The sequence below is a fragment of the Paenibacillus sp. BSR1-1 genome, assembly GCF_030403775.1.
Classification (GTDB): domain Bacteria; phylum Bacillota; class Bacilli; order Bacillales; family Cytobacillaceae; genus Neobacillus.
This window is the reverse complement of the sequence record NZ_JAQMWQ010000008.1, coordinates 120,522-178,192: the sequence shown is the minus strand read 5'-3', so window position 1 is coordinate 178,192 and position 57,671 is coordinate 120,522. Positions and strand designations below refer to the sequence as shown.

The window sequence follows — 57,671 nt, the reverse complement described above, 5'->3', positions numbered from 1 at the left end:
ACATTTCATCAACTCTTTTAAAGATCTTTCCATCAGAGGATAAAATGCAGAGCATGTTACCATCAGCAGATAAGGAAGCTGTTGGCACCATTAAAAAACTAAACCACTTATAATCATGAGACCATTTAAACTGACTTGTACTAATATAGAGCTCATTTTCCTCAACAGGCACTGTATAAAAGTGCTTTGTCAACGGCTTATGCCGCCCTAATAAAACCTTAGATAATAGGATATTAGAATTGGGCTTTTCGCTTTCCTTTGAAGAGGTAAGTAACCCTTTTCCATCCGGCAGCCAAGAAAAATTTTCAATATTCACGGCTACTTGATTACCCAGAAAAGACGAACCTGTATTTAAAACAAATAAATCTTTCCCCTTAAGAAAACCAATTTTATTTTCCCGAGGAGACCATTGAAAGTCTCTGGTAATATTCGATTTTACTTTAAAGTGTTTGTTTATTTTAATATTGTGAAGCCACAGCTCGCCGTTATCGGGAGAATCCCCGCGCTTTAGGTAAGCAATCCAGTGACCATCAAACGACCACTTTGGATACCTTACATAAGCTCCGGCAGTTATTCTCTTTTCTCTATCACCAATTTTAATCCAAAGGTCATCCCCCCGAATGAAAGCAGCCTTTAAAGAGTTTTCAGCATATACAGGTGAATTAAACGAAATGATCGAAAAAACCAGAAGCAAAATTAGAAGAACTTTTTTAAGCATAAAAATTACCCCCATTTTATTCATTTAGTATGCCCTCAATGGTAAAGACTAAAGATGAACGGAATGGAAGAAGGTGTCATGATGGACAGGCTCGATTTTCTGCATCAGTATAAATTAACTAGCATTGTACTAGCGATTGTTATTGCATGGCTAATTGTTTTTATCATAAATAAAGTGATTCATAATTTTTTTCAAAAAACGAATTTTCTTGAGGAACGGAAAGAGCAAACGCTTGAAAGCATGATTCGTTCCTTCACCAAATACACGGCAACTCTAACAGTCATATTTTTTGCGATATCGCAATATGTGAATAATTTTGGCAGAGTATTGGCTGGGGCCGGGATTGTCGGGGTTATCGTCGGGTTTGGGGCACAAAGCTTGATAAAGGATATTTTGTCAGGAATTTTTTTAATTTATGAAAAGCAGCTTCACAAAGGTGATTTTATTACCGTCAATAATACCTTCAATGGGACAGTCGAAGAGATTGGCCTGCGCTTTTTAAAGGTCAGGGAGTGGAGCGGCAAGCTGCTGACGATCAGCAATGGGGAAGTAAAGCAGATCCAAAACTATAATATTGACCAAATGCGTGTTATTGAAAGAGTAGTGGTGAGTTATCGCGAAGATCCATCCAAGGTACTGGAGATCCTGAAAATTGCTTGTGAAAAAATAAATGAATCAAACGGGCCCTGTTTAAAAAAGGATTCCTCCGATTGTGTTGTCGAGCCGTTTCAATTTTATGGGATGACGTCAATTAACGCTAACTTTAGAGGGATAGAATATACGATTACCGGCCTTGTGGACGATACTTTATATTGGGATGCTGCCAAAGAAGCTAGACGGATCATTGCTCAAACTCTGTATGATTATAAGATCCAGCTTGCAGAAGATACGATGGCAGTAAAATCCCTAGTTGCTAAAGAATCTTTACAAAGGGACTGACCGTTTATAAATTATGTGCTAAAGTATAGTGTGTAAAAAGCAAGGGGGGACATCTTAGTGTTGGAAAATAGTTTACTTATGGTTGCCATTATCCTCGTGATTAATATTGTTTATGTTTCTTTTTTTACAATAAGGATGATTCTGACCTTAAAGGGCCAGCGTTACTTAGCTGCGTTTCTAAGTATGATTGAGGTGGTTATATATGTACTGGGACTCGGCCTTGTCTTAAATAATCTGAATGAAATCCAAAACCTGATTGCCTATGCGGTTGGATATGGCATTGGTGTCATTGTTGGGATGAAAATTGAAGAGAAACTGGCATTGGGGTATATTACTGTTAATGTCATTACAAAGGAATATGATAAAGATTTGCCTAGAATTTTGAGAGAAAAAGGGTATGGTGTGACAAACTGGGAAGCCAATGGTCTCGAGGGAGATCGCATGGCGATGCAAATCCTTACCCCTAGAAAATTTGAATTAAAGCTATATGATACGATTAAAAGCTTGGATCCGAAAGCATTCATAATCTCGTATGAACCAAAATCGATTCACGGCGGGTTCTGGGTGAAATCTGTGAAAAGAGGGAAATTGTTTTCATGAGTAAAAAGAAGATGCAATTTGAAGTGCAGGAAAATGAAAGTATTGAGGAATGCCTGAAGAGAATTAAGCAGCAAGGATACTTTCCTGTCCGGAGAACAGAAAAACCCATTTTTCAAGAAGTAAAAAAAGGAAATGAGACGATTTATGAGCCAATAGGCCGTCAAATAGTCTTTGAAGCGAAAATAATAGAGTAAAACACGAACGTTATAGAGTAATTCAAAAATAACGTTCGATTTATTGGTTGACAGCCTGAAGGTTGCTTGGTAAGATAAAGGCAGATAATCTAACAAAACAACTTATCTTTACCCTCGTATATCCATGGGAATATGGCCCATAAGTTTCTACCCAATAACCGTAAATTATTGGACTATGAGGGAAAGTCAATATGTTCGGCACACAAAATGGGGCTAGTACTTCCGTTTTGTTGACCTTAAATGCTCATGCCCGGACAAATGGCTTTCTCTTCTAGAGATGCCATTTGTGCCGGGTTTTTATTTTGAATCAATGGGGGAATCGGAATGGAAAAGCGCGTCGGTGTCATCATGGGAAGCAAGTCAGATTGGGAAACGATGAAGAACGCTTGCGAAATATTAGATCAATTAGAGATTCCGTATGAAAAAAAGGTTGTTTCAGCCCATCGAACACCTGATTTGATGTTTACATATGCCGAAGAGGCTAGAGAAAGAGGATTAAAGGTAATCATAGCCGGTGCAGGAGGGGCAGCTCATCTGCCTGGTATGGTGGCAGCAAAAACCACGCTGCCGGTTATCGGAGTGCCGGTTCAATCAAAAGCCTTAAATGGCTTAGATTCCTTGCTATCAATCGTGCAAATGCCGGGCGGTGTTCCTGTGGCAACCGTGGCCATTGGAAAAGCCGGTGCTGTAAATGCCGGGTTACTGGCTGCACAAATATTAGCAACAGAAGACGTAGAACTTGTTAATAGATTAGAAGCTAGACGTGGGGCTATGAAACTAGAAGCACTAGAAAGTAGTGATCAAATTGTCTAATAAAACCATTTTACCTGGAGCTACCATAGGAATTATCGGCGGAGGACAGCTTGGCAGAATGATGGCATTGTCCGCCAGAGCACAAGGCTTCAGGATTGCCGTTTTAGAGCCTTCCGAAGACTCTCCTTGCGGCCAAGTGGCGGATTTTGAAATCATCGGGGCTTACAATGACCGTGAGGCAATCAGCAAACTAGCCGAGGTCAGCGATGTGATTACTTACGAATTTGAAAATATTGATGCAGAAACATTAGAGTGGATTTGTGAGAAGGCTTATGTCCCGCAAGGTCCAAAGCTCTTAACGATAACGCAGGATCGAATCAAAGAAAAAGCAGCCATACGGGAAGCTGGAGTTGAGGTTGCCCCTTATGAGGTCATCAACAGCCTTGAAGATCTTTTTTCAAACATAAAACAGATGGGTTACCCAGCTGTATTGAAAACGGCTCGAGGCGGCTATGATGGCAAAGGACAACTTGTTTTGAAAAGTGATAAGGATTTACAAAAAGCAGATGCACTCATTAACCATGGAGCGTGTGTACTAGAAAAATGGATTCCTTTTGAAAAAGAAATCTCCGTAATTGTGACGAGGAAACTGGATGGTGAGACTGCATTTTTTCCAGTAGCAGAAAATATTCATCATGAAAATATTTTGCATACAACGATTGCTCCGGCAAGAATATCAGGAAATTTACGAGGCCGTGCTATTGAAAAGGCTAAGCTAATCGCTGATTCCATCGGATTGGTCGGTACACTGGCCGTTGAGATGTTTGTGACGGAGGAAGGAACCATTTACATTAATGAGCTGGCTCCAAGACCTCATAATTCCGGACATTACACGATTGAAGCCTGTGAGACGTCACAGTTTGAACAGCATATACGCGCCATCTGTAATTGGCCGTTAGGAAGTACAGAGCTATTAAAACCGGCCGTAATGGTCAATCTATTAGGAGAGCATCTTGAAGAATTATATCAAGAGATTCCGGCAATGACAGACTGGAAGGTTCATTTATACGGCAAAAAGGAACCAAAATTGAAAAGGAAAATGGGGCATGTTACCATTTTACGAGATGACGTTTCAGCGGCACTTTCAGAAATAAAGGAAAGCAGCATCTGGCGCACAGCAAAAGAACTGATCGGAGGATAAAACATGATTGATCGTTATACTAGACCTGAAATGGGAGCTATTTGGACAGAGGAAAATCGCTTTAATGCCTGGCTGGAGGTTGAAATCCTCGCATGTGAAGCATGGTCCGAGCTTGGAGACATACCAAAGGAAGATGTAAAGAAGTTACGTGAAAATGCTTCTTTCAATATTGAACGTATTAATGAAATCGAAAAAGACACAAGACACGACGTTGTAGCCTTTACTCGCGCTGTTTCCGAAACATTAGGCGAGGAACGCAAGTGGGTGCATTACGGCTTAACTTCTACAGACGTCGTCGATACCGCATTATCGTATGTCTTAAAGCAGGCAAATGCAATTTTACAAAAAGATCTTGAAAACTTTATTGAGATTCTAAAAAACAAAGCACAGGAACATAAATACACGGTCATGATGGGGCGGACGCACGGTGTACACGCGGAACCGACGACATTTGGCTTAAAGCTTGCACTTTGGTATGAAGAGATGAAGCGCAACTTAGAACGGTTTAAGCAGGCTGCACAAGGAATTGAGTTTGGCAAAATTTCCGGCGCTGTAGGTACTTATGCCAATATCGACCCGTTCGTGGAACAGTATGTGTGTGAAAAGTTAGGGCTGCAAAGAGCGCCAATCTCAACTCAAACCCTGCAGCGCGATCGTCATGCTCACTACATGTCAACCATCGCACTAATTGCAACGTCAATTGAAAAATTTGCCGTTGAAGTTCGCGGACTGCAAAAAAGTGAAACGCGTGAGGTTGAGGAGTTTTTTGCAAAAGGACAAAAGGGCTCATCGGCCATGCCGCATAAACGCAATCCGATTGGTTCAGAAAATATGACGGGAATTGCCCGCGTGATTCGCGGCTACATGCTGACCGCTTATGAAAATGTACCGCTTTGGCATGAACGCGATATTTCCCATTCATCAGCAGAAAGAATTATTTTGCCAGATGCCACCATCGGCTTGAATTATATGCTGAACCGTTTCGGAAATATTGTGAAAAACTTGACGGTCTATCCAGAAAACATGAAACGCAACATGGATCGTACGCTGGGATTGATTTACTCACAGCGCGTGCTGCTGGCCTTGATTGACAAGGGATTATCCCGTGAGGAAGCATATGACACGGTGCAGCCAAAAGCGATGGAAGCGTGGGAGAAGCAAGTTCCTTTCCGCGGCTTGGTTGAAGCAGAAGACAAAATTACTTCCTTGCTATCACCAGCCGAAATTGCGGATTGCTTTGATTATAGCTACCATCTCCAACATGTTGATACAATTTTTGATCGATTAGGATTGAACTAAAAAAATAGAGGGGCATGGATCGTGCCTCTCTTTATATTGAAGTTTCCCAATATTGCGAACACAAGGAGTGATCCATAATGAGTGAACTACTATACGAGGGCAAAGCAAAACGAATTTACGCAACCAACGATGAACAAGTTGTTTTAGTCGAATACAAGAACTCCGCTACAGCTTTTAACGGGCAAAAGAAGGCAGACATCAATGGCAAAGGCCGTTTAAATAACGAGATTACGAGTTTGCTATTTTTAAAGCTTAAAGAACATGGAATCGACTCACATTTTATCCAAAAGACTTCTGAAACCGAGCAGCTGGTGAAAAGAGTCACCATCATCCCGCTCGAAGTGGTCGTTCGCAATGTGGCTGCAGGAAGCTTATCCAAAAGATTAGGAATCGAAGAGGGTCAGCAGCTAAATGCAACACTTGTAGAGTTCTATCTCAAAAATGACGAGCTTGGCGACCCGCTCGTAACAGTTGATCACATTCTTGAACTAAAAGCAGCAACAACAGATGAACTCAAAGTATTAAAAGAAAAAGCACTTCAAATTAATACAGTTTTATCAAGCTTTTTTAAAGAACTAGGGATTCGCCTTATTGATTTCAAACTTGAGTTTGGGAAAGACAGTGAGGGCCAAATCCTGCTAGCTGATGAAATTTCTCCTGACACTTGCAGATTGTGGGATCAAGAGACAAATGAAAAGCTCGATAAGGATGTATTCCGCCGCGATTTAGGAAGTTTAACAGAAGCCTATGAAAATATCTTAACAAGACTTGGAGGACGTCAGCATGTATAAAGTAAAGGTGTTTGTCACATTAAGAGAAAGTGTCTTAGATCCGCAAGGGAAAGCAGTTACACATTCCTTAAATTCCTTAAACTATAACGAAGTAAAAGACGTCCGCATCGGAAAATATATGGAATTGACTTTAGAAAAATCAGAACGTGATATTCATGCGGTAATCAATGAAATTTGCACAAGTTTACTAGCCAATCCGGTTATCGAGGATTACCGATATGAAGTAGAGGAGTGTGTCGCACAGTGAAGTTTGCGGTCATCGTCTTTCCGGGATCCAATTGTGATGTCGACATGTACCATGCCATCAAAGATGAGCTTGGTGAAGAGGTCGAATATGTGTGGCATGATACTGAGAGCTTAGAAGGATTTGACGGAATTCTTCTTCCTGGCGGCTTTTCCTATGGAGACTACCTCCGCACGGGCGCAATAGCCCGCTTCAGCAAGGTCATGAAGGAAGTAGTCAAAGCGGCTGAAGCAGGCAAGCCTGTTCTCGGCGTGTGCAACGGTTTTCAAATTCTGCTGGAAGCAGGCTTGCTTCCAGGGGCTATGCGCCGCAACGAAAGCCTTTCGTTTATTTGTAAACCAGTGGAATTAAAGGTAGAAACCAATCAATCGATTTTTACTTCCGCATATGAAGAAGGGCAGACGATCACGATCCCTGTTGCCCATGGCGAAGGAAATTATTACTGTGATGAAGAAACACTGGCAAACTTAAAGACGAATAACCAAATCGTCTTTACTTATAAGCAAAATCCAAACGGTAGTTTAGAAGATATAGCGGGAATCACCAACGAAAAAGGAAACGTTCTTGGCATGATGCCGCACCCTGAAAGGGCTGTAGATGAACTTTTGGGCGGAGCAGACGGATTAAAGTTATTTCAATCAATTGTAAAGTCATGGAGGGAAGCAAATGTTGTTAAAGCTTGAGCCAAATCCAGAACAAGTAAAAGCAGAGAAATTATATCAGCAAATGGGTTTGTCCGATGAGGAATTTACAATGATTGAAAACATCCTTGGCCGGACGCCAAATTATACGGAAACAGGCTTGTTTTCGGTCATGTGGTCCGAGCACTGCAGCTACAAAAACTCCAAGCCTGTCCTTAGAAAGTTTCCGGTAACAGGGGAGAAAGTCCTTCAAGGCCCTGGAGAGGGTGCGGGAATTGTTGACATTGGCGACAGCCAGGCGGTCGTATTCAAAATTGAAAGCCACAACCATCCATCCGCTATTGAGCCGTATCAGGGCGCAGCTACTGGTGTTGGCGGCATCATCCGCGATGTATTTTCAATGGGTGCCCGACCTATTGCTCTATTAAACTCACTTCGTTTCGGTGAACTTGATACAGCACGGGTCCGCTACCTATTTAAAGAGGTTGTCGCTGGAATTGCCGGTTATGGAAACTGTATCGGAATTCCAACTGTTGGCGGCGAAATCCAATTTGACCCGTGCTATGAAGGGAACCCGCTTGTCAATGCGATGTGTGTGGGTCTCATCGATCATAAGGATATTAAAAAAGGCCAGGCGCACGGAGAAGGTAATACAGTCATGTATGTTGGCGCCAAAACGGGCCGTGATGGTATTCACGGTGCAACCTTTGCTTCTGAAGAATTAACAGAAAACTCAAATGAAGATCGTCCGGCGGTTCAGGTCGGCGATCCGTTTATGGAAAAGCTGCTTTTAGAAGCCTGCCTTGAGTTAATTCATTTTGATGCCCTTGTCGGCATTCAGGATATGGGAGCAGCCGGTCTTACCAGCTCTTCAGCGGAAATGGCGAGCAAGGCCGGAATGGGAATCGAAATGAATCTTGACCTGGTTCCGCAGCGTGAAACGGGAATGACAGCCTATGAAATGATGCTGTCTGAATCACAGGAACGGATGCTGATTGTTGTTAAAAAAGGAAGAGAACAAGAGATTAAGGACCTTTTCGATAAATATGATTTAGAAGCAGTTGCCATCGGTAAGGTTACAGGGGATAAAAAGCTGCGCTTAATCCATCAAGGTGAAATCGTTGCCGATGTACCGGTAGATGCCTTGGCGGAAGATGCTCCGGTTTATCAAAAGCCATCACAGGAGCCGGCTTATTTCCAAGAGTTTCAAGCGATGGAGAATGAAATTCCGCAAGTTGCGGATTTGAAAGAAACTTTATTAAAGATCCTTAGCCAGCCTACCGTTGCCAGCAAAGAATGGGTATATGAGCAATATGATCACATGGTTCGTACCAATACAGTTGTAGCGCCAGGGTCAGATGCTTCTGTAGTCAGAATTCGCGGCACCCGCAAGGCCTTAGCAATGACAACCGATTGCAATTCCCGTTATGTGTACTTAGACCCGGAAACCGGCGGGAAAATTGCCGTAGCCGAAGCAGCAAGGAATATTGTCTGCTCTGGTGCAGAACCATTAGCGATTACTGACAACCTTAACTTTGGCAGTCCGGAAAAACCGGAAGTATTTTGGCAGATCGAAAAGGCAGCCGATGGAATCAGTGAAGCCTGCCGCGTCCTTGGAACACCTGTCATTGGCGGAAACGTATCCCTCTATAATGAAACAAGCGGGACTGCGATTTACCCAACACCAGTAATTGGGATGGTAGGACTTGTTACGGATTTAGACCATATTACGACGCAGCACTTTAAAAATACTGGCGACCTTATTTACCTTCTAGGGGAAACAAAAGAAGAATTCGGTGGCAGCGAATTACAAAAGCTAGTTCACGGCAAAGTTTTTGGCAAAGCACCAGCATTAAATACAACCTTAGAAAAAGAAAGACAAAATCAAGTTCTGGCTGCGATTCGTGCTGGGGTGGTTCAGTCTGCCCATGACCTATCAGAAGGCGGTCTAGCAGTAGCATTAACTGAATCCTTATTTAACGGAAAGGGACTTGGTGCGGAAGTGAAAATTGCCGGCAATCCAGTTTCTGCCCTATTCAGTGAAACACAATCACGCTTTTTATTATCAGTGAAAAAAGAACATCAAGTGGAGTTTGAAAGTTTAGTTGAAGCTCAATTGATTGGCGAAGTAAATCTTTCAGGAACAGTCAAAGTCAATTCGGATAGCGAAACAGTACTTGAGAGTACAGTAGAAGAATTAAAAGCTGCCTGGAAAGGAGCGATCCCATGCTTGCTGAAATCAAGGGATTAAACGAAGAGTGTGGTGTCTTTGGTGTTTGGGGTCATCCGGATGCCGCCCAACTTACTTATTATGGGCTTCACAGCCTTCAGCACCGCGGCCAGGAAGGGACGGGTATTGTTGTCTCTGATGGCAAAACCTTAAAAGGGGTTAAGGGCGAAGGGCTTGTAACGGAGATTTTTACATCAGATGCGATGAAAGAATTAACTGGCACAGCAGCCATTGGCCATGTTCGTTATGCGACAGCAGGGGGCGGCGGTTACGAAAACGTCCAGCCCCTCCTGTTCCATTCACAAAGCGGCAGCCTGGCGCTTGCACACAATGGCAACCTTGTTAATGCGAATTCTTTAAAACATCAGCTTGAGACTCAAGGAAGTATTTTTCAAACAAGCTCGGATACAGAGGTATTGGCACATTTAATCAGAAGAAGCGGCTTTGCCCATATGAATGACCGCGTGAAAAATGCCCTTTCAATGTTGAAAGGTGCGTATGCCTATTTAATTATGACAGAAACCGAGTTAATGGTGGCACTTGATCCTCATGGACTAAGACCGCTTTCACTAGGGTGCCTCGGCGATGCTTATGTTGTGGCTTCAGAAACCTGTGCCTTCGATGTAGTCGGAGCTGAATACATCCGTGATATCATGCCTGGAGAGTTACTGATCATTAATGAGAAGGGGCTGACTTCCGAACGATTTGCAGTCAGCTCAACTAAAGCCATTTGCATGATGGAATATGTTTATTTTTCAAGACCGGATAGTAATATCCAGGGGATCAATGTTCATACAGCCCGTAAAAACATGGGGAAAAGACTGGCGGTAGAAGCGCCGATTGATGCTGATGTTGTTACAGGCGTTCCTGATTCCAGTATTTCAGCAGCCATCGGATATGCTGAAGCAGCCGGCATTCCTTATGAAATGGGCTTAATTAAAAATAAATATGTTGGCAGGACGTTTATCCAGCCTTCACAAGCCTTGCGTGAACAGGGTGTTAAAATGAAGCTTTCTGCTGTCCGTGGTGTCGTGGAAGGAAAACGTGTTGTCATGGTGGATGACTCGATTGTACGCGGTACGACGAGCCGGAGAATTGTCACACTACTTAAAGAAGCAGGAGCGACTGAGGTACATGTGGTAATCAGCTCGCCTCCAATTAAAAACCCTTGTTTTTATGGCATAGATACGGCAACAAGGGAAGAATTAATTGCTTCCGATAAATCGGTTGAGGATATCAGGGAACTGATTGGGGCCGATTCATTAACCTTTTTAAGCTTAGATGGTATGGTTAAAGCGCTTGGGCAGGACGGTAACGGTGGTTTTTGTCTTGGATGCTTTACTGGAAATTATCCGACAGAAATATATCCTGATACACTTCAGTACTATTATCAAAGGGGCTGACGACTTTTGGCAAATGCATATACACAAGCGGGAGTAAATATCGAAGCAGGCTATGAAGCCGTTGATCGGATGAAAAAGCATGTTCAAAGAACAGCAAGAAACGGTGTACTGGGCAGTCTCGGCGGTTTTGGCGGTATGTTTGATCTTTCTGCGCTAAATTTGAAAGAACCAGTACTGGTGTCAGGCACAGATGGAGTCGGCACGAAACTGAAGATTGCTTTTATGATGGATCAGCACGATACGATTGGTATCGATGCGGTGGCCATGTGTGTGAATGATATTGTCGTGCAAGGTGCAGAACCATTATACTTCCTCGATTATATCGCTTGCGGAAAAGCTGTTCCTGAAAAAATCGAGGCCATAGTAAAAGGAATCGCGGACGGCTGTGAGCAGGCTGGCTGTGCACTGATCGGCGGGGAAACGGCGGAAATGCCGGGGCTTTATCGTGAGGACGAATATGACCTGGCTGGATTTACAGTCGGTGCATGTGAAAAGTCGAAGTTAATCAACGGCGAAGCGATCAAGCCTGGCGATGTACTGATCGGGCTCGCTTCCAGCGGGATCCACAGCAATGGCTATTCACTTGTCAGAAAAGTGTTCAACAATTGGTCCTTAATTGAATTCGTTGACGAACTCGGGTGCACATTAGGGGAAGAATTATTAAAACCAACGAAAATTTATGTAAAGCCGATTTTGTCTGCGCTTGAAAAGTTTAACCTAAAAGGGATGGCCCATATTACGGGTGGCGGATTTATCGAGAACATTCCAAGAATGCTGCCTGCCGGCCTAGGTGCGGAGTTGGATGAAAAACACTGGCAGATCCCGAATATCTTCAAATTGATTTCTGAGGTTGGACAAATCGATTATAAAGAGATGTATAATATTTTTAACATGGGAATTGGCATGGTCGTTGCGGTGGATCAAGACAATGCGGCGGAACTTGTGGAATATTTCCGTCAATGTGGTGAAACAGCTTATGAAATCGGCGTCGTGACCGATCAAGAAGGAATAAACATTAAAGGTTTAGGTGGCCGTCGATGAAGAAAATCGCCGTGTTTGCATCAGGAAGCGGAAGCAATTTTCAAACGATCGTTGAGGCTGTTCAATCCGGTGTGCTTACAGCAAACCTGGCCCTTTTGATTTGTGATAAGCCAGGTGCTTACGTCCTCGAAAGAGCAAAAGCATCCGGGATACCTTGTTTTGTTTTTAATCCAAAAGACTATCCTGGCAAGGAAAACTATGAAAAAGACATATCTGTACTGCTGAAGGAAAATAAAGTGGATTTGATTGTGCTTGCCGGGTATATGCGTCTGATTGGACCGACCTTATTAAAAGAGTATGAGGGGCGAATCGTGAACATTCACCCTTCCCTTCTTCCAGACTTTCCAGGTAAAGATGCGATAGGCCAGGCGTTAGCAGCGAAAGCAAAATGGAGCGGCGTAACCATTCATTTTGTCGATGCTGGCATGGATACAGGCCCGATCATTGTCAGGGAACGAGTGCGAATTGAGGAAAACGAGACAAGAGAAAGTTTAACCACGAAGATTCAGGCGATTGAGCATAAGCTATATCCATCGATTCTACAAATGCTTATTACACAAGGAGAGGTTCTATATGCAGAAAAAGCGCGCGCTAATTAGTGTATCTGACAAAAGTGGAGTTAGCGAATTTGCTAGAGAATTAGATCGTTTAGGCTTTGAAATCATCTCAACCGGCGGGACAAAGAAAATGCTTCAGGAGCAGGGGATTCCCGTATTCGGTGTCAGTGATGTAACCGGGTTTCCAGAAATCTTAGAAGGCCGTGTTAAAACATTAAATCCGTATATTCATGGCGGTTTGCTTGCAAAGCATGATGAGAAGGACCATCAAAAACAGCTTGATGAGCATGGCATTACGCCAATCCAGCTTGTTTGCGTGAATCTCTATCCATTCCAGCAAACGATTGAAAAGCCGGATGTAACGGTGGCTGATGCGATTGAGAATATTGATATCGGCGGACCGACGATGCTCCGCGCTTCTGCTAAAAATCATCAATATGTCACTGTAGTTGTAGATCCTGCTGATTATGAAAAGGTTCTGACTGAATTAAAAGCAGATGGTTCAACGAAGCTTGAAACCAGGAGAAAGCTTGCGGCAAAAGTATTCCGCCATACAGCTGCCTATGATGCTTTAATCGCAGAATATATGACCGATCTTGCTCAGGAAGAAACTCCTGAAAAATTGACGGTTACATATGAATTGAAGCAGACATTAAGGTACGGAGAAAATCCGCATCAACAAGCTGCTTTTTATAAAAAGCCATTAGGCTCCACTTTCTCGATTGCAAATGCGGAACAGATTCATGGCAAAGAGCTTTCTTATAATAATATCAATGATGCCGATGCTGCACTGCAAATTGTTAAAGAATTTACAAATCCTGCAGCCGTTGCAGTTAAGCACATGAATCCGTGCGGTGTTGGAACAGGGAAGACGGGTTTTGAGGCGTTTGAAAAAGCGTTCGCAGCGGACCCGGTATCGATTTTCGGAGGAATCATTGCATTTAATCGTGAAGTTGATGGACAGACAGCTGGGAAACTTCATGAGATTTTCTTAGAAATTATCATTGCTCCTTCATTCACTAAAGAAGCCTTAGAAATTTTAACAGCAAAAAAGAATTTACGATTATTAACGATTCCGTTCGAGCAAGCACCAAAGGCAGAAATGAAGATGACAACGATCGAAGGCGGATTACTTGTCCAAGAGCAGGATCGCTTCACACTAGAGAATGCCGAAATTTCGATCCCAACTAAAAGACAGCCGACACAAGCGGAATGGTCAGCATTGAAGCTTGGCTGGAAGGTAGTAAAACATGTGAAATCAAATGCCATCGTTGTTTCAAGTGAAGACATGACACTTGGAATTGGTGCCGGTCAAATGAACCGTGTGGGCTCAGCAGAGATTGCGCTGAAACAGGCAGGCGCTAAAGCCGAAGGTGCCGCACTTGCCTCCGATGCGTTTTTCCCAATGGATGATACTGTGGAAGCAGCTGCGAAAGCAGGAATTACCGCTATTATTCAGCCTGGCGGATCTATTCGCGACGCTGATTCCATCAAAAAAGCAGACGAATACGGAATTGCAATGGTATTTACAGGAGTAAGACATTTTAAACATTAAGGGGGAGACATGGTGAAGGTTCTAATCATTGGCCGCGGCGGAAGAGAGCATGCCATTTGTCGTAAAGTAAGTGAAAGCCCGCTTGTAGAAAAAGTGTATGCAGCTCCTGGTAATGACGGCATGGTTGATGCGGCGGAGCTTGTTGCAATAGACGAAACGAACAGCGAGCAGCTCCTTCAATTTGCGAAGGAAGAGAACGTGGGCCTAACGATTATCGGCCCTGAAGTTCCGCTGTTGGAAGGTTTAGCGGATAAGTTTGAAGCAGCAGGCTTAAAGGTGTTTGGACCTCGTCAAGCCGCTGCCGAAATTGAAGGAAGCAAATCGTTTGCGAAGGAATTAATGAAGAAATACCAGATTCCTACAGCTGATTACGCAGTTTTTACCTCTATTGAGGATGCGCGTCAGTATGTTGAGGAAAAAGGAGCACCGATTGTCATTAAAGCCGACGGCTTAGCGGCCGGTAAAGGTGTAACGGTGGCAATGAGCAAAGAGGAAGCTTTAGCAAGCTTGGAGGACATGCTGGTTGGGGCGAAATTTGGGGCCGCATCCTCAAGAGTGGTCATTGAAGAATTTTTAAGCGGGGAAGAGTTTTCGTTAATGGCCCTTGTGAACGGAGAAGTGGTCATTCCGCTTGAGATTGCCCAGGACCATAAGCGGGCTTTTGATGGCGACCAGGGTCCGAATACTGGCGGCATGGGCGCTTACTCACCTGTTCCACAGATTAGCACGGATATGGTTCAAACCGCAGTAGAAACAGTTCTTCGCCCTGCAGCCAAAGCGATGGTTAAGGAAGGCAGAAGCTTTTGCGGGATTTTGTATGCAGGATTAATCGCAACTGCTGAGGGTCCAAAGGTGATAGAATTTAACGCGCGCTTCGGAGATCCGGAGACACAGGTGATTTTACCGAGATTGTCGTCGGATTTAGTGGCTGTAATCCTAGAACTTCTAGATGGCGGTGTTCCAGTCCTTGAATGGGACTCCCAGTCCATGGTCGGTGTGGTGGTCGCTTCGAAGGGGTATCCTGAAGAATATCAAAAGGGTGCCGTGCTACATGGATTAGGTGAATTTGATAAAAATGTCTTCACCTTCCATGCGGGAACGCGGAAAAACGATGCAGGGGACTTCACTACAGCTGGAGGCAGGGTTCTTTTAGTAGGAGCAAAGGCTGAAAATTTAGTAGAAGCGCAGAAAAAGGTTTATGCTGAACTTGAAAAATTAAATTGTGACGGTGTATTTTATCGAAAAGATATCGGCTCAAAGGCTATTGAGCAAGTTTTTTGAGTTGTACATCCCTACAATTAAAGGGCTGACCCATTCGCGGTCAGCCCCTTTTGATTTCAGGTTGGATTATATGGAACCTCTATACCTTCCATCCCATCCATAGAATCCGTCGAACGATTGTGTTCCTCAATCATTCCCTGGCATTTCTCACATAGCGCTGTTATCGGACAATAACGGACAATTCCTTCAGCAACCTTCATCGCTCCGCATAATGCCACAAACAAATAGGAATCCCGCCACGGGTGCTTCACCAATTTAGAGGTACTCCAAGCAAGAATGGTTAGGCCCATCGTAATCCGGATTAATGCGTTTAATATGCCAATATTTGGTCTGATATTCATTTTGTTCACTCCTTCACAACATTTTTACAATATTTATCATTTCTTTACTGCTTTAAATTGTAAAGTATGATAGTATAGTATCTAAAGAAATTTTGTAAGGGCTTTCTTTACTGATAAATCAAGATTTTATTATATAGATAGTTTTTTTAAAAGGGAGGGATTTTGTATGCTGGAACAACGCTACCGCTGGAAAAATAAACACTTACGCATGCATGTGTCCGTTTTGGATGGGAAAACGTCGCCCACCATATTATTGAAAAATGCTTTGTTTTTAAATCAGACGTTTCGCAAATGGATGCGTGCTAATATTTGGATTTACGAAGATCGGATTGTATATGTTGGCGAGAATCTGCCGGAAAATGTGAAAAACTGTGAAATCATTGATTGTACGGACAAAATACTTGTACCAGGATACATTGAACCACATGCTCACCCATTTAATTTATATAATCCCCATACATTTGCTGCCTATGCATCACAGTTTGGGACTACGACGTTAATTAATGACAATATGGCCTTGATATTAAATATGAAAAAAAGGGAAGCGTTTTCATTACTGAAGGACCTTCGTTCGATTCCAACAACGATGTTTTGGTGGTGCCGTTTTGATTCGCAAACCGAAGTTTTGCATGAAGAAGAAATTTTTTCACACAGTAATATTAAATCCTGGCTTGAGCATGATGCTGTCCTTCAGGGCGGAGAGCTGACCGGGTGGCCGAAGCTGCTTGATGGCGATGACATGATGCTGCATTGGATTCAAGAAGCAAAACGGATGCGCAAGCAAATCGAAGGGCATTTTCCCGGTGCTTCTGAAAAAACATTAGCAAAAATGATGCTTTTAGGCGCTGATTGTGACCATGAAGCGATGACAGGTGAGGAGGTTTACAGCCGTCTGATGCAGGGATATATGGTATCGCTCAGGTATTCCTCTCTTCGCCCAGATCTGCCGCAAATATTGGATGACATGAAACGATTAGGCATCGAGGCATATGATAGATTGATATTTAATACGGATGGTTCTTCATCGAGTTTTTACGAACAAGGACTCAACGATCAAATGATTCGGATTGCGATTGAAAAGGGAGTTCCCGTAATTGATGCCTATAATATGGCAACTGTAAATATCGCCAGATACTACAATATTGATCATTTACATGGTAATATTGCTACTGGCCGTGTTGCCAATATTAACTTTTTATCAGGTATTGAAAATCCAACACCTGTTTCCGTTCTTGCTAAAGGGAAATGGGTAAAACGAGATGGTGTGAAGGTAGAAGACGCTTATCCTTCCATCAATTGGGCTCCATATGGATTAAAGCCAATGGAACTGGATTGGGAATTAACGATGGATGATTTGCAATACTCGATGCCTTTTGGAGTGAAAATGGAGAATTCCGTTATCACAAAACCTTATTCGATCGCGATTGATGTTTCCAGTGATGAACTGCCAGCCAATCATGATGAATGTTTCTTTACTTTAATTGACCGGCAAGGAAAATGGCGGATTAATACTATCTTAAAAGGCTTTGCAACCAAGCTTTCTGCTTTAGCAAGCTCGTTTTCGAATACAGGAGATATTATTTTAATAGGAAAAAATAAACAAGATATGATTCATGCTTTTAATAGAATGAAAGAGCAGGGCGGCGGGATAGTAGTGATGGAGAACGCCGAGATTGTCTGCGAGCTGCCGCTGCCGTTAAGCGGAATCATGTCTGAAGCCTCGGTAGAAGAATTAATAATTCAGGAAAAAAGATTATTTGAAGAGCTGGCGGCCAGAGGTTATTCTTTTTCCGATCCGATGTATAGTTTATTGTTCTTTTCGTCTACTCATTTACCATACATTCGTGTTACACAGCAAGGAATGTATGATGTCATGAATAAAACAGTTCTATTTCCTTCGATAATGCGCTAAACTGTAATTAGGTAAAGGGTTAAAGTGTGAAAGTATCTAACATCAAGAATGGAATTCGGGGTGTTGCATAGATGAAAAAATGGGCTGTTGCCATGGCAGCTGTCCTTTTACTGTTCTCTGGCTGCAGTAACAAGGAAAAGGTTAAGGAGCCGGAAAAAAAGCACGAAGTGGTTGACAAAGTGGTGGAAAAAGAGGGACAGAAGCAAGAGGACCCTTATTTTTTCCCGCTGACTGGTATCAGGTCTAAAGCAGCTGTCGATGGTCGAGCTGTAGCGGTAATGGTTAATAATCATCCAAAAGCAAGACCGCAGTCAGGGTTGAACAAAGCTGATGTGGTCTATGAAGTGCTGGCAGAGGGGGATATCACCCGCTTCCTTGCCGTTTTTCAAAGTGAAAAGCCGACGAATATCGGTCCTGTCCGGAGTGCAAGGGATTATTATATCGAACTGGCTAAAGGACTAAACGCACTCTATATTGCCCACGGCTGGAGTGAGGAAGCAAAGGAAATGCTTGAGGGAAATTATATCGATAATTTGAACGGAATGGTCTATGATGGGACCCTATTTAAACGATCAAGCACGCGGAAAGCACCTCATAACTCTTATATTACCTATGACAATATTTTAAAGGGCGCCGAACAAAAACATTACTCTATGGAAAAAAGTCCACCTGCTTTTAAATTCTATACAGAGGAAGAAAGCAAAAATATTACAGGAAATGATGCCAAGTCCGTCATGATTACCTACTCCAAAAGTGCGATTTCTGATTCAACCTACGAGTATGACAGTACACTAGGCAAATATAAGCGTTTCTCAGGCGGAGAGCAAACTGTTGATTTAGACACGAAAGAACCTGTTCTTCTCGATAATATTTTTATCATTGAAGCCGTTCATCAAGTAATTGATTCGTATGGACGCCGGGATATTGATCTGAAATCTGGCGGAAAAGGTTATTTGCTTCAAAAGGGGAAAGTAACTGAGGTAGAATGGAAGAATAAGAACGGTTTAATTGTTCCTATGAAGGATGGGGAAGAGATTCGTTTAGTACCGGGAAAAACGTGGGTCAATGTTGTTCCAACCAACCCTGGACTACAAAAAAGTGTTTCATTTAATGTAAATTAATTAAAAGGGGTTAAGTATATGCAAATAAATAAATTAAGGGGAAAAGAACTCGATCAATTATTTAAAGCAGTGCTTTCATTAAAGGATTTAGAAGAATGCTACCGTTTCTTTGATGATTTGTGCACGATCAATGAAATTCAGTCTCTTGCCCAGCGGTTAGATGTAGCTAGAATGCTCCGTGAAGGAAATACGTACCACAAAATTGAAACCGAAACGGGCGCAAGTACCGCTACGATTTCACGGGTAAAACGCTGCTTGAATTTTGGCAATGATACGTATGAAATGGTTTTGGAACGGATTAAAGAAGAAAACAGCAAAGTGGAAGAAGTATAAACAAACCGAAGGGACTCCTTCGGTTTTTCTTTTTGTCCAGCTTCAGCGCATAGGGGCTCGCAGGTCTACAGCCAATCCGTCGAGAAGGTTAAAAAGCAACCTTCCCGCCGGCTCGTCTTATGTTTGTCGCCCCTAGGAAAAAATGAACTGCTTTTTTCCCTGGGCACTAAAGATGCTACTTAGAATAATCATCGCAGGAACAAGCTCTGCTTGTTCCGAAGGCGCTTCCGCTTTTCTATTTGGATTTTATTTCTTACATGGTTTTATTTTTTAAACGATTCCTCTAATGCTATAATGGTGAAATGGACTTATGTAATGGAGGAATCCTTTAATGTATGATTTTCGCGAGTGGCGCCACGTGTTTAAACTCGATCCAAATAAAGAAATTTCAGACGACCAGTTAGAAAAAATATGTGAATCAGGCACCGATGCCGTGATGGTCGGCGGAACAGATGGAGTGACCCTTGAAAATGTCCTTGATTTAATGGCAAGAATCAGAAGGTATACCGTTCCGTGCGTCTTGGAAGTTTCCAGCATTGAAACTGTAACACCGGGTTTTGATCTGTATTTTATCCCAACAATCTTAAATAGCAGCGATACGAAGTGGATTACAGGGCTTCATCATCAGGCTGTAAAGGAATTTGGCGAAATCATGGACTGGGAAGAAATCGTCATGGAGGGCTATTGCATTTTGAATGAAGACTGCAAAGCGGCCCAACTAACCGCGTCTAATTCCAGCGTAACCAACGAAGATGTAAAGGCCTATGCGATGATGGCAGAAAAAATGTTTCAGCTGCCGATTTTTTATCTTGAATACAGCGGCAAATATGGAAATGTGGATCTCGTAGCAGACGTGAAAAAGGTTCTTGAAAAAACAACTCTTTTTTATGGGGGCGGCATTTCTACAAAGGAACAGGCGGAAGAAATGGCCAAGCATGCCGATGTGATTGTCATTGGCAACGCTCTTTATGATAACTTTGAAAAAGCCTTAGAAACGGTTAAAAGTACTCGATAGAAATTTGCACTTGAATGCAAGGAACGATAAAATAAAAATAAGAACAAATGTTTGTTATGGTGGTGGAATCATGCAATATTTAACGGATAAGCTTTTGAATGGCCTGAATCCAGAGCAGCAAAGTGCCGTAAAAGCAACGGATGGACCGCTTTTATTAATGGCAGGGGCAGGCAGTGGAAAAACGAGAGTATTAACGCATCGCATTGCGTACCTAATAGTAGAAAAACGAGTAAACCCATATAACATTTTAGCAATTACCTTTACTAACAAAGCTGCACGCGAAATGAAAGAAAGAATTGGGAAAATGATGGGCGGAGCAGCGGAAGAAATCTGGATTTCGACCTTTCACTCGATGTGCGTACGTATTTTACGCAGGGATATCGACCGGATGGGCTTTAACCGCAATTTTACAATTCTTGACACAACTGATCAGCAATCAGTCATTAAAGGGATTCTTAAAGAAAAAAATCTTGACCCGAAGAAGTTTGACCCGAGGGCGCTATTAGGCGCGATTAGTTCTGCAAAAAATGAGCTGATTGACCCAGAGGAATTTGCGAAAACGGCGGGCGGATTCTTTGAACAAACCGTAAGTGAGGTCTACACAGAATACCAAAAGCGGCTGCGCAAAAATCAGGCACTTGATTTTGATGACCTGATTATGACAACGATTCAGTTATTTCAAAGGATTCCAGAGGTGCTTGAATATTATCAGCGAAAGTTCCAATACATCCATGTCGATGAGTATCAGGATACCAATAGAGCCCAATATATGCTCGTAAAAATGCTCGCGATGCGCTTCAAAAACCTATGTGTCGTCGGGGACTCTGATCAGTCCATTTACCGCTGGCGCGGGGCGGATATTGCCAATATCCTTTCCTTTGAAAAAGATTACCCGAACGCTTCCGTCATCCTGCTTGAGCAAAACTACCGCTCGACCAAAAGAATTCTCTTGGCGGCTAACAAGGTTATTGAAAATAACCTGAACCGAAAAGCGAAAAATCTTTGGACTGAAAACCCGGAAGGTAACAAAATTGTTTATTACCGTGCTGATAGTGAACAATCTGAGGCTCAATTCGTTGCAGGAAAAATAAAGGAACTAACCCGTGATGACAAAATTAAACTAACAGACATTGCCATTCTTTATCGTACAAACGCCCAGTCCCGTGTTATGGAGGAAGTGCTGCTCAAATCGAATATTGGATATTCGATTGTGGGCGGTACAAAATTCTATGACAGAAAAGAAATTAAAGACATGCTGGCATATTTGCGTTTGATTTCCAATCCGGATGATGATATCAGCCTGCAGCGGATTATCAATGTACCGAAAAGGGGAATTGGCTCAACCTCGTTTGATAAGATTGCTAATTTTGCAGCGATGCATGATATCTCCATCTATCAAGCACTCGATTCGATTGAATTGATTGGTGTAAGTCCTAAGATTACGAAAGCCGCAATTGAATTCCGCGACTTAATTCGCAATTATACAAATATGCAGGAGTTCTTATCCGTTACAGAGCTTGTTGAAGAGGTTCTTGATAAGACTGGTTACAAGGAAATGCTCAAAGCGGAAAAATCATTGGAAGCACAAAGCCGCTTAGAAAACCTTGAGGAATTATTATCTGTAACCAAAAACTTTGAAGATACAAACGAAGATAAGAGTCTGATTGCCTTTTTAACAGATTTAGCCTTGGTAGCCGACATTGATTCATTGGATGAAGATGGAGAAAAAGCGGATTCGATTACGCTAATGACACTGCACTCAGCTAAGGGCTTGGAATTTCCGGTTGTCTTCTTGATTGGCATGGAGGAAGGGGTATTTCCTCACAGCCGCTCGCTTATGGAAGAAGCAGAAATGGAAGAGGAACGCCGCCTTGCCTATGTGGGTATTACCCGTGCAGAGCAAAGCTTGTTCTTAACCAATGCCCAAATGAGAACCCTGTTCGGACGAACCAATATGAACCCAGCATCTAGATTTATCAGCGAAATTCCGGAGGACCTTTTAGAGGGTGTCGAACCAGAAAAACGTCAGGCTTCTCCTTTTGGCAGCTCAAGGTCATTCGGATCATCAGGCTCTTCATTTGGTGGCCGGGGAAGCACATTTGGCACCCCATCAGCACCACGGAAACCCGTCATGCGCCCAGTTTCAGCCTCTTCCGGCAGTGATGAACTTGGCTGGAAGGTCGGTGATAAAGCCGAGCATGGTAAATGGGGGATTGGGACGGTCGTAAGTGTAAAAGGCCAAGGCGAAGGGACGGAGCTTGATATCGCCTTCCCAAGTCCAGTGGGCATCAAGCGCTTGCTCGCCAAATTCGCACCAATTAAAAAAGCGTAAGATTCAAATGTTAATGAAAGGGCTGGGTATATGGACCTTCAAATCGCTGAACAAAAAATAAATGAACTTAGAACCCTATTAAATCAATATGGTTATGAATATTATGTTTTGGATGCGCCGACCGTCACAGATGCGAAATATGATCGGCTGATGCAGGAATTACTAGAACTTGAGGAAAAGTTTCCGGAGCTTAAAACACAAGATTCACCTACGGTGCGGGTGGGCGGAGCTGTGCTTGATGTATTTGAAAAAGTCGAGCACCGGACGCCGATGCTAAGCCTTGGGAATGCTTTTAATGAGCAGGACTTAAGAGATTTTGACCGCCGAATCCGCCAGGCAGTCGGCGATGATTTTTCCTATGTTTGTGAACTAAAGATTGACGGACTTGCTGTTTCTTTGAGATATGAAAATGGACTGTTTGTTCAAGGGGCAACCCGCGGGGATGGAACAATTGGCGAAGATATTACCTCGAATCTGAAAACCATCAAATCGATTCCACTCCGTTTGCGGGAAAATGTTTCACTAGAGGTACGCGGTGAAGCCTACATGCCAAAGCGTTCCTTTGAAGCCCTAAATCAGGTTCGTGAAGAGCGTGGCGAGGAGCTGTTTGCTAATCCTCGTAATGCCGCTGCCGGATCACTAAGACAGCTGGATCCGAAGATTGCTGCTTCGAGAAAACTGGACGTCTTTTTATACGGCATTGGCAATACCGGAGAAAGCGGCGTTATTTCGCATAGTGAAGGTCTTGATTACTTAGACCATCTTGGATTTAAAACGAATAAAGAAAGAAGAAAGTGCTTGCTGATTGATGATGTCGTTGATTTCGTCAATAGCTGGGTAGAAAAGCGGCCGGGTCTTCCATATGAAATCGACGGTATCGTCATAAAAGTCGATTCATTGGAGCAGCAAGCTGTACTCGGAACAACGGCTAAAAGCCCGCGTTGGGCAATTGCCTATAAGTTTCCGGCTGAGGAAGTGATTACAACGCTTTTGGATATCGAGTTAAGTGTTGGAAGAACAGGTGTCGTTACCCCAACAGCCATTCTAGAGCCGGTTAAAGTAGCAGGAACAACCGTTCAGCGTGCTTCCTTGCATAATGAAGATTTAATCCGTGAAAAAGATATTAAAATTGGCGATAAAGTTGTCGTGAAAAAAGCAGGCGATATCATTCCAGAGGTGGTCAATGTATTGGCTGACCAAAGGACTGGCAATGAAAGGGATTTCCACATGCCTACCCATTGCCCGGAATGTGAAAGCGACCTCGTCCGGCTTGAAGGGGAAGTGGCTCTTAGATGCATTAACCCGAAATGTCCAGCCCAAATTCGCGAAGGCTTGATCCATTTTGTCTCAAGAGATGCGATGAATATTGACGGGCTCGGCGAAAAGGTGATCAGCCAGCTTTTTGCTGAAAAGTTAATCAGTGATGTGGCTGATATTTATAAGCTTACCCGCGACCAGCTATTAGCACTTGAGCGAATGGGTGAAAAGTCTGTTTCAAATTTATTGAAGGCTATTGAGGCATCGAAAAGCAATTCCCTCGAAAAGCTGCTTTTTGGCTTGGGAATCCGTCATGTAGGAGCGAAGGCAGCCAAGACGTTAGCAATAAGCTTTGGCACTATGGATAAACTTTCATCTGCTGCGAAGGATGAATTAATCGCCATTAACGAAATCGGTGATAAAATGGCTGATTCGATTGTAGCCTTTTTTGAACAAGACGAGGCTTGTGAGCTTATCCAAGAATTAATCGCTGCTGGCGTCAATATGGAATACAAAGGAGCAAAACCTGTATCTGCTGAAGAATCGGATTCTATTTTTGCTGGAAAAACGGTTGTTTTAACCGGAAAGCTTGAGCAATTATCACGAAATGAAGCTAAGGAAAAAATTGAAGCGCTCGGCGGCAATGTGGCGGGCAGTGTCAGTAAGAAAACCCATCTCGTCATCGCGGGTGAGGATGCCGGCTCAAAGTTAGCCAAGGCGCAAGAACTGGGAATTGAAGTATGGGATGAGGAGAAGCTTTTAGTAGAATTAAATAAGTAGTAAGAGGTGTTATCGACGTGAGAAAGCTCTCATTGCTCGCTCTCTCCTTTGTTTTTTTGCTGAGTGCCTGTGCACCGAATTTTCAGAAGCAAAATGAAGCAGTTCAATCAAAGGAGAAAGTGAAAGGAAAGGCGATTATTCCTAAATATAATATTTCAGACAATTATTACAGGACCATCCTGCCATTTGAACCTGGGGAAGCGCGCGGGTTGGTCGTGAATAATATTAATACTCGCTATGACTTGAACGAATTTGAGACGGGACTAATGCGAATCGCCCAAAATAGTTTCAGCACAGATAAGTATTATTTTCGTGAAGGTCAGGAAATTAAAGGAAAGACGATACGGCTTTGGCTAAACCGTAAATTTACGGATCCACAATTAAAGGCTGAAAGCCTTAAAGCCTCAGAAAATATTGGGTTAAACCCTGTAGATACAGCTGTTGCTGGTGCTGAACCAACATCACCGGTTTATTTGGCTCATATTTTAGAACATGATTATTTAACGAAAGACGATAAGGGAAATGTGTCTCTTGGCGGTGTTTCGATTGGACTTGCCCTCAATTCCATTTACTACTATCAAACCGTAAAAGACGGTCCTGTTTATGAGAAAAAAATTGATTATGCTGAAATGGAAAGGGAAGGCAAGAAGATGGCTGAGGAAGTCGTTAAGCGGATGCGGGCGATGAAAAATTTAGCCGATGTACCGATTACGATTGGTTTATTTATGCAGCAGAGTAAATCTTCTGTTATCCCTGGCAGATATATTGCTTACTCAACCGTTGATAAAGGCAGCCAGACATTAAATGATTGGGAAAAAGGAAATGAAAAATATTATTTATTCCCTTCAACAGATGCCCAGGAAGATCACCGTGATGATGTGATTGCCTTCTTAAACTTTAAGCAGGATGTTGAAGAATATTTTCCTAATTTTAATGGTGTCATTGGCAAAGCGTTTTACGTTGGAGATCAACTCCAGGAATTAAATATTACTATTCCGATTCAATTTTATGGAAAAACGGAAGGAATTGGTTTTACCCAGTATCTGACAGGGTTGGTTATGGAGCACTTCCCTAAATATATCTCTGTTTCTGTAAGTATTACGTCGGTCGACGGGCCTGAAGCCTTAATTGTCCGCAAGGCAAACGAAAATGAGCCATTTGTTTATATTTACCAGTAAAGTCCGGCTATTTGTGCCGGTCTTTTTTTATGATTTTTATCATTTGATACTGGCAAATGAATCATGTAGAATGAACATTGGGTGTAAACGTTTTATACATAGGAGGGGTTTAGAACAATGGTACAACCTTACAAACACGAACCATTCACAGATTTTACAACAGAAGAAAACCGTCAGGCCTATCTTAATGCGTTAAAAACAGTAGAGGGTTATTTAGGTCAGGATTATCCTCTTGTGATCGGCGGAGAGAAGATTACAACAGAAGATAAAATTGTTTCCTACAATCCTGCTAATAAAGAAGAAGTGATTGGCCGCGTTTCAAAAGCGAACCAAGAGCTTGCTGAAAAAGCAATGCAGGCAGCTGTAGAAGCATTTAAAACTTGGAAAAAAACAAAGGCAGAAGTTCGCGCGGATGTGCTTTTTAAAGCAGCAACAATCATTCGCCGCCGCAAAAACGAATTCTCTGCACTTTTAACTAAAGAAGCAGGAAAGCCGTGGAGAGAAGCGGATGCAGATACTGCAGAAGCAATCGATTTCCTTGAATATTATGGCCGCCAAATGCTTGCATTGAAAAATGGCGTACCGGTAAATAGCCGACCAAATGAATTTAACCGCTATGACTATATTCCATTAGGAGTTGGAATCATCATTTCTCCTTGGAACTTCCCATTAGCGATTATGGCTGGAACAACTGTTGCGGCAATCGTTTCTGGTAATACCGTTCTTTTAAAACCAGCTTCTACAACGCCAATTGTGGCTGCTAAATTCGTGGAAGTTATGGAAGAGGCAGGTCTTCCTAAAGGCGTGTTAAACTTTGTGCCAGGAAGCGGCGCTGAAGTAGGCGACTACTTAGTTGACCATAAGGACACTCGTTTCATCAGCTTCACAGGTTCACGTGATGTAGGACTTCGCATTTTTAATCGTTCTTCAAAAGTGAATCCTGGTCAAGTGTGGATGAAGCGTCTAATTGCTGAAATGGGCGGTAAAGATACGATTGTTGTTGATTCTGAAGCTGATTTAGAGCTTGCAGCACAATCAATCGTTGCTGGCGCTTTTGGTTTCTCTGGACAAAAGTGTTCTGCATGTTCACGTGCAGTTATCGTTGAAGATGTTTACGATACGGTTTTAAACCGCGTTGTTGAGTTAACGAACCAATTAACTGTTGGCGATCCGACTGAGCAGGGCTCTTTCATGGGTCCAGTTATCGACAATAGTGCGTTCAAAAAGATTATGGAATATGTTGAAATCGGTAAGCAGGAAGGTAAGTTAATGGCTGGCGGCGAAGGGGATGACTCTAAAGGTTACTTCATTAAGCCAACTGTTATTGCAGACCTTGCTCCAGATGCCCGCATTATGCAGGAAGAAATCTTCGGCCCTGTTGTTGGGTTTACTAAAGCGAAGGATTTCACTGAAGCAATTGAAATTGCCAACAACACCGAGTATGGCTTAACAGGTGCCGTTATCACGAAAAACCGTGCCCACTTAGAGCAAGCTCGTGAAGATTTCCATGTTGGTAACCTGTATTTCAACCGTTCATGTACAGGCGCAATCGTTGGCTACCAGCCATTCGGCGGTTTCAACATGTCAGGTACTGACTCAAAAGCAGGCGGCCCTGACTACTTATTGCTTCACATGCAAGCTAAGACTACTTCTGAAATGTACTAAGAAATATGAAACCTCTTCTCATGATTTGAGAAGAGGTTTTTTACTAGTCCTTCATACTCTTAAGGAACCTTCACCACAAACGGAACCGTGAATACTTTCCCGTTTTGTTGAAATTGTCCCCAGATTTTATAGATTCCCTTTTCAGGAAATAGCGTCATAAACGTAACCTTTGGTCCATTCCCTTCGATTGTCATCGGATGAATGTGCAAGTATTTTTCCGCATCCCTGTTTATCGCAACAGCATGTCCCATTGCTCCTAAAAATGGCTCCAGATTTTTAATCGGTTTATTGCTTTGGGCATCACGAATGGTAAAAGTTATATGCGAAGTTTTTCCGGCCGTCAGATTTTCAAATGAAAGGGATACTTTTTTATCTTCCACCAATTTCGTTAGCTTTTTATCAGCTACAAGAGGAACTTCCTTTGCTGGTGCACCTTCAACCTGAAGCCAGTGGCTTTCCACACTTGGGTCACCGCCGCCTTTAGGGGTAAATTCGGAGATGAGTTTGTAATCTCCCCCAACTGGAAAAGCCGTTTTAAAAAAGAATTCCCCATTGCCTTTATATTCTGGATGAATATGTGAAAAATAAGATAAATCCTTGCTAACAAGAAATAAATGCATTTTTTTCTCATGAACAGTATCAAAAGATTGAATTGGTTTATTGGCCTTGTCCATGATCAATATTGAAACGGGAAAATCTTCGTTAGCTTTAGGAGGGCTTGAGACTTTCCATTCAGAATTTGTTGGGACTACTTCTGTTGGTGTGGCACTCATTTGATGGTCCATGGTGGACTTAGGTACTTTTAAGGAATTACAGGCCGATAAAAGAATCATAGTTAAAAGACAGAAACCAATCATATAATATCGCAAGGTCATTCTCCTTTTCACAATAGCTCATTCTACTAAATATACATTCCCTATTTCCACCAATGCAAGAATTTATTGACAATAAACAAGTCGCCTTAAGAAAAAATAATGTTAATATAAAGAAGTCACAATAATATTGAAACAATTTATAGAAATAATTCGTCATAAATAAGAAGTGATTTTAAATGGAGGAAAAGTCCTGTTGATACCGTTCTATTTATTACATGTTACAGCGGTTGCTCATAGTGAAAATTTACTTTGGACATTTTTATTATGCAATATTTTTGTTGTCAGCTCTGGTATTGTCTTTATGTATAGGTTATTTACACAAAAAAAGGTGCGGATCGCAGGAATTACGTTTGGAATTGCCATAGCGATTAATTATGTCCTTATCGCAATATACGGTGATATTTTTGATTTACTCGGATAGAGAAGGAGGAAGGTATAATTGAAATATTATCGTTTGTGGGTAATTGCCTTTTTATTAAAATTCATTGGTTCCGCTTGGGATGCCTCCTATCATTTTAAATATCTATTCGAAGAATACTCCATACCCCATATTGTTAATACATTAGGCTTTGCACTGGGGGCTATTTTGCTTTTCCAAGAGTGGCGGCAGATGCAGCACATGGATCGCTTTTCTAGAAACCTGATTACCATTGGCTATGCGTTATTCTTAATTGGGATTCCCTTAGATTTTACTTATCATATTGCCTATGGCATTGATTTAACAACATGGAGTCCGACCCATTTTATTTATTACATTGCCACCGATATAATGATTTTCGGTGTTTGGCGGGGATATTTTATCTTTAGCCGGGACTTGAAACCGACTTGGAAGTCGATGCACACGTGGTTTGCGATGTTTCTCCTTGAATGTTTTATGTTTCCGAACATGCAGCAGGAAAATGGGGCGATTTCTTATGATCAGTATATTCATGGAAAATCGATTGCCTCAAAAGAAATATTAGAACTAATCTCAGATCCTGCCTCTCAAATTTTTGGCGGCATTCCGGAATGGGTGTATCCGATTTATTCTGTGATAATGGTGGCTGGTTTAACGATTATCATTATTAGGATATATCGCGATTTTTCTATTCCTATGGCGGCTGCGGCACTATACATCCTGCTAAGATTTCTGGGAAAAACGATCTTTTTCGCCGTCGGCTACCCAACTTCGTATGTCCCGATTACGATTATATTAATTCCGCTTTGCTTTTTCATATTTAAAAAGACCAACTGGATTGCAGGCCTCACAGGGAGCATAGCATACTTTCTTGTCTTGTTTGCGATAAATAGATCCGGCATTTTGATTACACCGCCATTGGTAATATGGGAACTTGTCCCGGTTGCTTTAATTGGCACACTTGTCCCGGTCCTTAATTCTCAAATAAAGCGAATCCAACTTTGGCATAAAAATAAACAACCGGCTTAATTAAAGGGTGCCCTATTGAATGGGCACCCTTTCCTAGTTTATCGGGACGCTGTAGTTGTGACCGTCACTGATTTCTTAACAATTGCTGAACCTTTCATTCCGAATAAGAATCTTAATACACGAATTCGCTTAATTACAAACTGATAACAAAGCATAATCACCATAAACGAAGCAGAGACAAGAAAAATAAGTTTTACGTGCATTGGCCAGGACAAATCATTAATAAGATAGCCAAATAGAACGATGACAGGCTGGTGAAGTACATAAAAAGGCATCGATGCTTCACTGCCATATTTTAAGAAACGATTTGAAAAAGATAAATACCTGTCTGCCAAGAAAAAAATACATAACAGCCAGCTCCAGCAATTTAATGAATGAACAGCATAAAAGATAACATCACTAATCGTGCCTGGCTGCGGGATCGCTTTCATAAACCAAACAATGAAAACAATGGAAGTAATCATAGCAATGCTGAAATGAATCTTAATCGTTTTTTGAAGGACAGGTTTAAATGCTTCATTTGATAAAAAATAATAGCCGTAAATAAAAATGGCAAGATAAAAGACAAGGTCCCAGCCTCCTAAATTGACGGTTTTAATCACCCCAACTAAAAACAACAAAATGGGTAAGAGGATAAAATGAATCGGGCCAAATTTGTCTTTTCTGCCTATAGTTTTAAAAAGAGGCAAAGTGAGAAAGGAAAATACCAAAAGAACGAGTAAATACCAAAGGTGTAAACCAAAGAAGGCGAAATTTCCAGTTCCTCCAATACTTAAGTACAAGCCGTCAAAATAATGAGGAAGGAAATCAACAAATGATCCATTAAACTGATTATGGGTTATCCGTTCAATATAAACCTGAGGAGGAGTCAAGAAGACTACCCCAAACAAAAGCGGTACTCCTAGACGTACCAATCTCTCACGGATGTAAACCTTAGTGGTTCGTTTTTGGAGGGTATACATCACACTTATTCCTGATACCGCAATAAAAATCGGCATAAGCCAGGAACCAGCAAAAAGCGAAAAAGCTAATATCCCGCCTGAATCTAGCTGATTGTTCTTCACGTGCCATGGAAAGGGATTGAAGAACATGGAACAATGATAAAGAAAAACTGCAAGGGTGGCCAAGACGCGAATCCAATCCAAATCATAGTGTCTATTGTCCTTTTTCATACAGCACCTCTAGTAATGGTTTCTAAGAAATTCTATTATTCTATGATTCATTTTCTCTAAATGCTCTTCAGAGGGAAAATGCCCGCTATTGAATGCTTCATAGTTTGCTAGGTTAGAAAAAATATCCTGGGCAGCTTTCCGAATTTTATCCTCCGGAAAAAATACATCATTTCGTCCCGCAATAACCATGGTTGGAGCTTTGTAGTCTTCTAATTCACTTTTCTCTGTCAGTTTTGGCATATCCTGTTCAAGCTTCACGTATTTAAAGATACTTGCAATGATCTCTTTATCTATTTCTTTCATGCTGTTATCTGATAGGGCATTCGCCATTTTATCCATATGCTCTTTAGATCCGTTGAACTTAAACCGCATTAATGGCACAAGAATTTTTCGGATCATCTCAAACTTGGAACCGAGCTGGATGCCCGCAGGAGAAACTAATACGGAGCAAGCAATTTTCTCCGGCATGAATGCAGCGAGCCTTAAGATAATGCCGGCACCATAAGAAGGGCCGACAAAAGCGGATTTTTCAATTTGGAAGTGCCGCATTAATTCAGAAATCCAGCGGGCAAAGCAATCATCCTGGGCAGAAATTCGAGTCTCAGCACTCAAGCCTGGATGACCGATTGTATCAGGAGCATAAATTCGATAGTTTTCCAGTAACGGCTTGAACCATGATAATGTCATCGGATTGATACAATTTCCGCCTTGAAAAATAAAAATCGGTTTCCCATCCGCAGGTCCTGTCACTAAAACATGGGTTTCACCAAAAGAAGTTTCCACATAAATTCTCTCGAAATCGCACTGTAGTTTCTCTAAATATTTTTCATAGAAGCCAAGAATAATACGTCTTCCGGCATCACTTTTATAGATTACACGATTCCCCATAGAACACCTCAATATGTTAGATAATTCCATTTTATCACGATGGTCTATGTTTATGACAATAATGTGAAATTCTTCACAAATTTGTTTGGAAAGTGACGAACGTCACAAATTTTAAGCGGTAAGGTAATTACAATATAGCTATAGAGAAAAACGTAATTAAAAATAGGGAGAGACCCAATATGAAGAAACTAGTGATGATCGGTAACGGAATGGCAGGAGTCAGAACTATTGAAGAAATTCTTAAACTAGCTCCAGAACAATTTGAAATTACTATTTTTGGACAGGAACCACATCCAAACTATAACCGTATTAAATTATCAAACATCCTTCAAGGCGACACTAGCTTTGATGAAATCATTATCAATCCGTTAGATTGGTATAAAGAAAATAATATTCAATTATTTACGGGTGAGGCGATAGTCAAAATCGATGTGGAAGGAAAACGAGTCATCAGTGACCAAGGCCGTGAAGTGGACTTTGATGAATTAATAATAGCTACTGGTTCGAATTCTTTTATTCTGCCAATCCCAGGTGCTGAAAAAATCGGTGTGACCGGTTTCCGTGATATCCATGATTGTGAAATGATGATCAAATCAGCAGAGCAATACAAAAAAGCTGTAGTAATTGGCGGTGGATTGCTTGGTCTTGAAGCGGCAAGGGGATTGTTGAACCTGGGCATGAAGGTCGACGTGGTACACCTTATGCCAAATTTAATGGAACGCCAATTAGATTCAATTGCTTCATCACTCCTGAAAGCAGAACTTGAATCACAGGGCATGAACTTTTTAATGGAAAAAGAAACCGTCGAAATCCTTGGCGGCGAACGAGTAACAGGTCTGCGCTTTAAGGATGGATCAGAAGTGGAAGCGGATCTCGTTGTCATGGCCATTGGGATTAAATCTAATACTAAAGCAGCAAAAAGCAGTGGGATTTATGTTAACCGCGGCATCGTCGTAAATGATTTTATGGAAACAAGTGTACCAAGTGTTTACGCTGTTGGTGAATGTGCAGAACATAGAGAAATTGTTTATGGTTTGGTTGCACCATTATACGAACAAGGCAAAGTGCTCGCAAACCGTATTTGCGGGTTAACAGCAGAACCTTATACAGGATCGGTTACCGGAACACAGCTGAAAGTTGCCGGGGTAGACTTGTTCTCAGCTGGAGAAATTTTTGATGATGGCCAAACCAAATCCATTATGGTTTACAACGAATTTGAAGGAATCTATAAACGCGTTTTAACAAGAAATAATCGAATTGTTGGAATTGTGATGTACGGTGATACAAAAGAAAGTACAAAACTATTCCGAATGCTGACGAAAAAAGAAGATATTACGGGAACTTCCATTTTTCAAACTGAATGCAGTGCCGAGTCAGGCGGCGATGCAGCCTCCATGCCAAATGATGAACTTGTGTGCGGCTGTAACGGAGTGACAAAGGGTGCGATTGTAGAGGCGATTAAAACACAAGGTTTGACCACACTTGATCAAGTAAGCCATTGCACGAATGCCGGACGTTCTTGCGGCCGCTGTAAGCCGATGGTCAGCCAAATTCTTGCCCACACGTTAGGGGATCAATTTGATGCTGCAGCTTCTCAGAAAACAAGTATTTGCGGATGTACCACCATTAGCCGTGAGGAATTAGTAGAGGAAATCAAAGCTAAGGGTTTAACTAGTGTTAAAGAAGTCATGAATGTTCTCGAATGGAACAATGAAGAAGGATGTACAAAATGCCGTCCGGCGATTAACTACTATCTCGGTATGATTTACATGGATGAATATAAGGATGAACGCGATTCCCGTCTTGTTAATGAAAAAATGCATGCGAATATCCAAAAGGATGGAACCTATTCTGTTGTTCCAAGAATGTATGGCGGGGTGACCACCGCTGCTGATTTGAAAAAAATTGCGGAAGTTGCTGAAAAATATAACATTCCTCTAGTAAAATTAACAGGAGGACAGCGGATTGGATTATTCGGTGTTAAAAAAGAAGATCTGCCAGGTATGTGGGAAGAGCTTGACATGCCTTCTGGTTATGCATACGGAAAAACTCTTCGTACGGTCAAAACCTGTGTCGGCGCCCAGTACTGCCGCTATGGTACACAGGATTCTATGGCTTTAGGCATTGAGCTTGAAAAGAAATTTGAACGTCTTGATACACCGCATAAAGTAAAAATGGGGGTATCAGCTTGCCCAAGAAACTGTTCAGAAGCAGGCATAAAGGACATCGGATTTGTCGGCATTGATGGCGGCTGGGAGATTTATGTAGCCGGTAATGGCGGTGTTGACCTTCGCCCTGGCGATTTGCTATGCACAGTCAAAACGACAGAAGAAGTAATGGAAGTGACTGGTGCCTATTTGCAATACTATAGGGAAACGGCTAATTACTTGGAGCGGACCTCTAAATGGGTGGAGCGCGTCGGCCTTGAACATGTAAGAGAAGTTCTAGCAAACGAAGAAACTCGTAAGGCCTTGAATGAGCGAATGGATAAAACGTTGAAGAAATATAGTGAACCTTGGAATGAAGCGATTCAAAGTGAAGAAATTAAAGATAAATATTATACTAAACACACTGTCAAGGTGGGGGAGTGAGTCGACATGCTGCAAACAATAACTCGTATACCAGTTGCCCATTATTCAAATGTAAAGATGAGATCTGGCTATTCCATCAAAATTGATAACAAGGAAATTGCTTTATTTAAATTAACAAATGGCAAGGTGTATGCTATTGAAAACCGCAGCCCCCATCCAAAAGGGGGCGTCCTTTCCGAAGGTTTAATTAGTGGTGAATACGTATATTGTCCCGTTTATGATTGGAAAATTTCATTAGCAGATGGAAAAGTGCAGTCCCCGGATGTAGGACAAGTCCGAACGTTTAAGGTAGAATTAGAAAATGATATTATTTTTATTATACTAGAGTAAGCAATATTCGCGGGGGAGGCTGCACGATGGAAAAAGGTAAGGTATTTTTAGTAGGCGCAGGGCCGGGGGACATCGGATTAATTACCGTAAAAGGATTGGATGCAATCAAGCAAGCCGATGTCATTCTTTATGACCGTCTAGCCAACCCGAAGCTGTTGGAGTTTGCCCCAAACAAGTGTGAACTGGTTTATGGGGGCAAGCTCCCGGAACGCCATTTTATGCGCCAGGAAAATATAAATGATTTTCTGGTAGAAAACGCCTTACAAGGCAAAATCGTTGTTCGTTTGAAAGGCGGCGACCCAGGTGTTTTCGGCCGGGTGGGCGAGGAAGCGGAAGCCTTGGCGCAGCATCAAATTCCTTATGAAATCGTCCCAGGCATAACCTCAGGGATTGCAGCACCCCTATATGCCGGGATTCCGGTAACCCATCGGGAGCACGCAGAATCCTTTGCAGTCGTTACTGCCCATGATAAATCCAAGGACGGAAAACCCAATTTGGACTGGGAAAGCTTAGCCCGTGGTGTGGATACCATTGCCTTTTACATGGGTGTCGGGAATTTACCGTTTATATGTGAAAACCTAATTCATTATGGAAAGCCTTCAAACACTCCTGTTATCTTAATTCAATGGGGTACTTTTGGTCGTCAAAAAACCTTGCAAGGTACATTGGCAGACATTTCAGGGAAAGTGTTGGAAGCAAAGTTCAGAAACCCATCTATTATCCTTGTGGGCGAGGTCATTTCCATCCGTGAAAAAATTAGCTGGTTTGAGAAAAAACCATTATATGGCCGGCAGCTTTTGCTCGCTCGTACAGGTACTAGCCCTAGCGTACTGGCAAAGAAATTAATGGAACTTGGAGCCGATGTAATTGAATTTCCAAAATGGAAGAAGACTCCTTTACCAATAGATGTTTTAAAAGCGGCTGCCTTTGAAAAAATTCTGTTTGCCTCACCTGAAAGTGTGGAAGAATTTTTCACTGCCGTGATAGAGCAGCAAGTAGATGTCAGGACGATTAAAGCAGACTTTTATGGAGCATCCATTAAAACTATTAAAGCACTAAACAGCCGTGGATTTAAGGCACATCTAGCTGAAGAGCCTGGGGATTATCTTGTTGTAGGCAATGACAGCATTTTGATAAAAGGCTATGAAAACGTGTTGGTTACAAGCAAGAAAGAAATCGACCAGCAGTTCTTGCCTATTTTTAAAAGAATGTTAGGAGAAGCGGCATTAAATACCATGGTCTTCCCAAGCAGCGCCGCAGTTGAACCATTTATCGAAGCATTAAGCGAATGCGGCATTTCTGCTGCAGAGCTTTTGAAAGATTTACAAGTAATCAGTATGGGGAAACAAACATTGGATGCAGTTGAGGCAGCGGGTCTTCGGTCGGATGGCATGCCGGAACAAGCAACGAAGGAAGCCTTGATAAATTATTTAGAGGTTCGTCAATGAACTCATTCTATCCCATTATATTACGGCTTGAGGGTAAAAAAGTGGTAGTCGTGGGCGGCGGTAAAGTAGCCGAGCGCAAGGTGAACAGTTTACTTGGGACAGGAGCAGATGTATCCGTAATAAGTCCGGAGATAACGGAAACGATTCAAAAACTTGCGGATGAGGGTAAGATTGTTTGTCAGCAAAGGCCTTTTTCAGAGGAAGATGTTTATGGTGCTTTTATGATTTTTGCAGCGACAAATGATCAAGCATTAAATCAAATGGTGAAAGATTTGGCAGATTCTCACCAGCTTGTAACCATTGCCGATAATCCAGATGAATCGAATTTTCATATTCCCGCACACTTGCAGCGCGGCCGGTTAAGCATCTCTGTTTCAACTGGCGGGGCAAGTCCAACTCTTGCAAGGAAAATTCGTGAACAACTTGAACAGCAGTTCAATGAGTCGTATGAAGCTTATTTGGAATTTCTGTTTTTAAAGCGGCAATGGATTTTGAAAGAGGTGGAGGATGCCACTTTAAAAAGAAAACTATTGGAAGCCATTGTTAGCCCGGATTTTTTATCTAGTGAAAATCGCGAGGAGGATTTTCAAAGATTATATATTGAGCAGGCAGGTACCTTAGATTAGGGTACCTGCTTTTTTGTATATGGTGCTAGTACAAAAGTATTAATCAGTATAACTTAAGGATTATTTTACCTATTTTTATAAAATTTTCAGAAAAGTAGTTCCATTTTTGAAAAGTGTGTTATATAATACAAAACGAGGATAGTTACTGTATTATAACAAAGAGGTGATCTAGTTCGTGTCGATGCAAAAGTCTCGTATTGAGGTGACCGGGGCTTCGAAAGCCCAGTATGATGAGATTTTAACACCAGAAGTACTAAATTTTATTGAAGAGTTTGAGTGTAAATTCAGAGGCAGGAAGATTGAACTGTTACAATGCAGGGGTAAATTCCAGCGGGCAATAGGTGCACAAGCCTATGCTAATGGAAGTTAAGTTGTTTGAAGGCAATTTTTAACGTTAGCTGGATATGGAAGTTTATAAAAAAAAATTAATAGATTAATAGGAGGAATTTTAAATGACAAATTCAAGAGTAACTCAACTGCAAGAAAGCTGGGAGTTAGATAAGCGCTGGAACGGGATTACTAGACCATATACGGCGGAGGATGTTATCAAACTTCGCGGCTCGATTGATATCGAACATACATTAGCAAAAAAAGGCGCAGAAAAGCTTTGGAAGCTTTTGAATGAAGAGGATTACATCAATGCCCTTGGCGCCTTAACAGGAAACCAGGCTGTTCAGCAAGTAAAAGCAGGACTGAAAGCCATTTACTTAAGCGGCTGGCAGGTTGCAGCAGACGCCAACCTTTCTGGACATATGTATCCGGACCAAAGTTTATACCCTGCAAACAGTGTACCAAGCGTTGTAAAACGAATTAACCAAGCCTTACAGCGTGCCGACCAAATCACTCATTCTGAGGGTGACAACTCTATTGACTGGTTCGCTCCAATCGTCGCCGATGCGGAAGCCGGCTTTGGCGGACAGTTAAACTGCTTCGAATTGATGAAAGGGATGATTGAAGCAGGTGCTTCAGGCGTTCACTTTGAAGATCAGCTATCTTCCGAGAAAAAATGCGGCCACTTAGGCGGTAAGGTGTTGCTTCCAACCCAAACGGCGGTTCGTAACTTAATTGCTGCTCGTTTAGCAGCAGACGTTATGGGCGTTCCTACAGTATTAGTAGCTCGTACGGATGCCAACGCTGCGGATTTGATTACTAGTGATATCGATATGAATGACGCCCCATTCATTACAGGAGAGCGGACACCGGAAGGCTTTTTTCGTACAAAGGCAGGCATTGATCAAGCGATTGCCCGCGGCTTAGCTTATGCGCCATATGCTGACCTTATCTGGTGTGAAACTTCAGAGCCAAACATTGAAGAAGCAAGACAATTTGCGGAAGCCATCCATGAGCAATTCCCTGGCAAACTATTAGCCTACAACTGCTCACCTTCCTTCAACTGGAAAAAGAAATTGGACGAAGAAACGATTGCAAAATTCCAGCAAGAGCTCGGCAAAATGGGCTACAAGTTCCAGTTCGTAACCCTAGCAGGTTTCCATGCGCTAAACCACAGCATGTTCGAGCTTGCCCGCGGCTACAAAGAGCGCGGTATGGCAGCTTACTCCGAATTACAGCAGGCTGAGTTCGGCAGCGAGCAACACGGCTACACTGCAACACGTCACCAGCGTGAAGTTGGTACTGGTTACTTCGACCAAGTATCCATGGTCATCTCTGGCGGAACCTCATCCACAACCGCATTGAAAGGTTCTACCGAAGAAGAACAATTCTCAGCGAAAAAATAAATGCAGATTTGAATCCTTCTCTCCATTTGGAGAGGAGGATTTTTTTATAGGGGTAGTTTACTCTTGGATAGAGGGTGAATACTCTTGGATGAGCTGCGATTACTCTTGGATAGTGGGTGAATACTCTCGGATAAGCTGCAATTACTCTCAACAAGTAGATTTGCTCTCGCATAAGACGGTTTTACTCTCGGATAACCTTGTTTTACTCTCGATTTGGCCGTAATCTCATTTTTTTGAAAAGCACATTTTTTAAGTTATTATCATACATAATAATAGCCTTTTAGATGGAGTTGATTTTTTTTGAAAAAGCAAACCGTGGAAGAGGTTTTGCAGCAAGGAATCCATGGGCCGCTGGAAACAAAGCCTGATGAGCGGCGTAAATACTTAGGGACCTTGCGTGAGCGGATTATTGTGGTCTTGTTGAAAAACCAAGTAGCCGAAACAAAAGTTTATCCCCAAATTGAACGGTATATGAAGGAAAACCCAAGAGCACATCTTTTTTTAAACGGCAGTATGAGCTATGAGAACCTATCCAAGTATGTAAAAATCGCTACTAAGAATAAAATCGAACACACCATTGTAAACAATAAAGGCCATGATACAGAGTTTGGCTTAATCTTGGCAATGAATTATGCCATTGATAAAGAAGAAATTCTAATTACGAAAAGCGTCCCGATTAATCTGCCAGCCAAAAAGAAAAAGGGGCTGCTCGCAAGGTTATTGAAAAAATTAAAATAAGAAAAGGCGTAATCCAAACGGATTTACGCCTTTTCTTCAGCATCAGCAGAAATCTCAACAGTCGCCTGCAATTCCATTTCAACATTACCTTGAACAGCGCGGCTGATCATGCAGGAGGCTTCCGCTTTTTTGGCAAGTCGATGTGCCAATTCAATCTCTTTTTCGGCAGCATTCCTTTTTAAGACAATATGCGGCCGATGAATAATCTTCTTATAAGTTATAACCCCTTTGGTGACATCTACAATTCCCTCAGATTCCATCGTTAAGCTTTCCTTCTCAAGCCAGCTTCGCTCCATAATGGCAGCAAGAGTAATGATATAGCAGGTTGCGGCAGCCCCAAGCAGCATTTCGTCAGGATTGGTGCCAACTCCCGGACCCTTCATTTCAGGCGGTATCGACACTTTCGTCTTCAAGTTCGCGGTTTCAATTTCTCCAACATCATTCCTTAATCCCGGCCAATTAGCTTTTAAATGAAAGTGATGTTCAGACATCTTAAATTCCTCCTTTTTATCTAGTGCAAGATTGAAAATATATGGTATTTTTATAGGAGCGTTGTAAATTATTTTGGAGTAGTGTAGGGATGAAAATATTAAAAAAATTTGCTTTAACCATAGTTCTGTTTCTTTATTTAGCCATTCTCACTAAACTTATTTTATTCAAATATATTCCGTTATCAGAGATTATTCATCATTTTAATTTTACCTACCATGAATACCACTGGCGTTCTAACAATTTTGTACCATTTAAAACGATTTACTTTTACCTTTACTTAGCCGATATCAATTTTAGTATTATAATTGTGAATTTAGTAGGGAACGTTATCGGTTTTGCCCCATTAGGGTTTATTTTACCATTACTATCAAAAAAGTTCTTAAAATTGAAACCTGTCATTCTTGCCGCCTTCAGCCTTAGTTTAACCTACGAAGTTCTGCAGCTGTTATTTGAATTTGGCAGCTTCGATGTCGATGATTTAATTTTAAACACACTTGGAGGGTTTCTTGGTTTCTTACCTGTTAAAATCATTCACCTTTTCTCCAAACTTAAGAAAAAGCAATCAACAAAAAGAAAGAAAGTTAGCTGATAGCAGAAAGGATGAATTTGGTGAGCAAAAAAATAATTTTGTTATCATCGTTAATATTATCATTGGGTATTGTAATGGGGTGTTATTTAATCGCATCAAAGCCCCAATCGACCTCAAATCCGCCACAAAACATAGTACAAGAGCAGAATACTATTATGCTGGATATTGAAGAAACGTCTAAGTTTCTAGGACTATCAACTGACGAAATCAAAAGGGTTATTGCCGCTGAAAAAGCATCAGCAGAATCATCGGATGTCTTTGAAGGTGAAAGGCTGCAGTATATAGAAATTGAAGGAACCAAGTATTTTGAAAAAACCAACCTTTTAAAGTGGGCCCAAGATAGTACAGCCATGCACAGGAATTACTCAAATGGGACGGTAGGTTATTAAATTGAGGGTGATCGAATGTTAGTAAAAGGATTAAACCATTTACTTTTTTCTGTTTCCAATTTAGAGAAATCGATTGAATTTTATCAGCAGGTTTTTGATGCTAAACTACTGGTAAAAGGAAGAAGTACTGCTTATTTTGACCTTAATGGAAATTGGCTTGCACTTAATGAAGAAAGAGATATCCCTCGAAATGAAATTTATCAATCCTATACCCATATTGCTTTTTCAATCGATGAAGCGGATTTTAATAAAATGACCGAGAAACTTAAGGGATTGAACGTCAATATCCTTCCCAGTCGTCAAAGGGATGAGAAGGATAAAAAGTCGATCTATTTCACGGACCCTGATGGCCATAAGTTTGAATTTCATACAGGGACATTGCAGGACAGATTGGACTACTATAAGCAGGAAAAAACACATATGGAGTTCTACGAAAAATAAGGGAGCAATGCTCCTTTTTTTCATGCTAGTAATCTAAAACACCTTTAAATTGTTAATACTGATGTAGGAATCATTGCAGTAAAGCGCAAAAGTTTGATATTATCAATATTAAAATAATACTGAAAAAAGGATTGGGGGGTTATGGAACATGTCACGAATTTCCACTGATCAAGTTAAGCACGTGGCCAATCTGGCTCGTTTAGCAGTAACGGAAGAAGAAGTTGAAAAATTCACTAAGCAGCTGGATGCAATTATCTCTTTTGCAGAGCAGTTAAATGAATTGGATACAGAAAATGTAGAACCTACATACCATGTACTTGATTTGAAAAACGTTTTGCGGGAGGACATTCCAAAACAAGGATTGCCGCGTGAAGAGGTACTAAAAAATGCGCCTGAGCATCAGGATGGCCAAATAAAAGTACCATCGATTTTGGGAGAGTAAGGAGTGAAAAGATTGAGTTTATTTGATTATAAAGTTTCAGATTTGCATGAGCTTTTACATAAAAAAGAACTAAAGGTTTCAGACCTCGTTGATGAATCGTATAAACGAATTGCCCAGGTCGAGGACAAAGTCCAGGCTTTTTTAACGTTGGACGAAGAGCGGGCGCGCCTTACAGCGAAATCGCTTGATGAGAAGCTTAACACGGATGTGACTAAGGGCTTACTATTCGGCATGCCGATTGGATTAAAGGATAACATGGTGACAAAGGGCTTACGGACAACTTGTGCGAGTAAGATTCTTGAAAACTTTGATCCAATCTATGATGCAACTGTTGTGCAGAAGCTTCAGCAAGCAGAAACAGTTACCATTGGTAAGCTTAACATGGACGAGTTTGCCATGGGTTCTTCAAACGAAAATTCACGTTTTCAAAAGACACGCAATCCATGGAATCTTGAAACGGTTCCAGGCGGTTCTTCTGGTGGTTCAGCAGCATCCGTTGCAGCTGGGGAAGTCCTGTTTTCATTAGGTTCCGATACTGGAGGTTCCATCCGTCAGCCGGCAGCGTTTTGTGGTGTGGTTGGATTAAAGCCAACCTATGGCCGTGTTTCCCGCTTTGGTCTTGTCGCATTTGCCTCATCACTTGATCAAATCGGACCGATTACGAGAACAGTAGAGGATAATGCCTATCTGTTGCAGGCGATTTCTGGTTTAGATCCAATGGATTCAACCTCTGCGCCAGTAGAGGTTCCAAACTTCGCAAGTGCTCTGACAGGAGATGTGAAGGGTTTAAAAATTGCTGTTCCGAAAGAGTATTTAGGCGAGGGTGTCAGTGAATCAGTCCGTCAATCTGTGTTAGATGCTTTAAAAGTGCTTGAGGGCCTTGGAGCTGTTTGGGAAGAAGTGTCACTGCCGCATTCAAAATATGCTCTTGCGACCTACTATTTGCTTTCATCCTCAGAGGCATCAGCGAACTTGGCTCGCTTTGACGGCGTACGTTATGGTTATCGTGCTCCTGATGCCGAAAGTTTAATGGATTTATATAAAAAGACAAGAGCTGAAGGCTTTGGAGAAGAAGTAAAACGCAGGATTATGCTTGGCACCTTTGCGCTTAGCTCTGGTTATTATGATGCTTATTATAAAAAGGCACAGCAGGCTCGTACGTTGATCAAAAAAGACTTTGAAGATGTTTTTGAAAAATATGATGTTATCGTCGGCCCAACAACGCCAACACCAGCCTTTAAAATTGGCGAAAAAATCGATGATCCATTGACGATGTATGTCAATGATATCTTAACGATTCCATTAAACCTGGCCGGTTTACCAGGAATCTCAGTTCCATGCGGTTTTGATGGCGGCCTGCCGCTGGGCTTGCAAATTATTGGCAAACATTTTGATGAAGCAACGGTTTACCGCACAGCACATGCGTTTGAACAGGCAACAGATTTTCATAAACAGAAGCCAGGATTGTAGGGGGTGAAGAGAGTGGAATTTGAAACAGTGATTGGACTTGAGGTCCACGTTGAGTTAAAAACAGAATCAAAAATCTTTTCGGCCAGTCCAAACCATTTTGGTGCTGAGCCAAATACGAATACAAGTGTCATCGACCTTGGTTATCCGGGAGTATTGCCGGTTCTGAATAAAAAAGCAGTAGAATTCGGGATGAAAGCGGCAATGGCCTTAAACTGCGAGGTGGCGACACACACGAAGTTTGACCGGAAAAACTACTTCTATCCAGACAATCCCAAGGCCTATCAGATCTCGCAATTTGACAAGCCGATTGGCGAGCATGGCTGGATTGAAATCGAAGTAAATGGCTATACGAAGAAAATTGGGATTACCCGGATTCATTTAGAAGAGGATGCTGGAAAGCTGAACCATGAAAAAGGCTACTCCTTATGCGATTACAACCGTCAGGGAACTCCGCTTGTTGAAATCGTTTCCGAGCCGGATATTCGCACCCCTGATGAAGCCTATGCTTATTTGGAAAAATTAAAATCAATCATTCAATATACTGGCGTTTCCGATTGTAAAATGGAAGAAGGCTCACTCCGCTGTGATGCCAACATCTCAATTCGTCCAGTAGGGCAAGAAGAATTTGGAACAAAAACTGAGTTGAAGAACTTGAACTCGTTTAACTTTGTCCGCAAGGGTCTTGAATTTGAAGAAAAGCGCCAAAGAGAAGTGGTTTCTTCAGGTGGAAAAATCGATCAGGAGACACGCCGCTTTGATGAAGCTACTGGTGCAACATTGTTGATGCGCGTAAAGGAAGGTTCGGATGATTACCGCTACTTCCCAGAACCAGATTTGATGGATATTTATATTGATGAAGATTGGAAGACACGAATTCGCGCTGAAATTCCCGAACTGCCGGACCAGCGTCAAAAGCGCTATGTGGAAGAGCTTGGGCTGCCAGTTTACGATGCAAAGGTTTTGACAGTTACAATAGAAACAGCCAATTTCTTTGAAGCAACGGTTAAAGCCGGTGCAGACGCAAAGATGGCTTCCAACTGGGTAATGGGTGAAGTGTCTGGGTATTTGAATGCTGAAGGGAAAGAGCTGCATGAAGTTGCATTAACCCCTGAAGGCTTAGCAAGCATGATTAAGTTGATTGAAAACGGAACAATTTCTTCAAAGATTGCGAAAACCGTTTTTAAAGAGTTAATCGAAAACGGCGGGGATGCCGAGCAAATTGTGAAAGACAAAGGTCTTGTTCAAATTTCCGATGAGGGAACCCTGCTCAAAATTATTGCAGAAGTTCTTGATGCTAACCCTAAATCTGTGGAAGATTTTAAGGATGGAAAAGCAAAAGCAGTGGGCTTCCTTGTTGGCCAGCTGATGAAAGCGACTAAAGGACAGGCCAATCCGCAATTGGTCAATCAATTGCTGCAGCAAGAATTACAAAAGCGTTAAATGGTTAAGCTGGCAGAACGACTCTGCCAGCTTTTTTACTGAGAAAAAAGTCGAGCACGGTTCGACATTGTTTTTTTCAATTTCCCGGGAAAAAACCATGTGAAATAAGGATTTGGCTACCTTTTAATTAAACGTTTGATTAGTAAAGTAATATTGGATAACCTGTCGAAGTGTGTCCATTAAGTGGAAAATAGCAGTTTCTCCCCAAAGTTTGATACATTAAGTGGTTGATGTCATCATTTATTCGACACGATTTTCTCCGGTGTTAAAAGGAAATTCCATAAATAATACGGCCAACACTGTTTTTAATCAAACGTCTGATTAGTCCATATAAACCCTAATCAAACGTTTGATTGAAATGGCCGATTTCCTTGATATGATTGACCTTTTTGCACAAATCTATCAAGAAATTTGTCGAAAAAAAAAGAGCTGCCAAAGCAGCTCAATATGTTAATAAGAAATCATCGCTCCGCGCTCATCGAATACAGAGCTAGGATTCCAAGCTACTTCCCAAAGATTGTTTTCGGGATCAGCAAAATAGGCTGTCCGGCCTCCCCAAAAGGCATCACTAGGTTCCCTTAATATTTTTCCGCCTGCCTGACGGATTTCCTCAATGGTCGAGTCGACTTGCTCTGGCTGCTCAACATTAATAGCAAAGGTTACCCCTCGATAAGTTTCTGTTGAGTGGGAGAGTTCGATACCGGCATCTTTCGCCAATTCTTCAATTGGGAACAAAGATAGCAGAACCCCAGCCGTTTTAAAAACGGCATATTGGTCAGAACTAATTTCTGTTTCTTCCCAGCCTAATGATTGATAAAATGAACGTAATAATGGTAAATTAATTGCTCCTATTGTAATTAAAGATACTCTTTGCAAAACCATTTTTCCTTCCTCCCAATGCGTTAATGTTCACTATTTTCTCCAAACCCAAACAAATATCCTTCAACTAATGTAGTTTAATTTGCTCCACAGATGTTAAGATTTAAGTAAGGGAACCAATTAAATAAGCGAGGTACATACATGACTATTTATATTGCATTACTCAGGGGAATCAACGTTGGCGGACATAATAAAATTAAAATGGCAGACCTCAAGAGTTTATTAGAGGACATGGGTTTACATAAGGTAAAAACATATATTCAAAGCGGGAATGTTTTGTTTGAATCGGATGAGGAAACAGAAAGACTTAGCGAGCAACTGGAGAAAGGAATAGAGAAAACTTTTGGATTTCCAGTCCCGGTTATTTTAAGAACGGTCGAGGAATATGAACGGATTATTCACCACTGCCCGTACTCGACGGAAAACTTAAAAGAAGGGGAAAGTGTCCAAATAGCCTTTTTAAGGGGCAAACCTGCTCAGGGTGGAATTGACCATTTACAAAACTTTGAAAGTGAAAAGGATGAATGCAAAGTAATCGGCAAAGAAGTATACCTCTTTTTCCGCCAAAGCATCCGGGATTCAAAATTAGCAACACAGCTTCCAAAACTCGGCGTTCCTGCAACAGTGAGGAACTGGAATACAGTAATGAAGCTGGACACCATGGCTAAAGCCATGGCGGAATAAAGAAACCGCTCGGAAAAAAATCCGAGCGGTTTTTAACTATTAAGAAGCATCTTTTAGCAAGCGGACGCTTTCATCAAATTCTCTTTCGATTTCTTCATTCTTTTTATACGTAACTAAGCTGACAACAACAGATACAACCAAGTTAAGGACGAAGCCAGGTACGATTTCATAAAGAGTATCGCCAAGTCCAACGTTTTTCCAAACGATAACGGTAACTGCTCCGACAATCATTCCGTAAAGGGCGCCCCATTTGGTCATCTTTTTCCAGAATAAGCTTAATAAAATGATTGGACCGAAGGAAGCTCCAAATCCTGCCCAAGCATAGGCAACAAGGCTTAAGATCGTGCTGTTTTGCTTAAAAGCAAGTGCTCCAGCAACAACAGATACAAGGAGTACAGCCATTCTTCCTAAGAAAACAAGGCGCTTATCACTAGCATTTTTGTTCATGACCACTTTGTATAAATCCTCAACCAATGCACTTGAAGTTACGATTAACTGAGAAGAAATCGTACTCATAATGGCGGCAAGAATCGCTGCCAAGGCAAAACCAGCGAAAAGCGGGTGAAAGAAAATCTGACTTAATGAAATGAATACTGCTTCCGGATTATCCAGTTTATGAGCAGTATTATTATGGAAATAAGCAATACCAATTAATCCAGTAAAGATCGTCCCAATTAAAGAAATAATCATCCAGCCCATACCAATGCGGCGAGCACTCTTTGTTTCTTTAATAGTTTTAATCGCCATAAAGCGGACAACGATATGCGGCTGCCCGAAATATCCAAGGCCCCAAGCCATTGCCGATACAATTCCGATGAATGTTGTGCCTTTAAACCAATCCAGCCTTGTTGGGTCGATGGCGCGAATTGTATCAAACGTTTCAGTAGGTCCGCCAGTAATAAAGATACCCAACGCTGGAACTAAGAATAGGGCAACCAGCATCATTAATCCTTGTATGAAATCTGTATAACTTACTGCCAGGAAACCGCCAAATAAGGTGTAGGCGATAGTAACGCCGCCAACGATATAAAGACCTGTCAGGTAGTCTGTACCAAATGAACTCTGGAAGAATACCGCTCCAGAAACCAACCCCGAAGAAACATAGAAAGTAAAGAAAACAAGAATAACGATACCAGATACAATACGGAGCATGTTTGATTTATCTTTAAAGCGGTTCTCAAGATAACTTGGTATTGTAATAGAATCATTCGCAACTTGAGTATAAGACCGTAATCTCGGTGCAACCAAAAACCAGTTTAGATAAGCTCCTATCGTTAAACCAACCGCAATCCAAGCGCTCGCTAAACCGGTTACATAAACGCCGCCAGGCAATCCCATTAAAAGCCAGCCGCTCATATCAGCAGCACCAGCACTTAAGGCAGTTACAGCAGGTCCTAAAGACCTTCCCCCAAGCATGTAGTCCGTCAGATTGCTAGTTTTTCGATAAGAATACCAACCTATTAAAAGCATACCGGCTAAGTAGATTCCAATCGAAATCAGCTGTAGTGTTTGATGAGACATACTTTTCCCCCTTTGTTATATTGGAAATAAGTTTAAATAATATTTCCTATTTATAAAATATTCTACCAACTTATGATGACTATTTCTACTGTATATTTATTACTTTTTTGAAATAGGGAATAATGCTCTTAGAATAGCTTTATAAATATGCGTTAAGCAGTTCCGTTGTAAGGTGAGCGAAGAATGGCTATCATAAAAGTAAATGTATGGGGGTGCTAGTTAAGTGGAATTAAATGAATGGTTTCAAAAAGGAATGACACTGGATGAGTATACCAATTCTATGACTCGAAATAAAGAGGAAATGCTTTCGATTTATGATCGATTTACGTTAACTGCTGAAGATCAGCAGAGGCTTGAGGCATTAAAATCTCAGGGGCTGAGGGCAATTGTTTTAACAGAGGATTGGTGCGGGGATGCTTTACTTAATAACCCAATATTAATGAGGGTCTCTGAGGCTGCGGATATGGAAGTGCGATTTGTTCTGCGCGACCAGAATCTTGAACTGATGGATCAATATTTAACAAACGGCACATCTAGAGCGATCCCGATTTTTATTTTTATCAATCAAGAAGGTACGGAAGTCGGAGTTTGGGGTCCGAGGGCGCCTGAAATGCAGGCTTTAGTAGAAGAGGGACGCGCCTCCCTTCCTGAAAAAGATGCCCCGGATTTTCAAGAGAAGCAAATGGAATTGTACAAGCGCCTGGGCAAAGCTTATCAAACAGATTCCTCAATTTGGCAGACAGTGGCAAATAGCATAATAAGTACACTTTTATAAGAAATCCCCGGCAGAATTTATCTGCCGGGGATTTCTTTACATTTTAATATTTTTTGGCGGAATGCGGTCATTCGCTAAATTTTTATCATTAATTTTTGGTTCGATGCCTAAGATGAAGTTTCGGATGTTTGAGCGATGGAGGAAAAGTAAAAGGAAAGTGAATAATAGAAAGATAAGTTCAAATTCAACGTTAGGTGAAAGAAAAGTATATAAGAGCATACTAAGACCTACAGAAATAGAGCCAAGAAACACATACTTCGTTAAAAAAATGACTAGAAAGAAAGTAATATAAGCGATTACCAACAAAGGAATGTTGGCAATCAAAAGTGTTCCTGCTGTTGTAGCGATGGCCTTTCCGCCTCTAAAATTGGCGAAAATCGGAAAGCAATGGCCAATGACGGCAGCAAGTCCGAAGTAAAGAGGTTCAGCATCAAAGTTGAAAAAAATAGGAAGTGATGCGGCCAGTGCGCCTTTGCCAAGGTCAATAAGGAGAACAAATATGGCCGATTTTTTACCAAGTACCCTCAGCGTGTTGGTTGCACCGGGATTTTTGCTGCCATGATCCCGGATGTCGACCCCAAAAACCAGCTTGCCGATAATGAGGGCAGTCGGAACGCTTCCAATTAAATAGGATATAAGAAGCAGCAGCCAAAACATAAGAATCTCCCCCGTCTAAGAATTTCTGTTTCTAATAGCATTCTATCATAATTAAATGGTATTATTTTGTAGAATTAACACTATTCTGAATTAAAAAGAGGATGAACGATTTGAGTCGGAAACAAAAAAATTTACAGCCTATTATTCCAAATGATTTAATGCCAATGAATTTTGAGGACCGGGATGATACATATGTTTCAATGGCATTGATTAGTGATTGTTCCATTATTGGCGAAGAAATTGAAAGATTAAAGTTTGAACAAGTGGTATTTCAGAATGTTACGTTCATTGATGTCTCATTTCGCTACGTTGAACTAATTGATGTTATTTTTGAAAGATGCGATTTATCCAATTCTAATTTTGGCGATGCCAGTATTCATCGAGTCGAGTTTAAAGAATCTAAACTCGTCGGCCTGAACCTTGCAGATGCCACACTCCGCAATGTCTCATTTAGCCATTGCAATGCCAACCTTTGCTCATTTGGTTACGGCGATTTAAAACAAGTGAAATTTGATACATGCTCCCTCCGTCATGCTGACTTTTATGAAGCGAAATTTCACCTTGTTGATTTTAAAGAAAGTGATTTATATGAAGTGAACTTTACTGGAGCCGCACTTAAAGGGATAGATTTTACCAGCTCCACCTTAAATCAGCTCATTTTATCGCCTGAAAGTTTAGACGGATGCATTGTTACTTCTGAACAGGCTATTGGCTTTGCCAAGTTGCTGGGATTGATAATTAAAGATTGACCTTTTAAAACCGTGCGGAAATTACCGCACGGTTTTTATTACTATGATCTGTATTTAGACTTTAAGGTTCAGAGTGCCCATGAGTAAGGGAATTTGAGGGAGCTGGCACTGTCACGGGTTCAGAGTGCCCGTGAGCAAGAGAATTCGAGGAGCGCGGGCACTGTCGAGGGTTCAGAGTGCCCGTGAGCAAGAGAATTCGAGGAGCGTGGGCACTGTCAAGGGTTCAGGGTGCCCGTGAGCAAGAGAATTCGAGGAGCGCGGGCACTGTCGAGGGTTCAGAGTGCCCGTGAGCAAGAGAATTCGAGGAGCGCGGGCACTGTCAAGGGTTCAGGGTGCCCGTGAGCAAGGGAATTCGAGGAGAGCGGGCACTATCAGGGTTCAGAGTGCCCATGCCCATCCAAAGTTAAGATAGACAAGAACTGTAAATGTTATGATGTAGAACTTCGTAAAAAAGATTTTTTTAAGTGTAGGGGTTCACCAAGTTCCCTTCGTCTATTAATATGACAGATTGAAAGAAAGGGGGAGAGTTCGATTAGCGACACGGTTTTAATAGAAAAAGTGCTGCAAGGTCATGATCATGCCTTTCGCCTTTTGGTTGAGAAATACCGCAATGATGTGTTCCGGACCGTTTTTGCTGTACTTCGTGATCAAAAGGAAGCGGAAGATGCGGCACAGGAAGTGTTTATGAAGATTTATACGTCTCTCCCTCAATATGAAAACCAAGGTTTTAAAACGTGGATGACGCGTATTGCCGTCAATCATGCGATAGATGTAAAAAGAAAACAGGCAAGGCGGAGAGAGGAAGTTGTCGAGGCCCTCGAGCAAGGCGCAATAGGAATAGGAACGCAGAGGGATAGTGTGGAAAAAGAAATTATTGAACTAGATCAGCGCAGGCTTGTCAGGAAAAGGCTGAATGAATTACCAGAAAATTACCGGGATGTCATCTACGGATTTTACATTGCGGAAAAAAGCTACCAGCAAATGGCTGATGAACAGCAGGTGCAGGTGAAAACAATTGAAACCAAGCTTTACCGGGCTCGAAATTGGATGAAAAAGAATTGGAAGGAGGACGATTTTTCATGAAGCATTACAGTTATGATGAGTGGCTCCAATACGTCAGAGAGGAAATCAGTGAACAAGATCGTGAAACCTATGAAAGACATCTGTATACATGCGCCCAATGTCTAGACGTTTATTTACAGGCTGTTACAGCAAATGAATCTTCACTCCCGATTCTATCAAATGAAGGCAATTTTACTGATTTGGTAATGGCGGAAGTTTCGAAACAAAAGCAAGAATCTGCTGCACCAAACCCAAATAAAAAGCCAATTTACCAGCAGGCTGTATTCCATTATCTACTCGCTGCGGCAGCGACAATCTTATTAATGTTAACTGGGGCCTTTCAATCGTTGGCAACCTACGCAAATTCGATAGAAAGTCCGCAAAAAGTCCAAGAGAAAAAGCCTTCGGTTACGGAAGGTGTAATTGATAAAACATTTGCATGGATGGATTCACTAGAAAACAAGGGGGTCAATAAGAAATGAAAAGTTCGACAAAGGCATTAACATTATCGCTTTTTCCGGGCCTCGGGCATATTTATTTTGGAAAAATGTTTCGCGGCGTCGTCTATTTACTTGCCGTTTTTGGCTGTGCGATGGTTACTGTGATTGCAATTGCCAATCAAGGTGGGGATGTAGTGGTTGTCCCATTTATGGTGGGTATTTTCATTTATTTGGTTAGCTTTATTGATATGGGTGTGCAGATTTCCAAACAGAAAAAAACTCTTACTGCTGGAAACTCAGACGGGCTGCAGGAACAGGCTAGTCAGGATTCGGAACGTTTTTATACGATTGTCTTGTCGTTTGTTCCAGGTCTTGGTCACTTCCAGCTCGGCTTGATGAACAGAGGCTTAACTCTATTAGCGACCTTTCTAGGTCTTGGCATCATGGTTATCTTTGTGACGGCTCTCTCCAGCCGTGAGGAATTTCTCGTTTTCTTGCTAGGGCTGCCGGTGATCTGGGTATATGGATTTTTTGATGCCGTTCAGCAGGTCAACAAAAAGCAGCGCGGTGAGGAGTTAGTAGACAGAACGATATTTGAAGACTTTGAAGCGCGTCGGGAAGACGGCAAGAAAAGCAAATCAATCGCTACCTTTCTTTCGATTTTCCCTGGTGCGGGCCATTTATATTTGGGGCTGCAGCGGCGCGGTATTCAGCTAATGGCTGCATTCTTATTCTCGGTCTATATATTAGATGTTTTGCGTCTCGGTATTTTCCTATTTTTAATCCCGATCATCTGGTTTTACAGCTTTTTTGACGGTCTGCAAAAGGCTTCAAGGTATGGGGAAGAAACAGTTGAAGATGTGCCGATCATCGCTTATTTCCTTAATCATCAAAAATGGGTCGGTATCGGGCTTATCTTATTGGGGCTTTACTATTTAGTAATGAACATCCTGCTGCCGGCCTTATCACCAATTTTAACAAGAATCATTAATTTCGATCTTCAGTATTGGATTCAAGGCTATTTCCAAACTGGACTTGTCTGCCTGCTGTTGATCGTTGGGGGTATTAAGCTTTTATCTGGCAGTAAACAGAAGCGGGAGGTTAAGAATCATGAATAAGTGGAAAAAAACGATTGCAGGCGCTGTCCTAATTGGAGCCGGATTCGGGTTGCTTTTTAGAATAAGAAAAGGGGTGAAAGCAGCATGAGGACATGGCGTGTTGGGACGTTTTCGATGGGGGCCTCGCTCGTTTTCCTTGGGATCTTCCTTTTTCTATCGAAGTTTTTGGGGCTAAATCTCATTCAGGTGATAACTGGCTGGTGGCCAATTTTATTAATTGTTTTGGGAATTGAAATCTTACTCTATTTGTTTTTATCCCGGCAGGAAAAACCGGTGCTGCGATATGACTTTTTAAGTATTTTCTTTGTTGGATTGATTGGAACAGTGGGCATTGTGTTTGCGATCATGAGCTCAACTGGCCTCATGGGAAAGGTCGAGGAAGTGATGGCGAGAGAGGAAAGGTCGTTTGAACTGCCTGCTTTTTCCTATAAAATGGATGACAGTATTAAACGAGTAGTAGTCAGAACGGTTGGCTCTGATATGACAGTTGAAGCGACCGGCGCAAAAGAGGTCAGCATGTTTGGTACGTACCGGGTGCAAACAGCTGGGAAAGCAAAGCTTCTTAAGAGTGCTGATGATATCATCGCAGCCAATCAAAAAGGTGATACGCTTTATTTAAGCTTAAAAAGCCTGCCAAACCAAGTTGGTCCGTTTGATTCACAGGGAATGGTCGCTGGGACAATATTGGTGCCGAATGATGTGAAGCTAGAGGTGTTTGGGAATGGTGATTCGCTTACCTTGAAGCCGCGGAATCTGGCAAATGATTGGAGCATCGAGAGTACCTCATCTGTGGCAGTTGATGTACCGGAAAACAGCAATTTGAAGGTGGGGGTAGTAGGTGCCCAGGAATTAAGAGGGAAAGAGAGCGAATGGAAGATAGAGGGAAAAAAAGAATCCAATGTTCCGGAAGATAGCATAGAGAAGAATGCTTTTTATCAAACTCGGGAAGGCAAATACCATATTAATATTGCAGGTGCCTATAGTGTAAATCTAAATACGAATCAGTAGATTTTTGCATTTCCAAAAAAAAAAATTTATGATAGGAGATGGACGTTTGGCATTACAAGATAATTGTAAGCCTTGATAATAATTGGTAGAATATAGAAAACCAATTGTGATTTCAAAAAAATAGGATGATGAAATGATGAAAAGAGCAAGACTGATTTATAATCCTACTTCAGGACGCGAAATGATAAAGCGCCATCTCCCGGAAATTCTTGAAAAGTTAGAAGTTGCAGGATACGAGGCATCTTGTCATGCGACGACTGGTGCTGGGGATGCGACGAATGCGGCAAAAATCGCCGTTGAGCGAAAGTATGATGTCGTGATTGCAGCAGGCGGCGATGGCACAATCCATGAGGTGGTAAACGGATTAGCCGAGCAGGAGTATCGTCCGAAAATGGGAATTATTCCAGCTGGAACAACGAATGATTTCGCCAGGGCTTTGCATATTCCCAGAGATGTTTCCAGTGCTGTGAATATTATCACAAAGGGAGAATTGATTCCTGTCGATATTGGACGTATCAATGATAAATATTTTATTAATATTGCTGGCGGCGGCAAAATGACCGAACTTACATATGAGGTGCCAAGCAAATTAAAAACGATGCTGGGCCAGCTCGCCTACTATTTAAAAGGGATGGAAATGCTTCCTTCGATTAAAGCTTCCGATCTTAAGATTGAGTATGATGGTAAGCTTTTCGAAGGAGAGGCGATGATGTTTCTTGTTGGTTTGACTAACTCCATTGGCGGGTTTGAAAAACTAGCACCTGACGCTTCCATTAATGATGGGTTGTTTTCTCTATTAATTTTGAAAAAAGTTAATTTGGCTGAGTTTATCAGGATTGCGACACTAGCAATTCGCGGTGAACACGTGAATGACCCGAACGTTATTTACACGCAGGCCAACAGAATCAAAGTCTATTCTTCAGAAAAAGTACAGTTAAATTTAGACGGAGAATTTGGCGGCTTGCTGCCGTCAGAGTTTGAGAACCTTTACCGCCATTTAGAGGTGTTCGTACCCCTCGAGAATATCCGCCCGCTTGACCGGCCGAAGGATTGGGTCTCTGGACAAAGATATAGTTAACAAAAGTTCGTTCCTGCGGGAGCGGGCTTTTTTGTTTGTTAAAAGCACACTTGCCTGTAACAGATAAGCGAAGGGGATTGTGGTAAAGGGGTCTACGCGACCATTGAGGGTAAGGGAAGGGAAATTGGGTAATGTAGAGGAGGTCTATGTGACCGAAATGAGTGAGGAAGAGAGAAAAAGGTTACGTAGAGAAGGTCTATGTGACCGAAAAGAGTAAGAAGAGAGAAAAAGGTAACGTAGAGGAGGTCTATGTGACCGAAAGGAGTAAGGAAAGGGAAATTGGGTAACGTAGAGGAGGTCTATGTGACCGAAAAGAGTAAGGAAGAGAGAAAAAGGTAACGTAGAGGAGGTCTATGTGACCGAAAAGAGTAAGGAAGAGAGAAAAAGGTAACGTAGAGGAGGTCTATGTGACCGAAAAGAGTGAGGAAGAACGAAAAAGGTAACGTAGAGGAGGTCTATGTGACCAAAAGGAGTCAAGAAAAGGAACCGGATAACGTAAAAGACGTTTACACATTGAGAAATAATAAAAATGAAAGGAAATTCGATTTACGTCACGAATAAACTCTATAATGAACAAAAATACTGGAAGGAGCGATAGATATGAAAGCATTGATCAATATCGATTACACGTATGACTTTGTAGCGGATGCCGGGGCACTAACATGCGGGAAGCCTGGGCAGGCGATAGAGGGGAAAATCTCATGGCTGACAAAAGAGTTTATAGAGAACGGTGATTACGTGGTGTTTGCCATCGATGTCCATGATCAAGGCGATGAATTCCATCCCGAAACAAGGTTGTTTCCGCCGCATAATCTTAGAGGAACGGCCGGCCGTGACCTATTCGGTAAACTTCAAGAGGTATATGACCAGAATAAACACCGTGAAAATGTTACCTATATAGATAAGACCAGATACTCTGCTTTTGCCGGAACAGACCTGGCAATCAAATTGCGGGAACGCGGAATTACAGAGGTTCACTTAGTTGGCGTTTGTACCGATATTTGTGTTCTACATACCGCGGTAGATGCCTATAATAAGGGCTTCAAGATAGTAGTGTACAAGGATGCTGTGGCGTCATTTAATCAAGCCGGCCATGAATGGGCGCTCGGCCACTTTGAACAAACCCTTGGTGCTATGGTGAAATAAACTTTTTAGTGTTATTATTGGATATAATGTTGAAAAGCTGTAATAGTATCCGGAGGTCTAGTTATGAAACACTTTTATCATGATGATAGTTTAACTCTGCATACCGATCTATACCAGATTAATATGGCAGAAACATATTGGAGAGATGGAATCCATAATAAACGTGCGGTCTTCGAACTATTTTTCCGCAAGCTTCCTTTTGGGAACGGCTACGCTGTTTTTGCTGGTTTAGAAAAAGTCATTCAGTTTATCCAGAACTTTCGATTTAGCGAAGACGACCTGGAATATTTAAAAAATGAAGTAGGCTACCATGAAGATTTCTTAAACTATCTGAAAACTATGCGTTTTACCGGAACCATTCGCTCGTTAAAAGAAGGGGAGCTTGTCTTTGGCAATGAGCCGATTATTCGAGTAGATGCTCCATTGGCAGAAGCGCAGCTGGTTGAAACAGCGCTGCTTAACATTGTGAATTACCAAACATTGATTGCCACAAAAGCTTCGAGAATTAAGCAGGTTGTCGGCGATGAAGTAGCGATGGAATTTGGGACAAGACGGGCACAGGAAATGGATGCGGCCGTTTGGGGAACAAGAGCAGCGTATCTTGCAGGATTTGAAGCCACAAGTAATGTGCGTGCCGGGAAAATGTTTGGAATTCCTGTATCTGGTACACATGCCCATTCGATGGTTCAAGCCTATAAGGATGAATATATTGCCTTTAAGAAATATGCCGAAACACATAAGGACTGCGTTTTTTTAGTTGATACATATGATACCTTGCGCCTGGGGGTGCCAAATGCTATTAAGGTAGCTAAAGAAATGGGTGACAAAATCAATTTTCTGGGCATTCGACTTGATAGCGGTGACCTTGCTTATCTTTCAAAGGAAGCACGTAAATTGCTCGATGAAGCAGGCTTTAAGGATGCAAAAATCTATGCCTCCAGCGATTTGGATGAGCTTACCATAATGAGCTTAAAAGGACAGGGGGCCAAAATAGACAGCTGGGGAATCGGGACAAAGCTTATTACCGCCTACGATCAGGCTGCATTAGGTGCAGTTTATAAAATTGTTGCTATAGAGGATGAAAACGGCAAAATGGAAGATACCATTAAAATCTCTTCCAATCCTGTAAAAGTAACGACTCCTGGTATGAAGAAAATCTATCGGATTATTAATAATAAGAACAACCATGCAGAAGGAGATTATATCGCGATGGAGGATGAAAAGCTGCCGGAGAAACGTCTGCGCATGTTCCATCCAACCCATACGTATATGAATAAGGTGGTAACCAACTTTACCGCAAAAGAGCTTCATGAAGATATTTTTGTAAACGGCGAGCTGGTTTTTGAAATACCTTGTTTGGAGGAGTCCCGCGATTATCTAAAACAAAATCTTAATGCGCTTTGGGACGAATACAAACGGACAATGAATCCGGAGGAATACCCAGTCGACTTAAGCCAAAAATGCTGGGATAACAAAATGAAAAATATTGAAGAAGTAAAAGAAAAAGTTGCAGCTATGAAGGAATAATGTGAAGGGCGCCTGTTCGGCGCTTTTTTCTTTTTACGCCAATAGTGACTTTTTATTCACTTTTTCCTAGTATCTACTTTGTAAAAAATACTTTTCATTAGGTAAAAATACAGACAAAAAAGGAATCTCTGAATAACCTAGGATAGAAAAAATATATTTAAGGAGTGAAACTATATATGTCTTTTCCTAATACCCCGCCAGAGGGTATAAATCCCATTGAGGGTTTGGATTCTGAACAGGTAGCCCTTTTGCTGCTTGTAAGCATCGCATTTGAAGAACTTGGACTAGCCCATCTAATAAATGCAGAAGCAGAAAAGCTTCAAGGTGCTATTGGTACTCTTGAACCAGCAAATACAGACATTCAAGCTAGAACTTTTGCTGAGTTATTAGCAGCTAACAGTGAAGTTGAAAAAATGCTACAAACAATTATCAAAAAAGAAATGTTACTCCAATTTAAATTTGAAAATGTCCTTGAATTTCTTGCAACGTCAACTAGTACAACTAGTACAACAACCACAACCACAACCACAACCACAACCACAACCACAACCAC

General features: G+C 41.8%; 58 protein-coding genes and 1 riboswitch (1 of these 59 only partly in view). Of the genes, 49 read left to right on the top strand and 9 right to left on the bottom strand.

Annotation, left to right across the window (positions count from 1 at the left end; all coding sequences use genetic code 11):
* On the bottom strand, nucleotides 1-718 hold the 5' portion of the coding sequence (locus tag PH210_RS14535; RefSeq protein ID WP_289986433.1) for a TolB family protein. 503 nt of this gene lie to the left of the window's left edge; only the first 718 of its 1,221 coding nucleotides appear in the window; the start codon lies at nucleotides 716-718; its stop codon lies off the left edge, out of view.
* Nucleotides 719-796: 78 nt separating this feature from the next.
* Between PH210_RS14535 and PH210_RS14530 the strand changes: the two genes are divergently transcribed.
* From PH210_RS14530 to purD, 15 genes are all read left to right on the top strand, one after another.
* Complete coding sequence (locus PH210_RS14530) at nucleotides 797-1,657, top strand: mechanosensitive ion channel family protein (RefSeq protein WP_289986441.1); 861 nt, start codon at nucleotides 797-799, stop codon at nucleotides 1,655-1,657.
* Nucleotides 1,658-1,714: 57 nt separating this feature from the next.
* The gene (locus tag PH210_RS14525; RefSeq protein WP_289986432.1) at nucleotides 1,715-2,257 is read left to right on the top strand and encodes a DUF2179 domain-containing protein; all 543 of its coding nucleotides are present in this window, start codon (nucleotides 1,715-1,717) and stop codon (nucleotides 2,255-2,257) included.
* On the top strand, nucleotides 2,254-2,451 hold the full coding sequence (locus PH210_RS14520; RefSeq protein ID WP_289986431.1) for an NETI motif-containing protein: 198 nt from the start codon (nucleotides 2,254-2,256) through the stop codon (nucleotides 2,449-2,451). Before PH210_RS14525 ends, PH210_RS14520 begins: the two co-directional genes overlap by 4 nt.
* A 94-nt stretch (nucleotides 2,452-2,545) precedes the next feature.
* Nucleotides 2,546-2,647, top strand: a riboswitch (purine riboswitch).
* A 128-nt stretch (nucleotides 2,648-2,775) separates the two neighbouring features.
* Complete coding sequence (gene purE / locus PH210_RS14515) at nucleotides 2,776-3,264, top strand: 5-(carboxyamino)imidazole ribonucleotide mutase (protein ID WP_289986430.1); 489 nt, start codon at nucleotides 2,776-2,778, stop codon at nucleotides 3,262-3,264.
* Nucleotides 3,257-4,405, top strand: a complete 1,149-nt coding sequence (purK, locus tag PH210_RS14510) for a 5-(carboxyamino)imidazole ribonucleotide synthase (RefSeq protein ID WP_289986428.1) — start codon at nucleotides 3,257-3,259, stop codon at nucleotides 4,403-4,405. Before purE ends, purK begins: the two co-directional genes overlap by 8 nt.
* A 3-nt stretch (nucleotides 4,406-4,408) precedes the next feature.
* Nucleotides 4,409-5,704, top strand: coding sequence for an adenylosuccinate lyase (purB, locus tag PH210_RS14505; RefSeq protein WP_289986427.1), 1,296 nt, complete (start codon nucleotides 4,409-4,411; stop codon nucleotides 5,702-5,704).
* Nucleotides 5,705-5,781: 77 nt separating this feature from the next.
* Nucleotides 5,782-6,495: a phosphoribosylaminoimidazolesuccinocarboxamide synthase gene (gene purC / locus PH210_RS14500; protein WP_289986426.1), complete on the top strand. Its 714-nt coding sequence runs from the start codon at nucleotides 5,782-5,784 to the stop codon at nucleotides 6,493-6,495.
* Nucleotides 6,488-6,742 carry a phosphoribosylformylglycinamidine synthase subunit PurS gene (purS, locus tag PH210_RS14495; protein WP_289986425.1) on the top strand — a complete coding sequence of 85 codons (255 nt, stop codon included), beginning with the start codon at nucleotides 6,488-6,490 and terminating at the stop codon, nucleotides 6,740-6,742. The genes purC and purS overlap by 8 nt, the downstream gene beginning before the upstream one ends.
* Complete coding sequence (gene purQ / locus PH210_RS14490; RefSeq protein WP_289986424.1) at nucleotides 6,739-7,422, top strand: phosphoribosylformylglycinamidine synthase subunit PurQ; 684 nt, start codon at nucleotides 6,739-6,741, stop codon at nucleotides 7,420-7,422. Before purS ends, purQ begins: the two co-directional genes overlap by 4 nt.
* Nucleotides 7,406-9,631: a phosphoribosylformylglycinamidine synthase subunit PurL gene (gene purL, locus PH210_RS14485; protein ID WP_289986422.1), complete on the top strand. Its 2,226-nt coding sequence runs from the start codon at nucleotides 7,406-7,408 to the stop codon at nucleotides 9,629-9,631. The genes purQ and purL overlap by 17 nt, the downstream gene beginning before the upstream one ends.
* Complete coding sequence (purF, locus tag PH210_RS14480; protein ID WP_289986421.1) at nucleotides 9,607-11,013, top strand: amidophosphoribosyltransferase; 1,407 nt, start codon at nucleotides 9,607-9,609, stop codon at nucleotides 11,011-11,013. The genes purL and purF overlap by 25 nt, the downstream gene beginning before the upstream one ends.
* Nucleotides 11,014-11,019: 6 nt before the next feature.
* On the top strand, nucleotides 11,020-12,054 hold the full coding sequence (purM, locus tag PH210_RS14475; RefSeq protein WP_289986419.1) for a phosphoribosylformylglycinamidine cyclo-ligase: 1,035 nt from the start codon (nucleotides 11,020-11,022) through the stop codon (nucleotides 12,052-12,054).
* Nucleotides 12,051-12,653 (top strand): phosphoribosylglycinamide formyltransferase, encoded by a 603-nt coding sequence (gene purN / locus PH210_RS14470; protein WP_289986418.1) that lies wholly within the window; start codon nucleotides 12,051-12,053, stop codon nucleotides 12,651-12,653. Before purM ends, purN begins: the two co-directional genes overlap by 4 nt.
* Complete coding sequence (gene purH, locus PH210_RS14465; RefSeq protein WP_289986417.1) at nucleotides 12,628-14,166, top strand: bifunctional phosphoribosylaminoimidazolecarboxamide formyltransferase/IMP cyclohydrolase; 1,539 nt, start codon at nucleotides 12,628-12,630, stop codon at nucleotides 14,164-14,166. Before purN ends, purH begins: the two co-directional genes overlap by 26 nt.
* 12 nt (nucleotides 14,167-14,178) lie before the next feature.
* Nucleotides 14,179-15,447, top strand: coding sequence for a phosphoribosylamine--glycine ligase (gene purD, locus PH210_RS14460; RefSeq protein ID WP_289986416.1), 1,269 nt, complete (start codon nucleotides 14,179-14,181; stop codon nucleotides 15,445-15,447).
* A 56-nt stretch (nucleotides 15,448-15,503) separates the two neighbouring features.
* Here the strand turns inward: purD and PH210_RS14455 are convergent, their stop codons facing one another.
* Nucleotides 15,504-15,788 carry a YgaP family membrane protein gene (locus tag PH210_RS14455; RefSeq protein ID WP_289986415.1) on the bottom strand — a complete coding sequence of 95 codons (285 nt, stop codon included), beginning with the start codon at nucleotides 15,786-15,788 and terminating at the stop codon, nucleotides 15,504-15,506.
* A gap of 166 nt (nucleotides 15,789-15,954) precedes the next feature.
* Here PH210_RS14455 and PH210_RS14450 point away from each other — a divergent pair, with 166 nt between their 5' ends.
* The 8 genes from PH210_RS14450 (at nucleotide 15,955) to pruA (ending at nucleotide 27,381) form a co-directional block, all read left to right on the top strand.
* On the top strand, nucleotides 15,955-17,700 hold the full coding sequence (locus PH210_RS14450) for an adenine deaminase C-terminal domain-containing protein (protein WP_289986413.1): 1,746 nt from the start codon (nucleotides 15,955-15,957) through the stop codon (nucleotides 17,698-17,700).
* 71 nt (nucleotides 17,701-17,771) lie between these two features.
* Nucleotides 17,772-18,821, top strand: coding sequence for a DUF3048 domain-containing protein (locus tag PH210_RS14445; protein ID WP_289986410.1), 1,050 nt, complete (start codon nucleotides 17,772-17,774; stop codon nucleotides 18,819-18,821).
* A gap of 18 nt (nucleotides 18,822-18,839) precedes the next feature.
* Nucleotides 18,840-19,154 (top strand): YerC/YecD family TrpR-related protein, encoded by a 315-nt coding sequence (locus PH210_RS14440; RefSeq protein WP_289986409.1) that lies wholly within the window; start codon nucleotides 18,840-18,842, stop codon nucleotides 19,152-19,154.
* A gap of 331 nt (nucleotides 19,155-19,485) precedes the next feature.
* On the top strand, nucleotides 19,486-20,169 hold the full coding sequence (gene pcrB / locus PH210_RS14435; protein WP_289986407.1) for a heptaprenylglyceryl phosphate synthase: 684 nt from the start codon (nucleotides 19,486-19,488) through the stop codon (nucleotides 20,167-20,169).
* Between the two features lie 70 nt (nucleotides 20,170-20,239).
* Nucleotides 20,240-22,501 (top strand): DNA helicase PcrA, encoded by a 2,262-nt coding sequence (pcrA, locus tag PH210_RS14430; RefSeq protein WP_289986406.1) that lies wholly within the window; start codon nucleotides 20,240-20,242, stop codon nucleotides 22,499-22,501.
* Between the two features lie 30 nt (nucleotides 22,502-22,531).
* Entirely contained in the window at nucleotides 22,532-24,538 is a 2,007-nt protein-coding gene (gene ligA / locus PH210_RS14425; protein ID WP_289986405.1) for an NAD-dependent DNA ligase LigA, read from the top strand.
* A 17-nt stretch (nucleotides 24,539-24,555) separates the two neighbouring features.
* Nucleotides 24,556-25,716, top strand: a complete 1,161-nt coding sequence (locus PH210_RS14420; RefSeq protein ID WP_289986403.1) for a CamS family sex pheromone protein — start codon at nucleotides 24,556-24,558, stop codon at nucleotides 25,714-25,716.
* Between the two features lie 117 nt (nucleotides 25,717-25,833).
* The gene (gene pruA / locus PH210_RS14415) at nucleotides 25,834-27,381 is read left to right on the top strand and encodes an L-glutamate gamma-semialdehyde dehydrogenase (RefSeq protein WP_289986402.1); all 1,548 of its coding nucleotides are present in this window, start codon (nucleotides 25,834-25,836) and stop codon (nucleotides 27,379-27,381) included.
* A gap of 59 nt (nucleotides 27,382-27,440) precedes the next feature.
* Here pruA and PH210_RS14410 read toward each other — a convergent pair whose 3' ends face one another.
* Nucleotides 27,441-28,250, bottom strand: a complete 810-nt coding sequence (locus PH210_RS14410) for a DUF8832 domain-containing protein (protein WP_289986401.1) — start codon at nucleotides 28,248-28,250, stop codon at nucleotides 27,441-27,443.
* A gap of 199 nt (nucleotides 28,251-28,449) precedes the next feature.
* Between PH210_RS14410 and PH210_RS14405 the strand changes: the two genes are divergently transcribed.
* Both PH210_RS14405 and PH210_RS14400 read left to right on the top strand, forming a co-directional pair.
* Nucleotides 28,450-28,677 (top strand): hypothetical protein, encoded by a 228-nt coding sequence (locus PH210_RS14405; protein ID WP_289986399.1) that lies wholly within the window; start codon nucleotides 28,450-28,452, stop codon nucleotides 28,675-28,677.
* A gap of 18 nt (nucleotides 28,678-28,695) precedes the next feature.
* Nucleotides 28,696-29,682 carry a hypothetical protein gene (locus PH210_RS14400; protein WP_289986396.1) on the top strand — a complete coding sequence of 329 codons (987 nt, stop codon included), beginning with the start codon at nucleotides 28,696-28,698 and terminating at the stop codon, nucleotides 29,680-29,682.
* A gap of 38 nt (nucleotides 29,683-29,720) precedes the next feature.
* Here PH210_RS14400 and PH210_RS14395 read toward each other — a convergent pair whose 3' ends face one another.
* Both PH210_RS14395 and PH210_RS14390 read right to left on the bottom strand, forming a co-directional pair.
* Nucleotides 29,721-30,854: an acyltransferase family protein gene (locus tag PH210_RS14395; protein WP_289986394.1), complete on the bottom strand. Its 1,134-nt coding sequence runs from the start codon at nucleotides 30,852-30,854 to the stop codon at nucleotides 29,721-29,723.
* 9 nt (nucleotides 30,855-30,863) lie between these two features.
* The gene (locus PH210_RS14390; protein ID WP_289986392.1) at nucleotides 30,864-31,742 is read right to left on the bottom strand and encodes an alpha/beta fold hydrolase; all 879 of its coding nucleotides are present in this window, start codon (nucleotides 31,740-31,742) and stop codon (nucleotides 30,864-30,866) included.
* Between the two features lie 179 nt (nucleotides 31,743-31,921).
* Here PH210_RS14390 and nirB point away from each other — a divergent pair, with 179 nt between their 5' ends.
* The 7 genes from nirB to PH210_RS14355 all read left to right on the top strand — a co-directional run bounded on the left by nirB (nucleotide 31,922) and on the right by PH210_RS14355 (nucleotide 39,211).
* Nucleotides 31,922-34,333 carry a nitrite reductase large subunit NirB gene (nirB, locus tag PH210_RS14385; protein ID WP_289986390.1) on the top strand — a complete coding sequence of 804 codons (2,412 nt, stop codon included), beginning with the start codon at nucleotides 31,922-31,924 and terminating at the stop codon, nucleotides 34,331-34,333.
* 6 nt (nucleotides 34,334-34,339) lie between these two features.
* Nucleotides 34,340-34,663 carry a nitrite reductase small subunit NirD gene (gene nirD / locus PH210_RS14380; RefSeq protein ID WP_289986389.1) on the top strand — a complete coding sequence of 108 codons (324 nt, stop codon included), beginning with the start codon at nucleotides 34,340-34,342 and terminating at the stop codon, nucleotides 34,661-34,663.
* 26 nt (nucleotides 34,664-34,689) lie between these two features.
* On the top strand, nucleotides 34,690-36,111 hold the full coding sequence (cobA, locus tag PH210_RS14375; RefSeq protein WP_289986388.1) for a uroporphyrinogen-III C-methyltransferase: 1,422 nt from the start codon (nucleotides 34,690-34,692) through the stop codon (nucleotides 36,109-36,111).
* The gene (locus PH210_RS14370) at nucleotides 36,108-36,737 is read left to right on the top strand and encodes an NAD(P)-binding protein (protein WP_289986387.1); all 630 of its coding nucleotides are present in this window, start codon (nucleotides 36,108-36,110) and stop codon (nucleotides 36,735-36,737) included. Before cobA ends, PH210_RS14370 begins: the two co-directional genes overlap by 4 nt.
* A gap of 181 nt (nucleotides 36,738-36,918) precedes the next feature.
* Nucleotides 36,919-37,107, top strand: coding sequence for a hypothetical protein (locus PH210_RS14365; RefSeq protein ID WP_354669990.1), 189 nt, complete (start codon nucleotides 36,919-36,921; stop codon nucleotides 37,105-37,107).
* 82 nt (nucleotides 37,108-37,189) lie between these two features.
* On the top strand, nucleotides 37,190-38,473 hold the full coding sequence (gene aceA / locus PH210_RS14360) for an isocitrate lyase (RefSeq protein ID WP_289986384.1): 1,284 nt from the start codon (nucleotides 37,190-37,192) through the stop codon (nucleotides 38,471-38,473).
* 300 nt (nucleotides 38,474-38,773) lie between these two features.
* Entirely contained in the window at nucleotides 38,774-39,211 is a 438-nt protein-coding gene (locus PH210_RS14355) for a YueI family protein (protein ID WP_289986382.1), read from the top strand.
* 23 nt (nucleotides 39,212-39,234) lie between these two features.
* On the opposite strand, the gene PH210_RS14350 is transcribed toward PH210_RS14355, so the two are convergent.
* Nucleotides 39,235-39,702 carry an OsmC family protein gene (locus PH210_RS14350; protein ID WP_289986381.1) on the bottom strand — a complete coding sequence of 156 codons (468 nt, stop codon included), beginning with the start codon at nucleotides 39,700-39,702 and terminating at the stop codon, nucleotides 39,235-39,237.
* Between the two features lie 89 nt (nucleotides 39,703-39,791).
* Between PH210_RS14350 and PH210_RS14345 the strand changes: the two genes are divergently transcribed.
* From PH210_RS14345 to gatB, 6 genes are all read left to right on the top strand, one after another.
* On the top strand, nucleotides 39,792-40,292 hold the full coding sequence (locus PH210_RS14345) for a VanZ family protein (RefSeq protein WP_289986379.1): 501 nt from the start codon (nucleotides 39,792-39,794) through the stop codon (nucleotides 40,290-40,292).
* Between the two features lie 155 nt (nucleotides 40,293-40,447).
* Nucleotides 40,448-40,681 (top strand): hypothetical protein, encoded by a 234-nt coding sequence (locus PH210_RS14340; protein WP_289986377.1) that lies wholly within the window; start codon nucleotides 40,448-40,450, stop codon nucleotides 40,679-40,681.
* Between the two features lie 15 nt (nucleotides 40,682-40,696).
* Nucleotides 40,697-41,122: a FosM family fosfomycin resistance protein gene (gene fosM, locus PH210_RS14335; protein ID WP_289986374.1), complete on the top strand. Its 426-nt coding sequence runs from the start codon at nucleotides 40,697-40,699 to the stop codon at nucleotides 41,120-41,122.
* 148 nt (nucleotides 41,123-41,270) lie between these two features.
* Entirely contained in the window at nucleotides 41,271-41,564 is a 294-nt protein-coding gene (gene gatC / locus PH210_RS14330) for an Asp-tRNA(Asn)/Glu-tRNA(Gln) amidotransferase subunit GatC (protein WP_289986372.1), read from the top strand.
* A 12-nt stretch (nucleotides 41,565-41,576) separates the two neighbouring features.
* Complete coding sequence (gene gatA / locus PH210_RS14325; RefSeq protein ID WP_223596119.1) at nucleotides 41,577-43,034, top strand: Asp-tRNA(Asn)/Glu-tRNA(Gln) amidotransferase subunit GatA; 1,458 nt, start codon at nucleotides 41,577-41,579, stop codon at nucleotides 43,032-43,034.
* A gap of 12 nt (nucleotides 43,035-43,046) precedes the next feature.
* Complete coding sequence (gatB, locus tag PH210_RS14320) at nucleotides 43,047-44,474, top strand: Asp-tRNA(Asn)/Glu-tRNA(Gln) amidotransferase subunit GatB (RefSeq protein WP_289986371.1); 1,428 nt, start codon at nucleotides 43,047-43,049, stop codon at nucleotides 44,472-44,474.
* A gap of 450 nt (nucleotides 44,475-44,924) precedes the next feature.
* Here gatB and PH210_RS14315 read toward each other — a convergent pair whose 3' ends face one another.
* Nucleotides 44,925-45,356, bottom strand: coding sequence for a VOC family protein (locus PH210_RS14315; protein ID WP_289986370.1), 432 nt, complete (start codon nucleotides 45,354-45,356; stop codon nucleotides 44,925-44,927).
* Between the two features lie 138 nt (nucleotides 45,357-45,494).
* Between PH210_RS14315 and PH210_RS14310 the strand changes: the two genes are divergently transcribed.
* The gene (locus tag PH210_RS14310; protein ID WP_289986368.1) at nucleotides 45,495-46,037 is read left to right on the top strand and encodes a DUF1697 domain-containing protein; all 543 of its coding nucleotides are present in this window, start codon (nucleotides 45,495-45,497) and stop codon (nucleotides 46,035-46,037) included.
* Between the two features lie 39 nt (nucleotides 46,038-46,076).
* On the opposite strand, the gene putP is transcribed toward PH210_RS14310, so the two are convergent.
* Nucleotides 46,077-47,558 carry a sodium/proline symporter PutP gene (gene putP / locus PH210_RS14305; protein ID WP_289986366.1) on the bottom strand — a complete coding sequence of 494 codons (1,482 nt, stop codon included), beginning with the start codon at nucleotides 47,556-47,558 and terminating at the stop codon, nucleotides 46,077-46,079.
* Nucleotides 47,559-47,781: 223 nt separating this feature from the next.
* On the opposite strand from putP, the gene PH210_RS14300 reads away from it, so the two are divergent.
* Nucleotides 47,782-48,333: a thioredoxin family protein gene (locus PH210_RS14300; protein ID WP_289986365.1), complete on the top strand. Its 552-nt coding sequence runs from the start codon at nucleotides 47,782-47,784 to the stop codon at nucleotides 48,331-48,333.
* 36 nt (nucleotides 48,334-48,369) lie between these two features.
* Here PH210_RS14300 and plsY read toward each other — a convergent pair whose 3' ends face one another.
* A complete protein-coding gene (gene plsY / locus PH210_RS14295; RefSeq protein ID WP_289986364.1) occupies nucleotides 48,370-48,990 on the bottom strand; it encodes a glycerol-3-phosphate 1-O-acyltransferase PlsY in 621 nt (206 codons plus the stop codon).
* Between the two features lie 110 nt (nucleotides 48,991-49,100).
* Between plsY and PH210_RS14290 the strand changes: the two genes are divergently transcribed.
* The 9 genes from PH210_RS14290 to PH210_RS14250 form a co-directional block, all read left to right on the top strand.
* The gene (locus PH210_RS14290) at nucleotides 49,101-49,739 is read left to right on the top strand and encodes a pentapeptide repeat-containing protein (RefSeq protein WP_289986361.1); all 639 of its coding nucleotides are present in this window, start codon (nucleotides 49,101-49,103) and stop codon (nucleotides 49,737-49,739) included.
* 558 nt (nucleotides 49,740-50,297) lie between these two features.
* Nucleotides 50,298-50,822, top strand: a complete 525-nt coding sequence (locus PH210_RS14285) for a sigma-70 family RNA polymerase sigma factor (RefSeq protein ID WP_289986359.1) — start codon at nucleotides 50,298-50,300, stop codon at nucleotides 50,820-50,822.
* Nucleotides 50,819-51,283 (top strand): anti-sigma factor, encoded by a 465-nt coding sequence (locus PH210_RS14280; protein WP_289986357.1) that lies wholly within the window; start codon nucleotides 50,819-50,821, stop codon nucleotides 51,281-51,283. The genes PH210_RS14285 and PH210_RS14280 overlap by 4 nt, the downstream gene beginning before the upstream one ends.
* Nucleotides 51,280-52,359 (top strand): hypothetical protein, encoded by a 1,080-nt coding sequence (locus tag PH210_RS14275; RefSeq protein WP_289986356.1) that lies wholly within the window; start codon nucleotides 51,280-51,282, stop codon nucleotides 52,357-52,359. Before PH210_RS14280 ends, PH210_RS14275 begins: the two co-directional genes overlap by 4 nt.
* An 84-nt stretch (nucleotides 52,360-52,443) precedes the next feature.
* A complete protein-coding gene (locus PH210_RS14270; protein WP_289986355.1) occupies nucleotides 52,444-53,367 on the top strand; it encodes a LiaF transmembrane domain-containing protein in 924 nt (307 codons plus the stop codon).
* A 136-nt stretch (nucleotides 53,368-53,503) separates the two neighbouring features.
* Nucleotides 53,504-54,445: a diacylglycerol kinase gene (locus tag PH210_RS14265; RefSeq protein WP_289986353.1), complete on the top strand. Its 942-nt coding sequence runs from the start codon at nucleotides 53,504-53,506 to the stop codon at nucleotides 54,443-54,445.
* Between the two features lie 600 nt (nucleotides 54,446-55,045).
* On the top strand, nucleotides 55,046-55,591 hold the full coding sequence (locus PH210_RS14260; RefSeq protein WP_289986352.1) for a cysteine hydrolase family protein: 546 nt from the start codon (nucleotides 55,046-55,048) through the stop codon (nucleotides 55,589-55,591).
* 63 nt (nucleotides 55,592-55,654) lie between these two features.
* A complete protein-coding gene (locus tag PH210_RS14255) occupies nucleotides 55,655-57,118 on the top strand; it encodes a nicotinate phosphoribosyltransferase (protein WP_289986349.1) in 1,464 nt (487 codons plus the stop codon).
* A gap of 176 nt (nucleotides 57,119-57,294) precedes the next feature.
* The coding region (locus PH210_RS14250) for an alpha-helical endospore appendage domain-containing protein (RefSeq protein ID WP_289986348.1) at nucleotides 57,295-57,671 on the top strand (377 nt) is incomplete at its 3' end.

Coding starts and splice junctions, on each gene's coding strand:
- PH210_RS14530 (WP_289986441.1), top strand. CDS start 797: ATGATGGACAGGCTCGATTTTCTGCATCAGTATAAATTAACTAGCATT.
- PH210_RS14520 (WP_289986431.1), top strand. CDS start 2,254: ATGAGTAAAAAGAAGATGCAATTTGAAGTGCAGGAAAATGAAAGTATT.
- purE (WP_289986430.1), top strand. CDS start 2,776: ATGGAAAAGCGCGTCGGTGTCATCATGGGAAGCAAGTCAGATTGGGAA.
- purB (WP_289986427.1), top strand. CDS start 4,409: ATGATTGATCGTTATACTAGACCTGAAATGGGAGCTATTTGGACAGAG.
- purC (WP_289986426.1), top strand. CDS start 5,782: ATGAGTGAACTACTATACGAGGGCAAAGCAAAACGAATTTACGCAACC.
- purS (WP_289986425.1), top strand. CDS start 6,488: ATGTATAAAGTAAAGGTGTTTGTCACATTAAGAGAAAGTGTCTTAGAT.
- purL (WP_289986422.1), top strand. CDS start 7,406: ATGTTGTTAAAGCTTGAGCCAAATCCAGAACAAGTAAAAGCAGAGAAA.
- purF (WP_289986421.1), top strand. CDS start 9,607: ATGCTTGCTGAAATCAAGGGATTAAACGAAGAGTGTGGTGTCTTTGGT.
- purN (WP_289986418.1), top strand. CDS start 12,051: ATGAAGAAAATCGCCGTGTTTGCATCAGGAAGCGGAAGCAATTTTCAA.
- purH (WP_289986417.1), top strand. CDS start 12,628: ATGCAGAAAAAGCGCGCGCTAATTAGTGTATCTGACAAAAGTGGAGTT.
- PH210_RS14455 (WP_289986415.1), bottom strand. CDS start 15,788: ATGAATATCAGACCAAATATTGGCATATTAAACGCATTAATCCGGATT.
- PH210_RS14450 (WP_289986413.1), top strand. CDS start 15,955: ATGCTGGAACAACGCTACCGCTGGAAAAATAAACACTTACGCATGCAT.
- PH210_RS14445 (WP_289986410.1), top strand. CDS start 17,772: ATGAAAAAATGGGCTGTTGCCATGGCAGCTGTCCTTTTACTGTTCTCT.
- PH210_RS14440 (WP_289986409.1), top strand. CDS start 18,840: ATGCAAATAAATAAATTAAGGGGAAAAGAACTCGATCAATTATTTAAA.
- pcrB (WP_289986407.1), top strand. CDS start 19,486: ATGTATGATTTTCGCGAGTGGCGCCACGTGTTTAAACTCGATCCAAAT.
- pcrA (WP_289986406.1), top strand. CDS start 20,240: ATGCAATATTTAACGGATAAGCTTTTGAATGGCCTGAATCCAGAGCAG.
- ligA (WP_289986405.1), top strand. CDS start 22,532: ATGGACCTTCAAATCGCTGAACAAAAAATAAATGAACTTAGAACCCTA.
- pruA (WP_289986402.1), top strand. CDS start 25,834: ATGGTACAACCTTACAAACACGAACCATTCACAGATTTTACAACAGAA.
- PH210_RS14395 (WP_289986394.1), bottom strand. CDS start 30,854: ATGAAAAAGGACAATAGACACTATGATTTGGATTGGATTCGCGTCTTG.
- PH210_RS14390 (WP_289986392.1), bottom strand. CDS start 31,742: ATGGGGAATCGTGTAATCTATAAAAGTGATGCCGGAAGACGTATTATT.
- nirB (WP_289986390.1), top strand. CDS start 31,922: ATGAAGAAACTAGTGATGATCGGTAACGGAATGGCAGGAGTCAGAACT.
- nirD (WP_289986389.1), top strand. CDS start 34,340: ATGCTGCAAACAATAACTCGTATACCAGTTGCCCATTATTCAAATGTA.
- cobA (WP_289986388.1), top strand. CDS start 34,690: ATGGAAAAAGGTAAGGTATTTTTAGTAGGCGCAGGGCCGGGGGACATC.
- PH210_RS14370 (WP_289986387.1), top strand. CDS start 36,108: ATGAACTCATTCTATCCCATTATATTACGGCTTGAGGGTAAAAAAGTG.
- PH210_RS14365 (WP_354669990.1), top strand. CDS start 36,919: ATGCAAAAGTCTCGTATTGAGGTGACCGGGGCTTCGAAAGCCCAGTAT.
- aceA (WP_289986384.1), top strand. CDS start 37,190: ATGACAAATTCAAGAGTAACTCAACTGCAAGAAAGCTGGGAGTTAGAT.
- PH210_RS14350 (WP_289986381.1), bottom strand. CDS start 39,702: ATGTCTGAACATCACTTTCATTTAAAAGCTAATTGGCCGGGATTAAGG.
- PH210_RS14345 (WP_289986379.1), top strand. CDS start 39,792: ATGAAAATATTAAAAAAATTTGCTTTAACCATAGTTCTGTTTCTTTAT.
- PH210_RS14340 (WP_289986377.1), top strand. CDS start 40,448: ATGCTGGATATTGAAGAAACGTCTAAGTTTCTAGGACTATCAACTGAC.
- fosM (WP_289986374.1), top strand. CDS start 40,697: ATGTTAGTAAAAGGATTAAACCATTTACTTTTTTCTGTTTCCAATTTA.
- gatC (WP_289986372.1), top strand. CDS start 41,271: ATGTCACGAATTTCCACTGATCAAGTTAAGCACGTGGCCAATCTGGCT.
- PH210_RS14315 (WP_289986370.1), bottom strand. CDS start 45,356: ATGGTTTTGCAAAGAGTATCTTTAATTACAATAGGAGCAATTAATTTA.
- PH210_RS14310 (WP_289986368.1), top strand. CDS start 45,495: ATGACTATTTATATTGCATTACTCAGGGGAATCAACGTTGGCGGACAT.
- putP (WP_289986366.1), bottom strand. CDS start 47,558: ATGTCTCATCAAACACTACAGCTGATTTCGATTGGAATCTACTTAGCC.
- plsY (WP_289986364.1), bottom strand. CDS start 48,990: ATGTTTTGGCTGCTGCTTCTTATATCCTATTTAATTGGAAGCGTTCCG.
- PH210_RS14280 (WP_289986357.1), top strand. CDS start 50,819: ATGAAGCATTACAGTTATGATGAGTGGCTCCAATACGTCAGAGAGGAA.
- PH210_RS14275 (WP_289986356.1), top strand. CDS start 51,280: ATGAAAAGTTCGACAAAGGCATTAACATTATCGCTTTTTCCGGGCCTC.
- PH210_RS14270 (WP_289986355.1), top strand. CDS start 52,444: ATGAGGACATGGCGTGTTGGGACGTTTTCGATGGGGGCCTCGCTCGTT.
- PH210_RS14265 (WP_289986353.1), top strand. CDS start 53,504: ATGAAAAGAGCAAGACTGATTTATAATCCTACTTCAGGACGCGAAATG.
- PH210_RS14260 (WP_289986352.1), top strand. CDS start 55,046: ATGAAAGCATTGATCAATATCGATTACACGTATGACTTTGTAGCGGAT.
- PH210_RS14255 (WP_289986349.1), top strand. CDS start 55,655: ATGAAACACTTTTATCATGATGATAGTTTAACTCTGCATACCGATCTA.